This window comes from Microbacterium sp. PRC9 (genome assembly GCF_031844125.1).
Classification (GTDB): Bacteria; Actinomycetota; Actinomycetes; order Actinomycetales; family Microbacteriaceae; genus Microbacterium.
On record NZ_JAUZUR010000011.1, the window covers coordinates 1 to 56,281 of the forward strand.

At 70.7% G+C, this 56,281-nt stretch carries 53 protein-coding genes and 3 tRNA genes (1 of these 56 cut by a window edge); 29 read left to right on the top strand and 27 right to left on the bottom strand.

The window, feature by feature from the left end; genetic code table 11:
- On the bottom strand, window positions 1–1,412 hold a 1,412-nt coding region (locus tag Q9R33_RS19085), incomplete at its 3' end, for a glycosyltransferase (RefSeq protein ID WP_311294768.1).
- Window positions 1,409–2,629, bottom strand: coding sequence for a glycosyltransferase (locus Q9R33_RS19090; protein WP_311294769.1), 1,221 nt, complete (start codon window positions 2,627–2,629; stop codon window positions 1,409–1,411). The genes Q9R33_RS19085 and Q9R33_RS19090, both read right to left, overlap by 4 nt.
- Before the next feature lie 347 nt (window positions 2,630–2,976).
- Here Q9R33_RS19090 and Q9R33_RS19095 point away from each other — a divergent pair, with 347 nt between their 5' ends.
- The 4 genes from Q9R33_RS19095 to Q9R33_RS19110 all read left to right on the top strand — a co-directional run bounded on the left by Q9R33_RS19095 (window position 2,977) and on the right by Q9R33_RS19110 (window position 7,397).
- Window positions 2,977–4,473: a DUF4082 domain-containing protein gene (locus tag Q9R33_RS19095; protein ID WP_311294770.1), complete on the top strand. Its 1,497-nt coding sequence runs from the start codon at window positions 2,977–2,979 to the stop codon at window positions 4,471–4,473.
- A 128-nt stretch (window positions 4,474–4,601) separates the two neighbouring features.
- Window positions 4,602–5,291: a hypothetical protein gene (locus Q9R33_RS19100; protein ID WP_311294771.1), complete on the top strand. Its 690-nt coding sequence runs from the start codon at window positions 4,602–4,604 to the stop codon at window positions 5,289–5,291.
- Window positions 5,278–5,934, top strand: a complete 657-nt coding sequence (locus tag Q9R33_RS19105; protein WP_311294772.1) for a hypothetical protein — start codon at window positions 5,278–5,280, stop codon at window positions 5,932–5,934. Before Q9R33_RS19100 ends, Q9R33_RS19105 begins: the two co-directional genes overlap by 14 nt.
- Window positions 5,935–5,957: 23 nt before the next feature.
- A complete protein-coding gene (locus Q9R33_RS19110; protein WP_311294773.1) occupies window positions 5,958–7,397 on the top strand; it encodes an O-antigen ligase family protein in 1,440 nt (479 codons plus the stop codon).
- Here the strand turns inward: Q9R33_RS19110 and Q9R33_RS19115 are convergent, their stop codons facing one another.
- Genes Q9R33_RS19115 through Q9R33_RS19130 form a run of 4 tightly spaced genes read right to left on the bottom strand, consistent with a single transcriptional unit; the run spans window position 7,398 to window position 12,579 of the window.
- Entirely contained in the window at window positions 7,398–9,587 is a 2,190-nt protein-coding gene (locus tag Q9R33_RS19115; RefSeq protein ID WP_311294774.1) for an acyltransferase family protein, read from the bottom strand. It lies immediately after the preceding gene.
- Window positions 9,588–9,626: 39 nt separating this feature from the next.
- Window positions 9,627–10,685, bottom strand: coding sequence for an acyltransferase (locus Q9R33_RS19120; protein WP_311294775.1), 1,059 nt, complete (start codon window positions 10,683–10,685; stop codon window positions 9,627–9,629).
- A complete protein-coding gene (locus Q9R33_RS19125; RefSeq protein ID WP_311294776.1) occupies window positions 10,682–11,590 on the bottom strand; it encodes a DUF6492 family protein in 909 nt (302 codons plus the stop codon). The genes Q9R33_RS19120 and Q9R33_RS19125 overlap by 4 nt, the downstream gene beginning before the upstream one ends.
- Window positions 11,587–12,579, bottom strand: coding sequence for a glycosyltransferase family 2 protein (locus Q9R33_RS19130; protein WP_311294777.1), 993 nt, complete (start codon window positions 12,577–12,579; stop codon window positions 11,587–11,589). The genes Q9R33_RS19125 and Q9R33_RS19130 overlap by 4 nt, the downstream gene beginning before the upstream one ends.
- A gap of 39 nt (window positions 12,580–12,618) precedes the next feature.
- Here Q9R33_RS19130 and Q9R33_RS19135 point away from each other — a divergent pair, with 39 nt between their 5' ends.
- Complete coding sequence (locus Q9R33_RS19135; RefSeq protein WP_311294778.1) at window positions 12,619–13,047, top strand: VanZ family protein; 429 nt, start codon at window positions 12,619–12,621, stop codon at window positions 13,045–13,047.
- 20 nt (window positions 13,048–13,067) lie between these two features.
- Here Q9R33_RS19135 and Q9R33_RS19140 read toward each other — a convergent pair whose 3' ends face one another.
- From Q9R33_RS19140 to Q9R33_RS19170, 7 genes are all read right to left on the bottom strand, one after another.
- Window positions 13,068–14,090, bottom strand: a complete 1,023-nt coding sequence (locus tag Q9R33_RS19140; protein ID WP_311294779.1) for a hypothetical protein — start codon at window positions 14,088–14,090, stop codon at window positions 13,068–13,070.
- Window positions 14,087–15,433, bottom strand: a complete 1,347-nt coding sequence (locus tag Q9R33_RS19145; RefSeq protein ID WP_311294780.1) for an MFS transporter — start codon at window positions 15,431–15,433, stop codon at window positions 14,087–14,089. The genes Q9R33_RS19140 and Q9R33_RS19145 overlap by 4 nt, the downstream gene beginning before the upstream one ends.
- A gap of 9 nt (window positions 15,434–15,442) precedes the next feature.
- Complete coding sequence (locus Q9R33_RS19150; RefSeq protein ID WP_311294781.1) at window positions 15,443–16,216, bottom strand: hypothetical protein; 774 nt, start codon at window positions 16,214–16,216, stop codon at window positions 15,443–15,445.
- Between the two features lie 75 nt (window positions 16,217–16,291).
- A complete protein-coding gene (locus Q9R33_RS19155; RefSeq protein ID WP_311294782.1) occupies window positions 16,292–16,945 on the bottom strand; it encodes a polysaccharide deacetylase family protein in 654 nt (217 codons plus the stop codon).
- Window positions 16,945–17,805, bottom strand: a complete 861-nt coding sequence (locus Q9R33_RS19160; RefSeq protein ID WP_311294783.1) for a glycosyltransferase — start codon at window positions 17,803–17,805, stop codon at window positions 16,945–16,947. Before Q9R33_RS19160 ends, Q9R33_RS19155 begins: the two co-directional genes overlap by 1 nt.
- A 193-nt stretch (window positions 17,806–17,998) precedes the next feature.
- A complete protein-coding gene (locus tag Q9R33_RS19165) occupies window positions 17,999–19,564 on the bottom strand; it encodes a sugar transferase (RefSeq protein ID WP_311294784.1) in 1,566 nt (521 codons plus the stop codon).
- Between the two features lie 252 nt (window positions 19,565–19,816).
- Window positions 19,817–20,980 (bottom strand): polysaccharide deacetylase family protein, encoded by a 1,164-nt coding sequence (locus Q9R33_RS19170; RefSeq protein WP_310244836.1) that lies wholly within the window; start codon window positions 20,978–20,980, stop codon window positions 19,817–19,819.
- Window positions 20,981–21,128: 148 nt separating this feature from the next.
- Here Q9R33_RS19170 and Q9R33_RS19175 point away from each other — a divergent pair, with 148 nt between their 5' ends.
- Window positions 21,129–21,494: a hypothetical protein gene (locus tag Q9R33_RS19175; protein ID WP_311294786.1), complete on the top strand. Its 366-nt coding sequence runs from the start codon at window positions 21,129–21,131 to the stop codon at window positions 21,492–21,494.
- A gap of 93 nt (window positions 21,495–21,587) precedes the next feature.
- Here the strand turns inward: Q9R33_RS19175 and Q9R33_RS19180 are convergent, their stop codons facing one another.
- Window positions 21,588–23,387 carry a hypothetical protein gene (locus Q9R33_RS19180; protein ID WP_311294787.1) on the bottom strand — a complete coding sequence of 600 codons (1,800 nt, stop codon included), beginning with the start codon at window positions 23,385–23,387 and terminating at the stop codon, window positions 21,588–21,590.
- Between the two features lie 181 nt (window positions 23,388–23,568).
- On the opposite strand from Q9R33_RS19180, the gene Q9R33_RS19185 reads away from it, so the two are divergent.
- Together Q9R33_RS19185 and Q9R33_RS19190 are read left to right on the top strand one after the other, a co-directional pair.
- Complete coding sequence (locus Q9R33_RS19185; protein WP_311294788.1) at window positions 23,569–24,225, top strand: DUF305 domain-containing protein; 657 nt, start codon at window positions 23,569–23,571, stop codon at window positions 24,223–24,225.
- A 33-nt stretch (window positions 24,226–24,258) separates the two neighbouring features.
- Window positions 24,259–24,774: a glycine cleavage system protein R gene (locus Q9R33_RS19190; protein WP_056364688.1), complete on the top strand. Its 516-nt coding sequence runs from the start codon at window positions 24,259–24,261 to the stop codon at window positions 24,772–24,774.
- Between the two features lie 9 nt (window positions 24,775–24,783).
- Here the strand turns inward: Q9R33_RS19190 and Q9R33_RS19195 are convergent, their stop codons facing one another.
- The 3 genes from Q9R33_RS19195 to Q9R33_RS19205 are packed head-to-tail and all read right to left on the bottom strand — an operon-like array spanning window position 24,784 to window position 29,335.
- Window positions 24,784–28,617 carry an SCO7613 C-terminal domain-containing membrane protein gene (locus tag Q9R33_RS19195; protein WP_311294789.1) on the bottom strand — a complete coding sequence of 1,278 codons (3,834 nt, stop codon included), beginning with the start codon at window positions 28,615–28,617 and terminating at the stop codon, window positions 24,784–24,786.
- The gene (locus Q9R33_RS19200) at window positions 28,614–28,859 is read right to left on the bottom strand and encodes a helix-turn-helix transcriptional regulator (protein ID WP_056366551.1); all 246 of its coding nucleotides are present in this window, start codon (window positions 28,857–28,859) and stop codon (window positions 28,614–28,616) included. The genes Q9R33_RS19195 and Q9R33_RS19200 overlap by 4 nt, the downstream gene beginning before the upstream one ends.
- Entirely contained in the window at window positions 28,859–29,335 is a 477-nt protein-coding gene (locus tag Q9R33_RS19205) for a DUF2975 domain-containing protein (protein ID WP_311294790.1), read from the bottom strand. The genes Q9R33_RS19200 and Q9R33_RS19205 overlap by 1 nt, the downstream gene beginning before the upstream one ends.
- Before the next feature lie 145 nt (window positions 29,336–29,480).
- Here Q9R33_RS19205 and Q9R33_RS19210 point away from each other — a divergent pair, with 145 nt between their 5' ends.
- Window positions 29,481–30,038, top strand: coding sequence for a dihydrofolate reductase family protein (locus Q9R33_RS19210; protein WP_056364678.1), 558 nt, complete (start codon window positions 29,481–29,483; stop codon window positions 30,036–30,038).
- A 70-nt stretch (window positions 30,039–30,108) separates the two neighbouring features.
- Here the strand turns inward: Q9R33_RS19210 and Q9R33_RS19215 are convergent.
- The 3 genes from Q9R33_RS19215 to Q9R33_RS19225 all read right to left on the bottom strand — a co-directional run bounded on the left by Q9R33_RS19215 (window position 30,109) and on the right by Q9R33_RS19225 (window position 30,425).
- A tRNA-Phe gene (locus tag Q9R33_RS19215) sits at window positions 30,109–30,181 on the bottom strand.
- 77 nt (window positions 30,182–30,258) lie between these two features.
- Window positions 30,259–30,332: transfer RNA gene (locus Q9R33_RS19220), tRNA-Asp, on the bottom strand.
- Window positions 30,333–30,352: 20 nt separating this feature from the next.
- Window positions 30,353–30,425: transfer RNA gene (locus Q9R33_RS19225), tRNA-Glu, on the bottom strand.
- A gap of 321 nt (window positions 30,426–30,746) precedes the next feature.
- Between Q9R33_RS19225 and Q9R33_RS19230 the strand changes: the two genes are divergently transcribed.
- Complete coding sequence (locus Q9R33_RS19230; protein ID WP_396654135.1) at window positions 30,747–32,063, top strand: peptidoglycan DD-metalloendopeptidase family protein; 1,317 nt, start codon at window positions 30,747–30,749, stop codon at window positions 32,061–32,063.
- 68 nt (window positions 32,064–32,131) lie between these two features.
- Here the strand turns inward: Q9R33_RS19230 and ppa are convergent, their stop codons facing one another.
- A complete protein-coding gene (ppa, locus tag Q9R33_RS19235) occupies window positions 32,132–32,665 on the bottom strand; it encodes an inorganic diphosphatase (protein WP_056372528.1) in 534 nt (177 codons plus the stop codon).
- 168 nt (window positions 32,666–32,833) lie between these two features.
- On the opposite strand from ppa, the gene tilS reads away from it, so the two are divergent.
- On the top strand, window positions 32,834–33,829 hold the full coding sequence (gene tilS, locus Q9R33_RS19240; protein WP_311294792.1) for a tRNA lysidine(34) synthetase TilS: 996 nt from the start codon (window positions 32,834–32,836) through the stop codon (window positions 33,827–33,829).
- A 23-nt stretch (window positions 33,830–33,852) separates the two neighbouring features.
- Window positions 33,853–34,404: a hypoxanthine phosphoribosyltransferase gene (gene hpt / locus Q9R33_RS19245; RefSeq protein ID WP_056372524.1), complete on the top strand. Its 552-nt coding sequence runs from the start codon at window positions 33,853–33,855 to the stop codon at window positions 34,402–34,404.
- 6 nt (window positions 34,405–34,410) lie between these two features.
- Here hpt and Q9R33_RS19250 read toward each other — a convergent pair whose 3' ends face one another.
- Entirely contained in the window at window positions 34,411–35,451 is a 1,041-nt protein-coding gene (locus tag Q9R33_RS19250) for a hypothetical protein (protein ID WP_311294793.1), read from the bottom strand.
- Window positions 35,452–35,639: 188 nt separating this feature from the next.
- Between Q9R33_RS19250 and ftsH the strand changes: the two genes are divergently transcribed.
- The 11 genes from ftsH to Q9R33_RS19305 are packed head-to-tail and all read left to right on the top strand — an operon-like array spanning window position 35,640 to window position 45,212.
- The gene (gene ftsH / locus Q9R33_RS19255) at window positions 35,640–37,649 is read left to right on the top strand and encodes an ATP-dependent zinc metalloprotease FtsH (protein WP_056372521.1); all 2,010 of its coding nucleotides are present in this window, start codon (window positions 35,640–35,642) and stop codon (window positions 37,647–37,649) included.
- Window positions 37,650–37,658: 9 nt separating this feature from the next.
- Complete coding sequence (gene folE, locus Q9R33_RS19260; protein WP_056372518.1) at window positions 37,659–38,249, top strand: GTP cyclohydrolase I; 591 nt, start codon at window positions 37,659–37,661, stop codon at window positions 38,247–38,249.
- A complete protein-coding gene (folP, locus tag Q9R33_RS19265) occupies window positions 38,246–39,073 on the top strand; it encodes a dihydropteroate synthase (RefSeq protein WP_311294794.1) in 828 nt (275 codons plus the stop codon). Before folE ends, folP begins: the two co-directional genes overlap by 4 nt.
- Window positions 39,073–39,468, top strand: coding sequence for a dihydroneopterin aldolase (folB, locus tag Q9R33_RS19270; protein ID WP_311294795.1), 396 nt, complete (start codon window positions 39,073–39,075; stop codon window positions 39,466–39,468). The genes folP and folB overlap by 1 nt, the downstream gene beginning before the upstream one ends.
- A complete protein-coding gene (gene folK, locus Q9R33_RS19275; RefSeq protein ID WP_311294796.1) occupies window positions 39,465–40,022 on the top strand; it encodes a 2-amino-4-hydroxy-6-hydroxymethyldihydropteridine diphosphokinase in 558 nt (185 codons plus the stop codon). The genes folB and folK overlap by 4 nt, the downstream gene beginning before the upstream one ends.
- Window positions 40,019–40,513: a DUF3180 domain-containing protein gene (locus Q9R33_RS19280; protein ID WP_311294797.1), complete on the top strand. Its 495-nt coding sequence runs from the start codon at window positions 40,019–40,021 to the stop codon at window positions 40,511–40,513. The genes folK and Q9R33_RS19280 overlap by 4 nt, the downstream gene beginning before the upstream one ends.
- Complete coding sequence (locus Q9R33_RS19285; protein ID WP_311294798.1) at window positions 40,458–41,054, top strand: PH domain-containing protein; 597 nt, start codon at window positions 40,458–40,460, stop codon at window positions 41,052–41,054. Before Q9R33_RS19280 ends, Q9R33_RS19285 begins: the two co-directional genes overlap by 56 nt.
- Window positions 41,051–42,835 carry a PH domain-containing protein gene (locus Q9R33_RS19290; RefSeq protein WP_311294799.1) on the top strand — a complete coding sequence of 595 codons (1,785 nt, stop codon included), beginning with the start codon at window positions 41,051–41,053 and terminating at the stop codon, window positions 42,833–42,835. The genes Q9R33_RS19285 and Q9R33_RS19290 overlap by 4 nt, the downstream gene beginning before the upstream one ends.
- Window positions 42,832–43,548: a Rossmann-like and DUF2520 domain-containing protein gene (locus Q9R33_RS19295; RefSeq protein WP_056372505.1), complete on the top strand. Its 717-nt coding sequence runs from the start codon at window positions 42,832–42,834 to the stop codon at window positions 43,546–43,548. Before Q9R33_RS19290 ends, Q9R33_RS19295 begins: the two co-directional genes overlap by 4 nt.
- The gene (panC, locus tag Q9R33_RS19300) at window positions 43,545–44,390 is read left to right on the top strand and encodes a pantoate--beta-alanine ligase (protein ID WP_311294801.1); all 846 of its coding nucleotides are present in this window, start codon (window positions 43,545–43,547) and stop codon (window positions 44,388–44,390) included. Before Q9R33_RS19295 ends, panC begins: the two co-directional genes overlap by 4 nt.
- Before the next feature lie 27 nt (window positions 44,391–44,417).
- On the top strand, window positions 44,418–45,212 hold the full coding sequence (locus Q9R33_RS19305) for an MBL fold metallo-hydrolase (protein ID WP_311294802.1): 795 nt from the start codon (window positions 44,418–44,420) through the stop codon (window positions 45,210–45,212).
- Window positions 45,213–45,257: 45 nt separating this feature from the next.
- Here the strand turns inward: Q9R33_RS19305 and Q9R33_RS19310 are convergent, their stop codons facing one another.
- Complete coding sequence (locus Q9R33_RS19310) at window positions 45,258–46,472, bottom strand: MFS transporter (protein ID WP_311294803.1); 1,215 nt, start codon at window positions 46,470–46,472, stop codon at window positions 45,258–45,260.
- 125 nt (window positions 46,473–46,597) lie between these two features.
- Here Q9R33_RS19310 and lysS point away from each other — a divergent pair, with 125 nt between their 5' ends.
- Entirely contained in the window at window positions 46,598–48,112 is a 1,515-nt protein-coding gene (gene lysS, locus Q9R33_RS19315; protein ID WP_056372497.1) for a lysine--tRNA ligase, read from the top strand.
- 29 nt (window positions 48,113–48,141) lie between these two features.
- On the opposite strand, the gene Q9R33_RS19320 is transcribed toward lysS, so the two are convergent.
- Complete coding sequence (locus Q9R33_RS19320; protein ID WP_311294804.1) at window positions 48,142–49,449, bottom strand: DUF4192 family protein; 1,308 nt, start codon at window positions 49,447–49,449, stop codon at window positions 48,142–48,144.
- Between the two features lie 118 nt (window positions 49,450–49,567).
- On the opposite strand from Q9R33_RS19320, the gene Q9R33_RS19325 reads away from it, so the two are divergent.
- From Q9R33_RS19325 to Q9R33_RS19340, 4 genes are all read left to right on the top strand, one after another.
- Window positions 49,568–49,762 (top strand): hypothetical protein, encoded by a 195-nt coding sequence (locus Q9R33_RS19325; protein ID WP_056372494.1) that lies wholly within the window; start codon window positions 49,568–49,570, stop codon window positions 49,760–49,762.
- A gap of 160 nt (window positions 49,763–49,922) precedes the next feature.
- Window positions 49,923–51,389 carry a cardiolipin synthase gene (gene cls / locus Q9R33_RS19330; protein WP_056372574.1) on the top strand — a complete coding sequence of 489 codons (1,467 nt, stop codon included), beginning with the start codon at window positions 49,923–49,925 and terminating at the stop codon, window positions 51,387–51,389.
- Between the two features lie 125 nt (window positions 51,390–51,514).
- On the top strand, window positions 51,515–52,252 hold the full coding sequence (locus Q9R33_RS19335; protein ID WP_310244957.1) for a hypothetical protein: 738 nt from the start codon (window positions 51,515–51,517) through the stop codon (window positions 52,250–52,252).
- 915 nt (window positions 52,253–53,167) lie between these two features.
- Complete coding sequence (locus Q9R33_RS19340; RefSeq protein ID WP_311294805.1) at window positions 53,168–53,995, top strand: DUF559 domain-containing protein; 828 nt, start codon at window positions 53,168–53,170, stop codon at window positions 53,993–53,995.
- Window positions 53,996–54,099: 104 nt separating this feature from the next.
- Here the strand turns inward: Q9R33_RS19340 and Q9R33_RS19345 are convergent, their stop codons facing one another.
- From Q9R33_RS19345 to Q9R33_RS19355, 3 genes are read right to left on the bottom strand one after another with little or no spacing between them, the layout of a single operon-like run.
- Window positions 54,100–54,330, bottom strand: coding sequence for a helix-turn-helix transcriptional regulator (locus tag Q9R33_RS19345; RefSeq protein WP_056372492.1), 231 nt, complete (start codon window positions 54,328–54,330; stop codon window positions 54,100–54,102).
- Window positions 54,327–54,932: a hypothetical protein gene (locus Q9R33_RS19350; RefSeq protein WP_311294806.1), complete on the bottom strand. Its 606-nt coding sequence runs from the start codon at window positions 54,930–54,932 to the stop codon at window positions 54,327–54,329. Before Q9R33_RS19350 ends, Q9R33_RS19345 begins: the two co-directional genes overlap by 4 nt.
- A 2-nt stretch (window positions 54,933–54,934) precedes the next feature.
- On the bottom strand, window positions 54,935–55,672 hold the full coding sequence (locus Q9R33_RS19355; protein WP_311294807.1) for a hypothetical protein: 738 nt from the start codon (window positions 55,670–55,672) through the stop codon (window positions 54,935–54,937).
- A gap of 194 nt (window positions 55,673–55,866) precedes the next feature.
- On the opposite strand from Q9R33_RS19355, the gene Q9R33_RS19360 reads away from it, so the two are divergent.
- Window positions 55,867–56,281, top strand: partial view of an ATP-dependent Clp protease ATP-binding subunit gene (locus Q9R33_RS19360; protein ID WP_056372485.1) — the 5' portion only. 2,111 nt of this gene lie beyond the right edge of the window; the window shows 415 of its 2,526 coding nt (coding positions 1–415); its start codon is at window positions 55,867–55,869; its stop codon lies off the right edge, out of view.

The following is a 56,281-nucleotide window of genomic DNA, read 5'->3' on the forward strand; positions in this document are numbered from 1 at the left end:
CCGTTCTCGTCGGCTCGGGTGCCGAGGTCGGCGCCGACGTCTCGGATGCCGAAGGCGTGGGTCATCGCCGCGGCGTGTCCCTGGACCATGTCGGCGATGCCGGAGCGGATGCCGGGGGGCACGCGGCGCACCGGATCGGCGCGCACCCGATGGGCTGTCACCGCGAGGGCGTCGGCGAGCGCGTCGCGATTCGACTGGCGTCGGGAGTGCCGCCGCGCGGAGGCGACGCGCGCGTCGGACACCGCGGCGGCCTCGCCGGTGGCATTGGGGACGAGGACCGATCGTGCCGGGTCGAAGGCGACGAGCTCGGCGCCGCCCCCGACGTCGCTGAGCACCAGCGGCAACCCGGTGGCGGCTGCTTCGGTCGCCGCCACCGCCCAGCCCTCGAAGAAGGAGTTCAGCAAGAACGCATCGGCTGCCAGGAGCAGCGTCCTCGCGTCGGAGCTGCCGAGCAGGTGCACTCGGCCGGCATGCGGGCTGGAGCGCCGGATCGCATCGGCACGCCGCAGCTCCACCCAGTCCGAAGGGTCGCCCGCGTAGACGAAGCGCGCACCGGTGAGCCGCGTGTCGAGGGCGTGGAGGAAGGACGCGACCGTGCCGGCGACGTTCTTCTGCGAGTCGTAGCGGGCGAGGCAGACGAACACGACATCGTCGCCCAGCGGAACCCCGAGCACGCCCGAGAGGGCGTCTCGCGCGGCTGCGCGCTCGGCGCCGGTGGCGGGTGGGGCTTCGGGAGCCCCGTTCTCGACGACCCTCATCCGCGGCACGTCTTCCGCGGGGACGTGCCGCGCGTGGAAGTCGCGGACCGTCTCGCTCACCGCGACACCGACGGCGGCGCGGTGCAGCAGGGCGCGGAACGTCGCCCACCGGCCGCGGGTGAAGTGGATCTCGGTGTTGTGCATGGCGATGACGAGGGGCAGGCCGCTGTCGACGGCGGCCTCCTCGAGGTAACCCGGGGCGCTGTGCAGGGCGACGACGTCGACGTCGCAGAGTGCCGCGGCGGCCTCGCCGGCGGTGGCCACGGGGCGGACCTCGATCCCGGCGGTTCGGAGGCGGGCGGCTCGCACCCCGTCGCCGCGGCACACGACGACGGGTCGCACGCCCGCGGACGGGAGTCCCCCGGCCAGCATCTCGATCACCGACCCGATCCCGCCGACGTCGAGGCCGTCCGTCGCGAGCGCGCAGGTGATGCGGGCGATCGGCTCGGGACTCTCGGCGCCGGCGGGCGGGCTCGCCGTCGCGGCGGTCGACGAGAGAACCGGAAGCGGCCCGTGCATGATCGCGGCCGTGATCCGGTGCACGTAGGCGTACCTCATGCGGGGGGTCAGGAGATCCGTGAGCGTGACGACGGCGCCGTAGCCGCTCGCGGCCAGCAGCGCGCGACGGCGGGCGGAGCGGCCGGGATCGGTCATGTCAGGTCCGGTGCGGTGCTCGCCTCGCGGGGAAACCGAATCAGCCCGGCGAACGGCCGGCTGCGCGTGCCGGCCCACAGCGGCTCGAGGGTCGGCGCGGAGACGCCGATCAGGACCCAGACTCCGATCTCATGCATGTGCCCTACGACGTGCGGGAGGTGGCCGAGGGGCCCGAGCGGAGCGAGATCACGACTGCGAGCGGCGGTGATGAGGAGGAGTTCCCTCTCGTCGCGATGCGCCATGGCCTCCCGGGCGACGGCCGGTGGGACGGTCGCCACCGCGAGCGGCTTGCCGTAGCGCGACAGGCCGTCGACGGCGGTGGGCGTGCTGTCCCCTGGCGCGAGATCCAACACCCGCAGCGATCCCATGTCGCCCCGTGCGAGCGCCTCGTCGATCGAGAGCCGGATGTCCGCGAGGACGATCGGGCTGGAGGGGGCGACGGACGCCAACGCGCGAGCCTCGAGCGACTCGCCCCACCAGGCACGCGCACCGCGCATCCTCCGCAGCTGGCGGCCGAGGCCGCCCGGCGGGTCGCCGCCCCAGATGGTGCCGCACGTCGTCTGCAGCGGCACGAGCTCCGGATACAGTTCCCCGACCCTGCCGTGGGCGAGGTCGAGGGCCTCGAGATTCGTGGTGAGGCTGTTGTGCGTGAGGGGGATGTCGAGGGCCACCGCGCGGAGGCCGGCCCTCCGCGAGCGCGCGGAGTACTCGACGCCGTACGCATGCCAGGCGAGGAGCGGGTCCTCGCTGAGCGGCTCGTTCCATACCCGCTCGCGACGCAGGAGAAGGAGCACCTCGTCGAGCGATTCGACATCGCGCGGTTCCGTGGCGACCTCTCCGATGGGTACGACGCGATCGCGGATGCGGCCCAGGATGCGGTGGCGCGCGTCGATCCCGACCGCTCCCGCGATGCCGATGTCCGGCTCGGCCATGAGGACGGCCGCCGCCTCCTCGAGGGCCACGAGCGAGTGCAGCACGACGTCCTGGTGCACGAAGACGACGACGTCGTTGCGCGCCAGGCGCGCGCCGTGGTTGAGCGCCGCGCCGGCGCCGGGAAACGGGTTGCCGCGGTTGTCGACCGCGATGAACTCGGTCTGCGGCGCAGACGGCAGGCCCTCGCGGATCGACCGCGCGAGGCATCCTTCCAGCACGTCCGGATCGTTGTAGACGCAGACGATCGAGGTGGGTGTCCGCGAGGCTCGGTCGGACTCTGGCATCGGTCACCCCCCAGCGGGAAACAACGCCTGGCATCGCCATTCGAAGTCTACTCGCGGACGGTCGAACCGCCCCGGTTTCCCGGCGCCGGCGGACGGTCGACATTGCCGGTCGGGGGGAGGACGCTTATATGAGGTATCTCTCACACGGCATTAGATGTCGCTCATTCGGCCGGTTCGGCCCAGGTCGTGCGCTTAGCATCGGCTTTGCCTCCCCCCGAGATACCCATGGATGTGCTATGCAAACCCGAAGTCAGCGTCGTCGCGCCCAAGTGCGCTCCTATCGTGCCCGCCTCGCTATCGTTTTCGCCGCTGTACTCGGCCTGTCAGCCCTCGTCGCCGTGCCCAGCATGGCCGCCTCTGCGGCCACCACGGTCGGCATCTTCGCCGATGATCTGACGCCTGCGGACGCCTCGTCCGGCAGCAGCCGTGCGGTCGAACTCGGTGTGAAGTTCTCGCCGCAGCAGGGCGGCGCTGTGACGGCGCTGCAGTACTACCAGGGTCCGTCCGCCACGGGCGTCACCCAGGCGACCCTGTGGTCCTCGAGGGGGACCGCGCTCGCCCGCGTTCAGTTCGCGGCGACCACGACCGTCGGGTGGCGCACGGTCGACCTGAAGCAGCCCGTCCGACTGCAGGCCGGCAGCACCTACACGGTGTCGTACTACGCGCCCAACGGCCGCTACCCGGTGACCGCGGACGCCCTGGCGACCAAGCGCGTCCAGAACGGCTTCGTGCTCGACCGCGGCGCCGGCGTCTACCGATTCGGCGACAGCCGCTTCCCCTCCCGCTCTTCGCGAGGATCGAACTTCCTTGTCGACGTCGCCTACCAGCCGGACGGAGCGTCGACGATGCCGAGCCCAACGGCGACGCCCACGCCCACGCCCACGCCAACGCAGACGGTGACCCCGACGCCGACGCCGACGCCGACGCCGACGCCCACGCCGACGCCGACGCCGACGCCCACCCCGACGGTGACGCCGACGCCCACGCCGACGCCGACGACGCCTCCCGCACCGGGCGGCGGCACGCAGAAGAACTGCATCGACGTGCCGAGTGCGTGCGGTTACCCCGACGCCACGAACACCGGAGTGTCGAACAGGGCCGCGCTCATCCGCGTTCCGCAGGATGCCACGAGCGGTCCCGGCTGGACGTACCGGTCCGACATCCGTGCCGTGCAGACGACCGGCAACGGCGTCACGATCCAGAACCTGAGCATCGACAAGGGCATGATCATCGTGGCGCACAGCGGTGTCACCCTCCGCAACATCTACCTCGATGCGGCCGGCTACTACCCCATCGACTGCGACTACACGGGCGTGACACGCGACGCGAAGAGCTGCCTCGGGCTCACGGCTGAGAACGTCGAGGTGAACGGCACCCCGGCGTGCCAGGGCGCGATGGCCTTCCGCGGCTACACGGCGCGGAACATGTACGTGCACGGCTGCCTGGACGGCTTCAAGGCCAACCAGGATGTGCTCATCGAGAACAGCTACGTGACCGCTCTCGCGGTGATCGACGGCTCGCACAACGACGGGGTCCAGTCGACCACCGACGGCAACGTCGTCGTGCGAGGCAGCACCTTCAAGCTGGGCAACCAGTCGGGTGTCAACGCCGTCTTCCAGATGGGGGTGAAGGGTGACCGCAACTGGGGCGTGACGATCGAGCGCAACCTCATCGATGGCGGCGCCTGGATGCTCAACGACTCCGGCTCTCCCATCGAGGGCATCCTCGTCAAGGACAACCGCTTCACCCACCGGGCCGCTTACGGCATCGGTTACGTGAGCGGAGGTTCGTGGACCGGCAACATCTGGGACGACACGCTGGCGCTGATCCCCGAGAACGACTGATCCCCTCACCGCCTTCTGGCGATGACTCGTGCCGGCTGGATGCCAATCCAGCCGGCACGAAGCTTTCGCGGGTAGCCTGGCATTTGTGCGGCCGCTGGGGGCCCGCCTGCCCGGAAGAGGAGGCAGTCGTGACGGTGCGAGAGATCCTGGGCGTCGTCGCGCGGCGATGGTACACGTCCGTCTTCGCCGTTGCTCTCGCGGTGCTGCTCACGTTCCTGATGCTGCAGGACGGCGGCATCTACACGACGCGCACCGTCGTGGACTTCCGGTGGCCGGGGGCCGCGCGACTCGATCCGCTCAACGGCTTCGCCGACGAGAGCGTCATCGCCTTCGCCGGTCTCGTCGCCCACAAGGTGAACACCGGGCGGGAGCCCGATCGATACGCGACGGACGAGGCGCCGCTGTACGGCGCGGGGCGGCGCGAAGGCGAGTTCGTCGAGGTGTCGTTCGTGGGAAGCCAGTTCGCGACGAACTACCCGGATGCGGCGATCGAGGTCCACGTCATCGGACGTGAGCGGGCATCGGTCGAGGAGCGTCAGCAGGCACTTGTCGACGACGTCCTCCAGACGTCGATCCAGCTCCAGGAAGAGGAGGGCGCCGTCGCCTCCCACCTGATCACGCAGGAGGTTCGGCCGCTGTCTGCGCAGATCGACTACATCGCGCCGTCGTGGGTGGGCAAGATCTCCGCGTTCGGGGCGATGGCCGCGGCCGGCGTGATCGCGGGGGTCGGCCTCGCGCTGCTCTGGGAGAAGTCGGCGATTCATCTCCATCGGAGAAGCCGCCGACGGGGGAGAGTGGGGGCGCATGAAACCCGCTGATGTTCTTCCGCTCCTCCGGCGACGGTGGTACATCGTGCTGCCGGGACTCCTGCTGGCCGTCGCCGCGGTGGTCGGCGCATGGGGCTTCGTGGGTCCGCAGTACGAGCGCACGGGCACGCAGATGCTGCTGCCGGGGGCCGCGAATCTTCCCGAGGGATCGACCAACCCCTTCCTCTTCATCAGCGGGCTCCAGCTTCCTGCAGACGTGCTGGTGCAGTCCGTCGGTGGTCCGGACGGGCTCGCCGCGATCCTCGCGGACTTTCCCGACAGCGAAGTCGTCGTCGAGCGTGCCGCCGGATCGGCGCCGATCGTGAGAACGATCGTCACGTCTCCGAGCGATGCCGAGGCCGAGGAGCTGCTGTCCCTGGTCATGGCTCACTCCGTCTCGGTCCTGGAGGAGCTTCAGACGTTGGAGAGCATCCCGCAGGCATCCCGCATCGAGATCGTCACGCTCACGACCGACCCCGAGAGCACCCTGCTGCAGCGCACCCGCATCGTCGCAGCCGCGGCCACCGGCATCGGCGTCATCGCGCTCACGCTCGCGCTCACCGCTCTCGTGGATGGGTTCGCGCGACGCAAGCGGCGTGCGACGACGTCGGGTGATGCCCGTCGTGAGTCCGGCAGCGAGTCGGTTCAGGACTAGCCGGGGCGGAACGGGGGAGCCCGGTGAGCGAACCTGCACAGGGACCGATTCCGGTCTCGGCCGTCGAACACATCGCGATCACGCGCAAGATTCCCTGGGACGCCGCGCGCCTGGTGATGGTGTACCTGGTGCTGCTCTTCGCGGTGCCGTCGTACGTGTCGATCAGCAGCCTCGGGACGCTCGGGCGGCCGCATTTCCTCTGGGGCCTGGGGATGTTCGCGTTCTGGGCGATCTCACGCCTCCAGTGGCGCACGGTCGATGTCGCCAGCACGTCGCAGCCCGTCCGCTTCGCGTTCGTGGTCTTCCTCGTGATCGCGCTCGTGAGCTTCGCCGATGCGATGCTCCGCGGGCAGCCGGCAGATCAGATCAGCCAGCTGATCACCTCGCTCCTTCGGGTGCTCTCGTGGGCGGGCGTCCTGCTGGTCATCGTCGACGGGGTGCGGACCATGCGCGATGTTTCACGCATCGTCCGGTTCCTGGCGATCGGTGCGGCGCTGCTCGCCCTGCTCGCCCTTCTCCAGAGCTTCACCGGTCGATCGCTCCTGGACTTCTGGGGATCGATCCCCGGGCTCAACGTGGGGGAGGGCGGCATCGCCGAACGCAGCGGGAGGACGAGGACCGCGGCGACCGCGATGCACCCGCTCGAGTTCGGCACGGTGCTGAACGCCGCCCTGCCGCTGTGCGTCGCCGGTGCCCTGACTCAGGGCTTCGGTCGCGGGCAGGCCAGGTCGACGGCCGCGTGGTGGTGGGCAGCGAGTGCCCTCCTGGCGGTCGTGGCGCTGATGAGCGTGTCCCGCTCCTCCATCATCGGCCTCGCCGTCGCGGTGGTCCTGATCGTTCCCGCGATCCCGCGGCGGACCCGCCTGCTGGTCGTGTCAGGCGGTCTCGGCGTGATCGTGGCGATGGTCGCACTGATGCCGGGACTGGTCGGCACCACGCTCAGTCTCTTCACCAGCAGTGACGGCAGCACCATGTCGCGGACGGGCGCACTGGATCGACTCCCGGAGTTCGTCGCCGCGTCCCCCCTCGTCGGCATCGGATTCGGCACTTTCCTGCCGCGCTACTACGTCTTCGACAACGGGTGGGCGGGGCTTGCGATCGAACTCGGGATGCTGGGCGTCATCGCGTTCGCCGCCATGGTGGTGGCAGCGGTGTGGAGTGCCTGGCAGGCGCGCAGCAACTCCGTGTGGCCCGACGTGCGCCTCACCGCTCACGCGCTCGGCGCATCCGTGATCACCGCCGCGGTCGTGCTCGCGTTCTTCGACGGCCTCGCATTCCCGATGTCGGCAGGCTTCCTCTTCGTCGTGATCGGACTGTGCGCGGCCATCCGCTCCGTGGCGCTGGTCGAGAAGAGGGGCATGGGCGTGGCGATCACGCCGCACGCCTTCGAGGACTCGATGGCTGAGGATCGCGCGAGCCGGCGGGAGGCGCGTTCGTCGCAGCCTCGGCCGGCCGCTCCCTGATCACCGCGCCGTGTCGGCGGCGGCTCCGATGCGCTCGACGAAGATGCGCTCGAGCGTCCGCACGTAGGTCTTCGTGAGATGCGAACCGTCGGACCAGACCAGCACGCCGCCGATGACCACAGGACAGTCGCCGGCGCCGGGGCAGATGACGTCGGTGAAGTCGACGGTGCGCGCCGCCGGCGAGCGCTGAACTCCCGCGGCGAGCGGCTCGTTCGACGCGAGCGCCGCGTCGCGGGGCAGCGTGCATTCCGAGGCGCCGTGGGTTCCGAGGCATGCGGGGATGTCTCCGACGCCCGCGAGATTCGGATTGGGGGTGTCGGCGATCACGATCACCTGTGAGCCCGCGGCGGCAAGCTCGTTCCAGGCTGCCGCGTACTGCGCGCCCATGAGGTCGGCGATCTCGTGGAAGCTCGCCGACTCGGGGTCGTTGCTCATCGGTTCGAGTGCCTCCCAGGCCTGGGAGGAGACCAGCACGTAGTCGTACCTGTCGTGGACGAGTCGGGCCAGCGTCTCCTCCTGCCAGCGGGCGCAGTCGCGGACCGTCGACCGGGGAAGCCCCGACTGCGGTGAGAACAGCGGGCACGCTCCCGCGAGGTAGGTCGTGACGTGCCACCCGTACGCCTCGGCGGCGGCCTCGACGGCGAGAAGCCACTGGGTGGCGTGCGAGTCGCCGACGAGCGCGACCGGGGTCCCGTCGGCGGGGCCGAATTCGCAGTGATGATCCGACCCGGGCGCGACCTGACAGCCGTCGAGTGCCGACTGGTCTCTGCCGGCGATCAGCAGGCCGGGCACGAAGTCGCCTGCCGAGCCCGTGGGCGGGCAGGAGTCCGATGTCAGCGACGCGGCACCGAAGCACGGGGAGGCGGTCTCCTCGGCCGCGGCGAGGGCCTCGCGCTGCGCGGCCGACTCGGAATCGATGACGGCCAGCGGCGGCCCGGCGAGCAGCGCGACCGCGAGCATTCCGGCCAATGCCCCGAGCAAGGTGCTGCGCTCGAGGCGCTTCGGCGCGGCGCGCGCGGCGGGTGTGCTGCCGAGGCGGATGAAGGGCTTCTCCACGTACTCGCGGGTGAGCCAGGCGAGCACGAAGGTCGCGATCACGATGGCGGCCTTGCCGGCGTTGCCGAGCGCGATGCCTCCGAGCGCGATGGGGATGAGGATCAGCAGCGGCCAGTGCCAGAGGTAGATCGCGTACGACCAGTCGCCCACTCGCTGCACCGGTGCGAGCTCGGCGACCGGTTGGAGGCCCAGCCTGCCGCGCGGCTGGTCGGCGGCGATGACGAGCAGCGCGCCCACGACGGGCACCAGCGCGATCCAGCCCGGAAACGCGGCCACGCCGCCGTAGGTGAACGCCGACACCACCATGAGTGCGAGGCCGAGCCACACCGCGCCGATCCGGAGCCACGGGGGAAGCCCGCGCACCCACGACGAGGGCAGGAAGGTCAGCAGCGCTCCCATCCCGAACTGCCAGGCGCGCGTCGGGGTCGCGAAGTAGGCGACGCTCGGGTCGGACGCCGTCCACACGACGGAGGTGACGAAGCTGGCCGCCGTGATGACGGCAAGCAGCCAGAAGGTGATCCGCCGATTGCCGGTCCGGGCGACGAGCGCGCCGGCGATGAGGATCAGCAGCGGCCACACGAGGTAGAACTGCTCCTCGGTCGACAACGACCAGTAGTGCTGGGCGGGGTTGCTGGCGGCGACGCTGCCGCTGAGGTAATCGGTCGCGGTGGCGGCGAGGAACCAGTTCTCGACGTAGAAGGCGCTCGCGACGACGGCGCCGAGGTCGATGGGCCAGTGCGGCCGGGGCACCCAGAGGAGGATGCCGATCCCGGTGAGGAAGAGGACGAGCAGCGACGCCGGCAGCAGTCTGCGGATGCGCCGGCCGTAGAAGCCCATCAGCGAGAGCCGGCGGGGACCTTCGGCCAGTTGGCGCAGATGGGCGGTGATGAGGAAGCCGGAGATGACGAAGAACACGTCGACGCCGATATAGCCGCCCGGAAGCACCGTCGGCCAGAAGTGGTAGATCACCACGAGGACGACGGCGATCGCGCGCATCGCCTGGATGTCGGGTCGGAATCCCTCGCCGGAGGACCTGCGGCGGGGGCGGGCGGGGATGGCCTGCGCCCTCGCCGCCGGTGCGTCGATCGCGCGGTCCTCGACCGTCAGCGGCGTCCGGCCTGAGGGGGGAACCACGTCCGATTTCGAGTGCATGGGAGGTCCAGACGGCGCGGGTCAGGTGGTCGCGAACTTGCGGTTCTTCATACGAAGGAACGGCAGCTCGAGGTATCGATACGACAGCGGCACGATCGCCGCGGTAAGCACAACGGCGAGGACTTTCGCGCCCCAGTTGTCCATTCCGAGCGTGTCGTCCAGCGCGTACATGACGGGGAAATGCCACAGGTACAGGCCGTACGAGACCTTGCCGATGGCGACGATCGCGGGAAGCGACAGCAGGCCCTGCACCAGACTCGGCCCCGGCGCGACGCAGGCGAACAGGACCAGCACGGTGAGGACGGCCACGAGCGGCCACTGCACCAGCATCTCGAGCCAGCCGCCGCTGTTCCAGAAGTTCGCGATCACGAGGAGTCCGGCGATCGACGCGAGCCCCACAGCGTCCGGCAGTCTCCGCGCGCGCGGGGGCAGGCGGATCTCCCCGGGGCGGGAGAGCAGGAGAGCGAGGAGGCAGCCGAAGAGCAGCTGCATGCCGCGCGCCGGGGTGAGGTTCCAGGTGAAGCCTTCGGCTGCTCCGGCCGCCCAGCAGACGACGATCGACGCGTAGCAGAGGGCGATCAGCCCGGCGACGGCGAGGACGGATTTCGATCGATCCCCGCGCACCCAGAGGAGGAGGAGCACGAGGGTGAGCGGCCAGATCAGGTAGAACTGCTCCTCGATCGACAGCGACCAGGTGTGGGCGAGCAGCCCGAGCCCATAGCCTCCTCCGGCGACCCAGTTGGACACGTAGAACAGCGAGGAGACGGCGCCCCGGAGCGTCCCGCCGCCGAGATCGCCGATGAACGCGACGGTGACCGAGACGGCGACGACGACGAAGTAGACCGGCAGCAGCCGCAGCGCGCGGCGCCAGTAGAAGGTCTTGAAGCTCACGCGGCCGCGGTCGGCTGCGCGCAGGAGGATGCCCGTGATGAGGAATCCGCTGAGGACGAAGAACACGTCGACGCCGATGTCGCCGTTGCTGAACCCGAGCCGGAGGTGGAAGAAGACGACGAGGAGCGCCGCGACCGCCCGCACACCGTCGAGCGCCGGCACGTACCCGGAAGCGGTCGAGGACGTCATGTTGACCTGCTCTGAGCGGCGACGGCGTCGGCGATGAAGCGGAGCACCGACTCGTCGGTCCCCGTGTTCGACTGCACGTGGATGGCGAGATCGTCGGGTGCCAGCGCCTCGACGAATCGCTGCGCGGCGTCCCTCGTCAGGGGCGTGGGACCCCAATGGCTGTGGCTGAGGCTGCGGTCGCCGACGAACGCGCGCCGGCCGGGCTCGGCGAGCATCATGACGTAGGTGCCATAGGTGATGAACTCCGAGAAGTCGAGGCTCTGTCCGACGCAGTCCTGCCAGCGCCGGCCGGTCGTCGCCTCGATCCGCTCGAGCATGTCCCGCACCAGAGCCGGATCCCAGCTCACGATCCCGGCGATGTAGTCGGGAGAACGGCTCTCGGCAGCGGCGACGCCCAGCAGCCGGCGCGCCTTGGCGCGCTGCGCGAGGTGGCGCGTCATGTCGGGCGTGATCCCGTCGGGGAGCCGGTAGAGCCGCACCACGCCGTCGCTCTGGAACGCCGACTCGTCCACGGAACGCACCAGCAGCACGTCGGAGTCGATGATGAGCGCGACGTCGACCTCCAGTTCCGAGACGACGGAGAGCTTGACCATCTGCTGCAGGATCCATCCCCGGATCGGCGGCCATGGCCGGGTGGTGTTGATCGCCGCGATCCGGAACCCGCGCGGGATCCGCGGGATCCGCGCGAGCCTCGTCGCCGGCACGAACCTCGAGGGCAGCGTCGAGCGTTCACTCACGACCGTGAGGCGATCCGACCCGATCGATTCGAACAGCGGCACATCCAGGCCTGGCACCGCGACGATGTGCTGCGTCGACGGGTCGGTGTGTTCGAGGACCGACGCGTGCAGCCGGGCGAAGGACGGGAAGTCCGGCTTGTGGCTCGTGGTGACGATGGCGAGGCTCATGACGACGGGATCCCTTCCGGATCGCGCGGTCTCCGAAGCGCCACAGTGCCGGAGGCCTTCGGCAGGGCCGACCACGACCTCGGCGCGACGATGGTGACGAGGATCGCCCGATGCCCGGCATCCCGGGACCGTACAAGGTGGTTGAGCACCGCCACACCGTGGAAGAGCGTCGTTCCGAGGCGACCGTGGTGGTTCCCGTAGTACCGGATGCGGTTGACGGCGAGCAGCCGGTCGAGGTCCACCGAGACACCCGAGCCTCCCTCCGAATGGCGCACCACCGCCGCGGGCTCGAACCACGTCGCGAAGCCCGCCTCGCGGGCGCGGCGGAAGTAGTCGGTCTCCTCGGAGTAGAGGAAGTACTGTTCGTCCCATTCCCCGACGGCCGCGGCCGCCGCGCCCGAGATGAGCAGGGCGGCGCCGGTCGCCCAGTCGACGCGATGCGCCGTGGTGTACTCCGCCGGCGACAGCACCATCTCGGCGAACGCCGCGGGCCGGCGGTGGAACCGGCCGCCGAAGACGGCGTCGCCGAGGGAGCGGAGCACGTGCGGCTCGCGGCGCAGCGACCTCGTGCGCTCATCGGCGCCGTCGAGGATCGTCGGCACGACGATCCCCACGCCGTCCTGCGCGAGACGCGCGCGCATCACGGCGATAGCGCCCGGATCGACGACCATGTCGGGGTTGAGCACCAGGATCGCGTCGCTGTCACCGACGGCGCGCATCGCCACGTTGATGCCACCCGCGTAACCGAGGTTCCCGCCGGTCGGCAGCGCGATGACGTCGTCGTGCGCGCGGGCCGCCGCGAGCGTGTCGTCGGGCGAGGCGTTGTCGGCGACGATCACCCGCAAGCGCAGGGCCGCGGCTTCGGGTCGCAGCGACGCGATCAGGCGGTCGATGTCGGTCCGGCTGCGGTAGGTCACGACGATCACCGAGACGTCGGCGCGCTCGCCGGAGCCGATGAAGCGGCCGGATGCTGCTGCCTGCGTCGTCATGGATCAGTCCTCACCGTCGGGCATGCGATAGTTGTCCCCATGTCCGCGCCGACGCGACGCCCCACCTGGGTCATCTGGGGTCTCGGCATCTATATCGCCGCCGTGGCGGCGGTCGTTCTGAGCCCGGTGTCGTACGGCGCCGTCGTCCACGCGATCGGCGATTGGATCCGCGACGTCCTCGGCATCGCGTCCTTCGGCTCGGGGTGGATCGAGTTCGCCGCGAACGTGCTCATGTTCGTGCCGCTCGGATTCCTGCTGACGCTGCTGCTGCGCCATCACTGGTACGGCGTGGTGCTGGCGCTGGTGCTGTCGGCGGGCGTCGAACTCGCGCAGATCGTGATCCCGTCCCGGCAGCCGAGTCTGCGGGACGTCGTCGCGAACGTCCTGGGCGCGGCTGTCGGCGCCGCGCTGGCGTGGCTCATCGTGCTGCGGCGGCACACCGCCGGCAGGCCCGACGCGGCGGGCTGACGCGATCGCGTGCACGGTGCTCATGGGCGCACCACCGAAGGCGACCACGCGTGCTCGATGAGGATCCGGGGTGCACCCGACCCGTCGGCGCCTAGCGCCCACACGTCGGTGTCACCGGAATCGTCGGCACGCGGCATCCCATAGAGGATCGTCGTGTCGTCGAGCCATTCGATCTGGTCGTCGATACTGCGGGACTCGGGAAGCGTCACCACCTCCCCGGTCGCGAGATCCATGATCGCCGGCGTCCAGCGCACCGTCGGGCCTGACCCTGCGGTGACGCGCTTGAACGCGATTCTCGTGCCGTCGGGTGAGAGCGACGGGCATTCGACGTCCTCGGCGACGGCGGTGAGCGTGCGTGTCGGGACGTCGCCCCTCACGAGGTAGGTCTGGCCCGAGTTCGCGAAGCCGGCCGTCGCATAGAACGACGTGTCGTCGATGAAGGTCACGCCCCAGAAGTTGCGGTCGATCGGTGCGCTCGGCGTGCCGTTGAACAGGAGCGTCCATTCTTCGAGGTTGCCGAAGTCGTCGCCGGCGTCGTCGTGGATCATCGTCTCGGTCGAGAATCCGATCGTCGCGTACGAGTGCCCGGTGACGAACGAGGTCGTCGCGATGCGGGTGCCGTCGGCCGACATCCGTGCGCGGCTCGGGACGCCCGACAGCGGCCACGTGACGATGGCCGTCCCGTCGTTCGCGTACAGCGAGGCCGAGTACGACGGTAGGATCCCCCGCTCGGTCCGCAGACACGAGAACTCGTCCGCGACGGCGTCGACGCGGTCGCACGCGATCCCGGTGAGGGCTCTCGGGCCGGCCGGGGCGTCCAGCGGCACGCTGGCGACCAGCCCGTACCCCTCGCCGAGCGCCGTGTTGCGGAACACGATCCGATCGCCCGAGGCCCACTCCTCCGGCGCCGTCATCGCCGCTGCGCTGGGCGCGTCGAGGCGGACGCGGTACTGCTGCCATGCCACGACGCCGACGACGGCGGTCGCGCCGAGCGCGACCGCTGAGACGCCGGCCACCACGAGCCACTTCACGCGATCGTTCACGGATCCGACACCTCCGGGGCGCCGGGGCCGGCCGTGGCGACCAGCGGACGGGTGACCGAGAGATACGGCCGGAGCAGCAGCGCGACGAGGGGGATCGCGATCGCCAGCAGCCCCGCGACGATCAGCATGGATGACTCGGGGCCGAGGAGGTACCAGAGGAGTCCGAATCCGGTGGCCGCCACGAATCGCGTGAGGGCGACGACCGTCTGTGCGGCGGCGATTCCCGTACCGCGAGCCTCCGGTGGCGTGAGTTGCGCCGCCAGGGCCGCCAGGACGCCGTCCGTCGATGCGTAGAAGCCGCCCAGGAGCGCCAGGCAGAGGATCGTCGCGGCGATGTCGGGGATCGGGGTTGCCGCGATCAGGTATGCGGCCAGAAGCGACACGTGGCCGAACACGAAGACGCGCGCCCGCCCCACCCGGTCGGACAGCCGCCCGAGCGGGATCGCGAACGCCAGGAACGCCACATTGGTGCCGACGTACAGCAACGGGAACCATTGCGCGGCGAAATCGCCGCGGGACTGGAGTACCAGGTAGATGAAGCCGTCGCCGATGGTGAGCAGTCCGAGAATCCCCGCAGCGGCGAGGACGCGGCGCATCGGGCCGGTCGTGACGGCGGCCCAGTCGAACTTCGTGCGCGCCGGCGCGGCCGGGGGCGCAGCATCCGTCACCGTCTTCTCGTCGTGGGCACGCGACCGGATGTTCGGCACCACGAGCCCGAGGATGAGCACGCCGATGAGCGCGAAGGCGAGCGAGGCGACGAACACGATGTGGAAGCCGTCGGGCACGACCAGCAGGATGATGAACGCGATGAGCGGGCCGATCGCGGCGCCGATGTTGTCGAGCGTCCGATGCACACCGAAGGACCTGCCGAGGATCTCGGGGTCGGACGCGGCCGTGATGAGCGCATCGCGCGGCGCCGTGCGGATGCCCTTGCCGATGCGATCCGCGGTGATGACCGCCGTGATCGCGGCGAACCCCGACGCGAACAGGAGCCCGATGCGCGCCGCCGCCGCGAGCGCGTACCCCACGAACGCGACCCATTTCGGCCTGTCGTAGCGGTCCGAGGCGTAGCCGCCCGCGATGCGGACGACGGCGCTGACGCCCTGATACAGGCCGTCGATGAACCCGAAGGCGATCGTCGACAGCCCCAGCACCCCCGTGATGTAGAGCGGGAGGATGGCGGCCACCGACTCCGACGAGATGTCGGTGAGCATCGAGACGACGCCGAGTGCGACCACCGTGGACGACACCGTCCGTACGCCGCGGGGCGCCGGCGCCGGCGCCGGCGGCGGTGCGCCGGCGTCGGCCGGGGGCTGGGGCGAATTGGAGAACGAGATGTACACCGGTCCGCCTCAGCTCGTGCGGAAGACGCCGTAGACCGAGTACACGGTGCCGGTGCCGGCGGACGAGCTGAAGGCCAGGGAGACGGAGGAGAGCGCATCCGCGTACGACGCGTCGGAGGCGCCGTTCGCGCCGGCGTCCGCGAGCCCGAGCCCGATCCACAGGGCGCGGTAGTACTGACGCACCTCGTCGGGCGTCGCATCGGTGCGGGCGAGCAGGGTGACCTGCATCGTGTCGCCCTCGCTCGCGATGGAGCTCTGGAGCACGTCCGACTGCGCGGTCGGCCCCATGAGGTTCGCGGGGAAGCCGTCGACGAGTGCGCCCGACGCCGACCCCGACTCCGGCAGCGGGGTGCTCACCCTCGGGGCCGGAGCCGAGACCGGGGGAAGTCGATCGGTTGACGGGGCGGCGGCGTCGGGGGGCCGCACTTCGCTGCCCGTCGTCGGTGTGGCGCCGGGGTTCGGCCCCTGGCCCGCACCCGGGCCCGCGTCGGAGCCCGGCTCTGCGCCGGCGTCTGCGCCGGCGTCCGCACCGGGGGACGAGCCCGGCGCCGGGGTCGAGGTGGGGGCCGGCGTCGGGCTCGTTGTCGCGTCCACGGCCCCGAGCGTGCCGGAGCCGCCTCCTGTCAGGAACAGCCACGCGGCGGTGATGAGCCCGATCGCCACGACCGCGCCCACGACCCACAGCACCCGCCGCATCCCGGCGGTCAGCCCTCGCTGCTCGCCGTCGTTCGAGGCGGTGCTCTCGGAGGGGCCGTCCGAGAGAACCTCCTGCTCTTCACTCATTTCGCGTCCCCCAGATTGCGATCCGGCGTCCCGCCCGTCGGGATGCCTCGTTCCCTGCCGACCGCGCGCGGTCGGCTACCTCATGCGTTTGACCGTGCTCGCCAAGACGTTCCTCATCTCGCGGACTCCCGGGCGGCGCCGCACGATCCGTGTCACGGATTCCACGGTGTCTGCGGCGGTGACGCTGTAACGCGCCCGCATCCACGCGCTCCGCCGGGCCGGGAACCGGTCGCTGGTGTAGACCGCCCGGTACCCCGCGGACCTCAGGTGCCGCAGCGTCGAGCGGTCGTAGCTGCCGAGCGGGAATGCCGCCTCCGTGATCTCCGCACCGCTCGCCTCTTCGAGGGCGATGCGCGCGTCGAAGAACTCGCGACCCGCCTCGGCGTCGCTGAGGCCGCGCCACGCGGTGTGCGTCCACCCGTGGGAGCCGATCGACATCCCCTCGGCGCGCAGCTTGCGCAGGTCGGACGTGCTGAGGCTCGCCGGATCGTCGAGCCGGCCAGCGAGCGGGAAGAACGTCGCACGGAGTCCGCGCTCACGAAGCGCCGGCAGCACGATGTCGGCGTCCGATCGGTTGCCGTCGTCGAAGCTGAGCCGGACGTTCTCCCGCGTCGCCACCACGTCGAGCACGCCCAGGAAGACGTCCTCGTTCATCCAGTAGCCGGCCTCGCCGGGCTCATGTTCGTGCGCACAGGCGCCCACGCCGTGGAAGCAGAGATTCACGATCATCACGCCGCCTCCATCTGCGGGGCGCTCGCCACGCGCGTGCTGTCGTCGCGCTCCCATCCGCCCGCCGTCCGCGGCGTGCGGCGGGCGCGCAGAGCGGCCGCGACCGTGATCGCCAGATACGGCACCGCTGCGAAGACCAGATGCGGGTGCGGCAGGACCACGTCGCGCAGCCATGCCCACCGGTCGGACTCGCGCACCGCGCCGTCGATCTCGCCGGTCGCCGAGGCCGACCGCAGCTCCGCGTTGCCGCGGCGCACGCGAACGAGCCGGTTCACGAGCGCCTTCGTCGTGCGTGGCGCCTCGACGACGACGACGACGTCGTCGGCTTCGGCCTTCTCCGCCGAGGAGAACTGCGCGTCGAGGAACAGGTCGTCGGCGGTCAGCGACGGGAACCGTTCGAAGCGCCGCCGACCGGTCTCGGAGACAGCGATCATTCCGCGGCCGAAGAGGCCGTCCCGGAACGCGGGCAGGCGACCGTTGATCGCGAAGTACGCCTTGACCGGCAGCGGACGACCCGATGTCTCGACCCGGCGCCGCGGCACGGCTGCGAGCGCGCCGTCTTGGAGGAGGCGCTCGAGGGTGGCGACGCTGTGGGCGGGGACACGGATGTCGGCGTCGAGGTACACCCTCGGGAATCCGGTGGCACGGTCCTCGCCCGCGTTCAGCGCCCCCGGTTTGCCGGGTTCGGCGCGCTCGACGACGATGGCGCCGTGGTCGCGCGCGACCTCGGCGGTGCGGTCGGTGCAGCCGTTGGCGCTCACGATGATCTCGTCGTCCGGGCCGGTGGCGCGGCGGAGCGCGTCCAGACACGACCCCACCACGGTCTCCTCGTTGTGTGCGGCGATGACGATGCTCACCATGCGCGGTCCCCAGTCCTTGCTCGTAGGTTCGCCGTCCCAGGGACCCGCGGCCACGCCCAGTTGGGGGAATGGGCAACCGCCGCGCGCATGACCGCCAGTGTGCACCTGGCGGAGCGCGTCGGCTTGTGACCGCGGATCCGGTTGTTGGCGGCCGGCGACGCCGTTGTCGCCGGCCTGGTCTGCTGCGGGGGCATCAGTACGCCCCCTTCGGTGCGATCATGACCCGGGCCGTGCGCCACATGATCATGACGTCCGTCGCGATCGACCAGTTCTCCACGTAGCGAAGGTCCAGTCGCACGCTCTCCTCCCATGACAGGTCGCTGCGACCGCTGATCTGCCAGAGCCCGGTGATGCCGGGCTTGATGTACAGGCGCCGGTAGACCGTGCCGTCGTACCTCGTCACCTCCGCCGGAAGGGGCGGCCGCGGCCCGACGATGCTCATGTCGCCGCGCAGCACGTTCACGAATTGCGGCAGCTCGTCGATCGAGAACTTCCGGAGCACGGCTCCTACGCGCGTCACCCGCGGGTCTCGCTTCAGCTTGAACAGCGGGCCTGCCCCCTGGTTCTGGGCGTGGAGCGCATCGCGCCGTCTTTCGGCGTCGACGCCCATCGTGCGGAACTTCACCATCCAGAACTGACGGCCATCGCGTCCCACCCGGAGTTGGTGGAAGAGCACGGGGCCTGGGGAATCGAGCTTGATCGCAACGGCGATGAGCGGGGTGACGAGCAGGATGGGCACGAGCGCGAGCAGTGACAGCACGACGTCCATCCCGCGCTTGATCGCGTGGATTCCGCCTTCGAACTCCGGGATCTTCACCTGCACGAGCGGCAGGCCGTCCAGGGGTCGCAACGAGAGTCGCGGCCCGGCGACGTCGGTGAGCCGGTTGCACAGCACGAGCTCGGCCGCCGTCCCCTCCAGCTCCCAGCCGAGGCGCCGCACGAAGTCGCGGTCGTCGTCGGGCGTGCTCGCGACGACGATCGCGTCGGCGCCGGAGGTGCGGCCGAAGGCCGCGGTCGAGCGGATCGATCCGATGACGGGGTACTGCCGGCCGTCGATGTCGATGGGCTCGGTCAGCGACTCGGTGGTCGTCGCGCCGATGACGTGATACGCGTGGTGGGGGTCGTTGACGAGTTTCTCGATGACGTACTCGACATCGTCCCGGGATCCCGCCACGATGACGCGCGAGACGCACTCGCCCCGCTCGCGCTCGTGGATGAGCCACTTGCGCCACATCCAGCGGCTGAACACCAACGTGACCAGCCCGAACGGCAGGGCGACGATCACCTGCGCGCGTAGTCCGGGCAGCTGAGCGAGGATGAAGACGGTCGACAGGACGCCGAAGGCGAGGCCCGTCGCGTGACCGATGCGCTTGTACTCGGCGGAGCCGGCTCCGAGCACCGAGGGTTCCCGCGTTCGCGCGAGCCACAGCAGGACCATCCACGCAGCGATGACGAACGCGCCGATGCGCGCGGGCCCCGCAAGATCCGCGAGGTCGGCACCGGGTCCGGCCTCGACCACGGTCGCCGCCGCGACGGCGACAGTGACACTGACCGTGTCGGTGAAGTCCAGCCGCCGCCGGAATCGCCGCTCCCAGAGATGGCGGCGCTCCAGCGACGGCTGGACCCTTGGGGCTACTGCAGCGGGAAGGGTCTCGAAGAGCGGGCGCGAGAGGATCGGGCGTCGGCGGAGTGTTCGGGTCACTCCGCCGGCGCCCGCGGGCGCCGCGTCGATCGCGGCCGGGTTCAGACCGCGGTCCACCGCGCGCACGATGACGCGTCCTCAGCAGACATCAACTTCTCACTGGTCGGCGCGACGTCGTCGTCGGGTGCCGTCGTCGGCTGACCATTCCCCAGTGCGCAGACCCGGCCGGGTTGTCGGGTCGAAGGGATCCCCAGATCTCTTGCGCGATGTCACTGTACGCCCGCCGAGCCAGGACCGGAAGACTTTTCCTGCGAAAACTTGACAGCCCTTAAGGGGAACCGGTATTGGGCCGAGGCCCGCCTTAAGTTCTCAGCCGATCAAGTTGACCAACGCGTCCAGCCCCATGCCGTAATTGATGCGCACTGTCGGCAGGGCGAGCTTGTCGGTGCCGATCGTGACGTAGCCGGGCTCGATGGTGCGGGCCATCTCCCAGCCCGCCTGGCGCAGGCCCTCTTTCGCGGTGTCGTTGTGGTGCCCGAACGGGTAGGCCATGATCTCTTTGACCCCGAGTACGCCGTACGACGCCTCCATGTCGGCCACGATCTCGGGCACCGAGAGGTTCGTGATGAGCCCGTCGCCGTTCGCGCCCGCGCGATGCATGTCGTGCGTGTGCGACCGTCGCAGCACGTAGGCGTTCGGGGGCGGGTCCTGCCGGTAGGCGGTGATCATGAACGACGTGGTGAGCACCTTGTATTTGTCGACCACCGGCGCTGCGAGGTCGAACCAGGTCTGGTCGGCGTCGTCGTCGGTGACGATCACCGAGTGGTTCGGCAAGAAGAGGCGCCCGTCGATGAAGGCCGACAGCTCATCCCACGTGGGCAGGTAGAAGCCCGTCGTCGCGATGTGGTTCATGTGTGCGTCGAAGTCCCCGATGTAGGCGTAGTTGCCGCGCAGCCAGCCGCTTTCGCCGCCGGGATTCGCGGTGAACTGGTGATACATGAGGATCGGGATGCGGGCGTCCTCGGCCGCGTTCTGCTCGGGGCTCATCCACGCGCCGTACAGCGTGACACGCTGGTTCGTGCAGACGACGGGTTCAGAGCCGTTCACGCGTGCGGGAACCGCGAAGGCTACGGCGTCCGCCGGCGTCGCGTACCAGCCGGCGAACACGAGCCCGTCGCGCGTAGGGGTCGGCAAGCCTGCGTACAGGGCGCCCTGCGTCTGCAGCATGGGCGCGTCGGCGATGCCGTCACCTGTGAAGCTCACCGCGCATGCCGCAGGGTCGGTGGTGGACGCGAGCAGCTGCTCTTCGGGCGTCAGCGGCGTCGGGGTCGGCGTGGGTGTCGCCGACGCGGTCGCGGTGGGCGCAGCATCCGTCTCCTGATCGTCGGCGCCTGCGCGTGCGAAGCCGATTGCCGCGGCTGTGCCGCCGATGGCGGCGAGCAGCACGACAGCGCCCGCGATGCCCGCGAACAGGCGCCGGCGACGCACCCGCGCCGACGGCCGTCGGGCGGGAGGTGTGCCGAAGGTGGCCATGAGACTCCCCGCGTCGGGACCGCGCATCCCCACGTGCGATCTCTGAAGGGGATGCTACCCGGATGCCGCGTCCGCCTGCCCGACCGCGGCGCGGGTTGTGGGTGATCCGCGTCGCCTTGCGGCGTCGGTGTCGCTACGCTCGTTTCCCATGCTGCCTGCAGACTGGATCGAGCACCGCCGCGCCGACGGCGAGATCCTGGGCTGGATGCTCGCCTCGGGCGGCGGTTTCCGCGTCTTCGACCTGCTCGGCCGTGACCGCACGCCCGACGGCGTCGCGGACCTCGAGTGGCTCGCCGCCGAGGAGCTGCTCGAAGAGCTCGGCATCGGCTACCTCGCAGACCGGTGGACCCTTCGCCTCGCGGATGGCACCGAGCGACCGGTGCGGATCGCCGAGGCGAGCCCCCGCGGCGTCACGGTGGTCGCGGATGAGTATGGCGCGGCATCCGCCGTCGGCGCCGATCCCGAGCGCTTCGTCCTGTCCTTCCCGGTCACCTCCGAGCTCGTCCCGCGCTGAGACATCGCAGACCCGTCCGCCGACCACACGCGCAACGACCGGTGCCCGACGGTCCGAAGACCGTCGGGCACCGCCGCTGTGATCGGCGTCGTGTCAGCTGTACAGCGCCCTGAGTGCCGCGATCGACTCGGCCACGTCGGAGCCGGGCGCGGCGCCCGACTTGCGAGCGGCGTTGTCGAGCTGCGCGGCGACGGCGCGGTTCGCGCTGCCGTCGCCCGAGAGCACCTCGGCCTCCGCCAGGTGCTTGCGCACCTGCTCGATCGCCTTCGGCGTCAGCGACCCGGCGCGCTCCGCCTGATCGACGTACGCCCCGACCACCGCGAAGCTCGGCGCATGTTCGAGCTTCGTCTGCAGCTGGGCGTTGAACTCGGCCTGCTGGATCTCTCCGGCGGCCTCGATCTCGTTGGCCGACATCCACGGGCTCGGCGTGAGCCCGAGGGTCTCGAAGCCGCGCGCGATCTCACTGCCGAGGACGTTGCCGTTGTACCAGTACGTCGACCAGTACCCGCCGAGGTTGAGCCCGGTCGGGTTGGGCGTGTTGATCGGGCCCCGGTCGAGATACGCGATCTCCTTCGGGTTCTTCGTGTCGGTGAAGTCGATCACCGACAGCCCGCCCTGGTACCAGGCCTGCACCATGACGTCACGACCGGGCACCGGCACGATCGATCCGTTGTGGGCGACGCAGTTCTCCTGCGTGGTCTGCACCGCGGGCAGCTTGTAGTAGCTCGCGAACTGCAGCTTGCCGCCGACGATGTCGAACAGGGCGTCAGCACCCCACTCGGGCTTGTCCGTTGCGCGGCAGCGGGCCGACGTGCCGCCGCCCCACTCGTCGGTGAAGATCACCTTCGTGCCGTCGTTGTTGAACGTGGCCGAGTGCCAGTACGAGAAGTTCGGGTCGGAGACCGCGTCCAGTCGCACCGGGTTCGCCGGGTCCTTGATGTCGAGCAGGATGCCGTTGCCCTGGCAGGCGCCGGCGGCCAGGCCGATCTCGGGGTACGCCGTGATGTCGTGGCAGGTGTTCGTGTTCGGCAGCGGCGAGTAGTTCGTGCCGGACGGATGCTGAGCGCCCGGGAGCGTGTTCTGCAATCCGTTGTAGGCACCCGTCGCGACGTCGGTGAAGATGCGCGGCTGGCTCACGACCGACGCTTTGCCGGGCTCCGCGAGCGGCACCTTGATGACGTCGATGCGCCACTGCGTCGGGTTGCCGGTGGTCACCGGGCTCTGCGTGAGCGCGGCGTTCTCGCACCCGGCGAGCTCGGCGGCCGGGCGGACGCCCGACGTCCCCGAGTTGTAGATGTAGATGTTCGCCGGGTCGTCGGGGTCGGTGACCAGGGTGTGCGTGTGCGATCCGCGGCACGTCTGCACACCGGGCAGCTGCACCGGGTGGTCGATGTCGCTGATGTCGAAGATGCGCACGCCGCGGAACCGCTCGAGGTTCACGCTTCCGGTGGCGCCCTGCGCGCCGCAGTCGATGCGGCCGCGCGTCTCTTCGACCGACATGAACAAGAGGTCCCCGTAGACCGACACGTCGCCCTGACCACCGGGGCACACGAACGAACCGCGCAGCGTGGGGGCCGCGGGATCCGAGACGTCGTAGACCTGGAAGCCGTTGAAGTTGCCGACGATGGCGTTGTCGCCGGTGAAGGCGAGGTCGGAGTTCACGAAGCCGAAGTTGCCCGGAGGGGCATCGAACGGCGCGACGCGCGGAAGCGTCGCGAGCAGCTCGATGTTGCTCGTGATCTCCGGGACGTCGAGGTAGCCGGCGGGCGCACCCTCGCGGGGGTCGCTCTCGGCGGAGGCGGCGGTGGCCGTCAGCACCGACGCGCCGAGCAGGAGTGCTCCTGCTGCGGCGAGCGTGCGTCTGCGCCATCGCGCGGATCGGGAGTTCTTCATCGGACGTGCCCCTCTCACTGCGCTGGAAACGGATGCCTCCGGCAGGAGCTCGTGCACGACAGCGTGCGCGAACCAGGCCCTGGGGGAGGCCGATGCTCGGAATCTATCGGTCTTCTGTGTCTCCTGGCTAGGATCGATTCGGGCACTTCGGGCCCCGCCATCGGTGTCGGAGGAGCGTTCTGTGACCCCAGTCGTCGCTCGGATGAGCGTTGTGCTCGCCATCGCGCTCGCGCTCACCGGATGCACCGCGACGCCGCCCGAACCTCGCCCGACCTCGACCGCCCCCGTCGTGCAGCTGGGCGCTCCCGGTGAGGAGGGCCGAACGCTCGCGCCGGGCGAGCAGCTGGAGATGACGCCGGAGGCGCACACCCAGACCGACGTGGTCTTCGTCCGCGACATGCTGCACCACCACGCACAGGCGCTGGAGATGACGGGTTACGTCGAGGACCGCACCTCTGACCGCGACATCCGTCTCCTCGCGGAGCGCATGCGGGTCAGCCAGGAAGACGAGATGGTCCAGCTCGAGACGTGGCTTCAGAACCGCGGCGAGCCGGTGAGGGATCCGGATGCTGCGCACGACGAGCACGCGCTCATGCCCGGGATGCTGACTCCCGAGCAGATGGAAGCGCTCGAGGCCGCCGAGGGGGAGGGCTTCGACACGCTGTTCCTGCAGTCGATGATCCAGCACCACCAGGGTGCCCTCGTGATGATCACGGAGCTCTTCGGCAGCGCCGACGGTGCGGAGGCGGAGCTCGCGCAGCTCGCCAACCACTTCGACTCCGATCAGCGCATCGAGATCTCGCGCATGACCTCGATGCTCGCCGAGCGATCCGACTGAATCCGCCGACGCCCGGTGGGTACGCTGTGAGCCATGACGATCCTCGTGCTCACGCTTGTCGGAGGCGATCGAGCCGGTCTCGTCGCGGCCGTCGCCGATGTGGTCGACCGCCACGGCGGCAACTGGGAGAACAGCCAGCTCGCCGAGCTGTCGGGGGTGTTCGCCGGCGTCGTGGAGGTCTCGGTCGTCCCGGCGCGCGCGGACGAGCTCCGTGAGTCGCTGTCGGTGCTCGACGGGCTGCTCTCCGTCACGGTCAGCACCGGCTCCGAGCCCTCACCCGAGGCTGCCGCCATGCGTCCGCTGACCCTTCAAGTGATCGGCAACGACCACCCGGGCATCGTCAGGGAGATGACGACGGTCCTGCGCTCCCACGACATCAGCATCGACCGCATGACCACCGAGACGCGGGAGGCGGCGATGTACGGCGGTCGGCTGTTCGAGGCGACCGTGACCGCCCGGATCCCGGCATCCGTCGATCTCGCCGCCCTCACCCAGGAGCTCGAGCGGCTCGCGACCGAGATACAGGTCGACGTCACCTTCGAGTCCTGAGCCGCGCGGTCAGGCGAGGTCGCGGAGCCGTGCCGCGAGCCCGGTGCCGTCGCCGGCTCGCCGTTCGTAGCCGACGGCGATGATGAGCAGCACCGCTCCCACCACCGACAGTGTGATCCACCACGGCATCGCTTCGATCCCCCGGCCGATCTGCACCATGAACGCCAGCACGTTCTCGACAGGCAGCACGACGATCCCGATGAGGAACGGCGCGGCGAGGCGCCGGGTGGCTCCCACCAGGATCGCGACCAGGGCGATCGCCATCACGAGGATCGCGCGCCACGTGCGCGGGTCGGTGTAGGTCGCCGCGACCGACGCGCTCAGCATCGTCACGAGCCCCGGCGCGAGCAGTGGCCACGACCCGGTCCAGCCTGCGGGCCACGCCTCGAACGACCTCGTGGGCGCGAACGGTGCGGGCCGGCGCAGCGCGAGCGCCCCGGCCGCGAGGAGGAAGAGCCCGAGCGGCAGCGAGAACCACTCGACGCGCAGGTCGCGAGGACTCCACGCGACCACCGCCGTCGCGAACGACACCGCGAACAGGAACCACACCGGTGGCAGCGCGGTCGGCGCCCGAAGGCCTCGCGCGGCGACGGCCACCATGAGCGCGAGCAGCGCCAGCAGCAGCGCCCACATCGTCCAGATGACGGACCAGTCCCGCTCGATCGCCGGCCACGCCGCGACCCCGACGATCAGCACGGCGGGGGCGCCGAGCCAGCGCGTCCGCGAGAGCAGCGTCCCCGGTGTCGCCCCGACGTGCAGCAATCGGGCGGCGCTCGCCGCTGCGCCGGCGCCGACGAGCCCGAACGCGAGCGCCGCGACGATGAGCGGATCCGTGGGCGCGGCGTCGAGCCCCGTACCCCACCGCACCCCCTGCACCGCGGCGGCCGCGGCCGCCGTGATCGCGACGGCGAGCGTCGGCGCGCTGAGCAGCCGCAAGCGGCGCACACGAGGCGCGGACGCACGGGACACGATGACGGATGCTGCCACCAGCGCCCAGGCCGCGCCCACGAGCGCGTATGCCCGGGCGGGGAAGCCGGCGTCGATCGCGAGGGCGGGCATCGCCGCATCCGTGCCGTCCAGCGCGAGCGCGATCAGCACGGGGACCACTGCAACGGCGAGGCCCACGGAGTACAGGCCGACGGCCGGACGCCCGCGCGCGGTCAGCCAGGCAGCGACGATCGCGACGCCGAGGGCGGGGGGCAGCAGGTACGGCTCGAGGCCCGTGACGCCGACGATGCCCCACGCGCTCCACAGAGCACCCGTGAACGCCGTGCCGGCGAGCGGCCACGCGTAGCGGCGCGGCGAGAAGAGGGCGGTCGCGACGAACCCGATGCCCAGGATCACGAGCACGAGCAGCGTGGTCGGCAGCCCCGCCGACGTGCGAACGAGAGAGAGTCCGACGGCGATCACGGCAGTGAGGAGAGCGGATGCCTCGACCGCGAGCCCTGCAGCCCGCACGGGTGCCGCCGGCAGGCGTCGCGAGAGCGCGCCGGCGAGGAGGTCCGCCGACGCCAGCACGCCGGCGACGATCGCCGCGATGACGGGGAGCACGATCGGCGAGCCGCTCATGGGCAGCAGCTGCGCGCCGAGGCACACCGCGACCACCGCGACGGCGGGCACCAGGGTCGCCGCGGCGAGCGTGCGCACGACGATGCCGAGCCCCGGTCGTGTCGTCGTGACGAGCGTCAGGGCGAGGCAGAAGATCACCGCGGTCGACAAGGCGGTCCAGCCGCTGCGCTCGAACACGACCTGCAGCACGCCGATGGCGAAGGGCACGGCCGTCACGACGAGGACGGCGTACCACTCGCGCGACGGGACTCGGCGGGCGAACGTGACCGCGATGGCGACGACGCCTGCCGCGCAGGTGGTGAGACAGACCACCACGATCGGGTCGGCGCCCGCACGGGCGAGCGCCGTCGCGAGCACCACCAGCGCGTAGGCGAATCCGACTCCCACGTGCACGAAGCGCGCCGCGCGGGGCACCGTGAGCGCGAGCACGCCGAGGGCCGCGACGACGGCGGCGCCCGCCCACACCGTGAGGTCGTCATCGCGCCACGACAGCACCGCGGCGAAGGCGACGACCGCGTGCGCACCCACCATGAGCGGCATGCGGACCGCGGCCGAGGCATCCCGCAGCCGTGTCGTCGAGACGCCGCCGGCCACGACCGCCGCGACGAGCCCGATCGCGACGCGCGCCCACACCTCGAGATCCGGCAGCGCGAGCACCGTGAGGAACGCGAGCACCGCGTACCACGCCCCGAGGAATCCGAGCCATCGGGTCCCGATGGCCGGCGGCCGCCACGACTCGAGCGGTTCGGTGTCGGGGACGGGGATTCGGGGCGCTTCGGGTGCGCTCGGGGCGTGCGGCGCGCGCCCCGAAGGCACGGCGTCCGCCCCGAACCCGTGGGCAAGGGGGACGGATGCCTCGTCCCCGACCGCACCGGCGAGTGCGACGCCGTGCGGGGTCGTGATCGCCGCGAACGACGCGAGCGACAAGGCCAGGGCAGCCAGCCCCACCGTGAGCGCGAGCCCTGTCGCCGACGGGAGGGCGGTGCCCGGGCCGGCGATGACGCCCCCCAGCGTCAGGAAGGCGGTGAGCGTCGGGATCGCGGCGACGGCGGCGACGATCGCGACGGCTCCGGCGAAGAACGCACCGCGCGCGACCACGCGATGCAGGGGGCTGAGCGCACCCGCGACGACGAGCCCGAGGCCGGCGGCGACGGGGAACGCCGCAAGCCAGTTGTCGAGACCCGCCGCGGTGAGGGGCAGCACCGCCGCGGCAGCCACGATCGCCGCACCGGCGACAGCGCTCCACAGCGCTCCTGCGAGGTGCCGGGCGGATACCGCGGCGAGGGCGGCGATCGCGACCAGGGTCGCGCTCGCGAGGTACGCGGGCGAGACGCCGGTGGAGGCATCCGTTCCCCATACCGTCGCGAGCGCGGCGGCCACGAAGCCGAACTGGACGACGGTGAGGGTCACGGTCTCCGCGGTCAGCGGGCGCCCGAAGCCGCTCGACTTGCGGGACGCGAAGGCGACCAGCGCGCTCGCCGCGGCTGCCGAGGCCAGGCAGCCGGCCGTCGCCGCGGGTGCCGAGGGGGTCGCGAGGCCGAGCATCAGGGGGACGAAGGCCAGGGCCACGAGGCCGCTCCAGAGCCACGCGCGGATGCCGGCGCGCGGGCCGAGCCCGGCGAGGGCGCCGCCGGCGACCAGCGTCGTCAGAGCGGTGAAGATCCATCCGTCCAGGCCGGACGGAAGCAGCGCGAGCGTCGTCGCGATGGTGAGGGCCAGGAACACCACGCCGAGGGCGCCGATCGCCTCGGCGGAGAAGCGCAGTCCGCGGCGCGCGAGGACTGCCGATCCGCCCAGGAACGCCGCGGCGATGGCTCCGACGATCGCGGCGCGCGGCAGCGGGTCGGCGAGGTCGGGGTTGAAGAACGTGAATACGACGGCCGCCACCGCGACGAGCCCGGCTCCCGCGACCGCGAGCACGGACTGCACAGTCGCGGAAGGCCCGGCCGCCGGAGAGGGCGTCGCCGACGGAGCCGGAGGGCGGTGGGCGACGACTGGCTCCGCAGCGACGGCGGCGCTCGGTGCCTCCGCCGGGACGATCGGCACGCGCTCGAGCACGAGCTGTCGTGCCGTGAGCGCATCGACGGCGGCCTGGGACGCCGCCCACAGATCGCGGCCGATCGCGCCGCGGAAGTCCGCGCCGCAGGCCGGGCACCGCCGCTCGGCGACGATGCCCGAGCCGCATACCGGGCAGCGCACGACGTCGAGGAGCTCCGCGATCGCCGTCGAGCTCCACGCCGGCGCCGTCCTGCCACTCGCCGTCGCTGCGGTCATGCCTCGCCCTCCGCCGCGGCGATCGCCGCCGGGTGGTCGTCGGGCACCCACTCGAGGATGTCTCCGGGCTGACACTCGAGCACCCGGCAGATCGCGTCGAGCGTCGTGAAGCGCACCGCCTTCGCGCGCCCGTTCTTCAGCACCGAGACGTTCGCGGGCGTGATGTCGATCGCGGCGGCGAAGTCGGTGACCGACATCTTCTTCTTCGCGAGCTGCACGTCGAGGTTGATGATGATCGGCATCACACCACCTCCGAGAGGTCGTGCTCGAGCTGCGAGGCTTTCCGCAGCAGACCCCGCAGCACCACGATCAAGAGCGACAGGCCGGCGCCGACCACGACGCCGAGCAGCAGGAGCAGGGTGATCGACGGCGTCATGAATCCCGTGAGGCTCAGTGCGATGAGCGCGACGAGCACCAGGAACGTCGCGAACGCGACCGCAGCGAGACTGACGTCGACGTCGGGGAACGCGCTCTCGCTGAAGATGCTGTCTTCGCGGACGAGCGACAGCAGTCGCCACACGCAGACGAGCACCACCTGCACGCACAGGAGGAAGAGGATGCCGACGATCGTGCCCGGGATCTCGAAGTACGCGATCTCGGAGTAGCGCACCGCCGACTGGGCGGCGACGGCCGGGACCACGAACACCTGGCAGCACAGCAGCAGCGCGAGCAGTGCCGCGATGAGGACTTTCAGGACGACGATCGTGGTGCGCTGCATGCGAGCCTGCCTATCGATAAACGGTATGTACCTATCGAGAAACAATAGCCTCAGCATCCGTCCCCTTCGCAACTGCGACGTGCTGAGGATTCGCTGGCAACGAGACGCTGGCCCGGGAGCGACGCGTCGCGTACCGTGCCGAAGGGTGGGCTCCCTGATCTACTTCAACTCCGCCTCACTCGACGGCTACATCGCCGGCCCCGACGGCCGCTGGGACTGGGCCACGCCCGACGCCGAGGTGCACTCGTTCGTCAACGACCTGATGGCGCCCACGCGCACCCACCTCTACGGGCGTCGCGTCTACGAGGTCATGAAGGCCTGGGAGGACTTCCCGCTCGACGACCTTTCGCCCGCCGAGCGCGCGTTCGCGCTGCAGTGGCGTGACGTCGACAAGGTCGTCTATTCCGCGACCCTCGAGGCCGTGACGACCCGCCGTACCGAGCTGCGCACCACGTTCGACCCTGATGAGGTGAGACGGATGAAGGATGCCTCGGCCACCCCGATCGCGATCGGCGGCGGTCGGCTCGCCTCGGTTGCGGCGCGTGCCGGCATCCTCGATGAGGTGCACACCGTGATCGCGCCCGCGGTCGTCGGGGGCGGCATCCGCTTCCTCGACGAAGGGCTGCGTCTCGACCTGGAACTCATCGGCGAGCGCCGCTTCGCGAAGGGGTCCGTGTACCTCGGCTACCGCGTCAGGCGCTGAAGAAAGACGAAACCCCCACGATGTAGAAGCTACGCGGGGGTTCCTGGGGCGAGTGTAACGCTCGCCCTTGTGGCTCCGACCGGCATCGATCCGGTGACCTTTCGATTTTCAGTCGAACGCTCTACCAACTGAGCTACAGAGCCGCACGGCATCTCTCATACAAGACCTGCCGCGTCCTAGACGAAAGGCCCTCTTCGAAAAAAGGGCCCGTCGCTCGGAGCGACCCTGACGGGACTTGAACCCGCGACCTCCGCCGTGACAGGGCGGCACGCTAACCAACTGCGCTACAGGGCCATGCTTATTGAATTGTGGAGTGACCCCAACGGGATTCGAACCCGTGCTACCGCCGTGAAAGGGCGGCGTCCTAGGCCGCTAAACGATGGGGCCGGGTGAACCTTTGGGGCTCACTGCCGAGGACCAAGCATACGTAACTCCTCGCGAAAACGCGAATCGAGCGCGCGCCGCCCTTGTGCATCGCGTTCCCGAGGCGCACACTGACCGGGTGACCGCTTCCCGAGGCGGCGGTCGCCGCGCACCTCTGGGGGGTTGCGCATGTTACTGATGTTGCTAGTGTGAAACGAGTTGACGCCGTGAGGGAGGGATCCGGTGCAGCCCGAAAACGTCACTGATCAGGCCGTGTCCGACGACGCCTCCGTGGACTGCGGGTGCGCGCCGTCTGCCCGCGAGCAGCGGCGGCTCTGGCCCGCGATGAATCGGCGCACCGCGCTCGGGCTCGGAATCCTCGGTGTCGCCGCGCTCGGCGCCGCCGGCGGAACGCTCGGCCCGCTCGTCGCCCCGGCGTTCGCCGCCGACTACCCGTCGTGGGACGACGTCGTCGCCGCGAAGAACAACGAGGCCGCCAAGGCCGCCGAGATCACCAAGATCCAACAGCTCATCGCCGGGCTCGAAGCCGATGTCGCCGCGAAGCAGCAGGTCGCGCAGCAGATGGCCGACGAGTTCTACGTCGCGCAGCAGGCGTACTTCGACGCCGCGCTGCGCGCCGACCAGCTGCAGCAGCAGGCCGACGAGCAGGCCGCCGCCGCGATCGACGCCGCGAACAAGGCCGGCCGCGTTGCGGCACAGCTGTACCGCAACGGCGGCGACGACACGTCGCTCGAGCTGTTCTTCGCGGGATCGGCCGCCGGCGCCGACGACCTGCTGGCGCGCCTGGGCACGATGGACAAGCTCGTCCAGCGCAACCAGGACGTGTACGCCCAGGCCGTCACCGCTCGCGACTCGGCGCAGAGCCTGAGCGACCAGGCGGGTGTGCAGCGGGCGGAGCGCGACCGGCTGCAGAAGATCGCCGAAGAGAAGATGGTCGCCGCGCAGAAGGCCGCCGACGAGGCGCAAGCCGCCCTCGACGCGCAGAACGCCAAGCGCGGCGAACTCGACGCCCAGCTCGCGGCCCTGCAGGACGCGACGGCCAAGACCGTCGCCGACTACCAGGAGGGCGAGCGCGTCCGCGCCGAGCAGGAGCGCCTGCGCCGCGAGGAGGAAGCCCGCCGCGCGAAGGAGGAGGCCGACCGCCTCGCCCAGCAGAACCAGGGCGGCGGCGGTGGTGGAGGTGGCGGCGGCGGTGGCGGTGGCGGCGGCGGAGCCGTCGTCGGTTCGGGCTGGGCCCGTCCGTCATCCGGCTGGCGCAGCTCCGGCTACGGCCCGCGTACCGTGCAGTGCGGCAACAGCTACTGCTCCAGCGGCTTCCACTACGGCGTCGACCTCGCCGCGGGCTGCAGTTCAGGCATCTACGCCGCCTCGGCCGGTCGGGTCGTCTACGCCGGCCCGAACGGCGGCTACGGCAATTACATCAAGATCGACCATGGCGGCGGCATCGGCACCGGCTACGGACACATCCGCAACGGCGGCATCTTCGTCGGCGTCGGCCAGTGGGTCAACGCGGGCCAACTGATCGCGAGCGAAGGCAACACCGGCAACTCCTTCGGCTGCCACCTCCACTTCGAGACCTACGTCAACGGCGGCACGACGAACCCGATCAACTTCATGGCGGCGCGGGGCATCTCGGTCTGACCCCGGACACACCTGAAAAAGACGAGAACCGGATGCCGAGGCATCCGGTTCTCGCGTGAAGACACTGGTCAGAGCGTGTTCGGCGCGACGCCTTCACCCTGGGTCGCGGTCTGGCCCTCGTGCTGTGCGAAGCGCGCGAACGCCTCGTCGACCAGACGTTCGGCCTCTGCCGCGTTCGCCCACTCGTCGACCTTGACCCACTTGTTGGGCTCGAGGTCCTTGTAGTGCTCGAAGAAGTGCGTGATCTCCTTCTGCAGGTACTCGGAGATGTCGCCGACGTCCTGGATGTGCGCCCAGCGGGGGTCCTTGGCCAGCACGGCCACGACCTTGTCGTCGCCGCCGGCCTCGTCGCTCATCTTGAGCACGCCGACGGGGCGGACGCTCGCGAGGATGCCGGGGGCCAGGTCGACGTCGAGGATCACGAGCACGTCGAGCGGGTCGCCGTCCTCGCCGAGGGTGTTCTCGAAGAACCCGTAGTTGGTCGGGTAGCCCATGGGCGTGTAGAGGATGCGGTCGAGGAAGACGCGGCCCGTGCCGTGGTCGACCTCGTACTTCACGCGGCTGCCGCGCGGGATCTCGATGACGGCGTCGTACGCGCCCATAGTGGTGCTCCTTCGAAGACTGTGGATTGCCGCGACCAGCCTAGTTCGGGCGCCTATCGGGCACTAACTCAGGATCGTCGGCGCGCACAGGCGCGACACGCCGCGGACATGCGTGACCGCGAGGCTCCGATCCTGAGAACGGTACGTCGTCCCCGGTACGGTGGGCGGGTGGAGGAGCGCAGACCCGGACTCGACCCCGCCGTCGCCGAGGTGCGGCTCGCCGTACGCGGCGCGCTGGCGGGCCTCGAAGAGGATGCGACCGTGCTGGTCGCGCTGTCGGGCGGAGCGGATTCCCTCGCGCTGGCGGCCGCGACGGCCTTCGAGGCCCCGAAGCGAGGACTGCGCGCCGCGTCGCTCACCGTCGACCACGGCCTGCAGGACGGATCGACGGATGCTGCCGCCGCCGCGGCCGCGAAGGCCGAGGCGCTCGGGCTCGAGGCCCATGTGGCGCGCGTCGAGGTCGATGCAGCAGGCGGTCCGGAGGCAGCGGCGCGCGAGGCGCGCTACCGCGCCCTGGCCGACGGGGCGCGGGCGATCGGTGCGGCCGCGATCCTCACCGGCCACACGCTCGACGACCAGGCCGAGACGGTCCTGCTCGGACTCGCCCGCGGCGCGGGCGCCACGAGCCTGCAGGGCATGGCCGAGGCATCCGTTCTCGAGGGCGTCGCGCTGCTGCGCCCGCTGCTGGGCGTGCGTCGTGTCACGACCCGCGCCGCGTGCGCCGCCGAGGGGCTCGAGCCCTGGGACGACCCCCACAACGCCGACCCGCGGTTCGCGCGCGTGCGCGTGCGCGAGACGGTGCTGCCGGTGCTCGAATCCGAACTCGGCCCGGGGATCGCCGAGGCGCTCGCCCGCACGGCAGCGCAGCTGCGCGAAGACGCCGAGGCGTTCGACGAGATGATCGACGAGACGATCGAGGACATCGTCGAGCACGCCGAGGCCGGCATCTCGGTGTCGGCGGCGGCGCTCGTCGCCAACCCGGCGGCACTGCGCAACCGCATCATCCGGCACGTCGTGGCCAGCGAGTTCCACGAGAGCCTCACGCGGACGCAGACGCTCGAGGTGGCGCGCCTGGTCATGGACTGGTCGGGTCAGGGACCCATCGATCTTCCCGGATGCCGCGCCCGCCGCGTCGGCGGGCGCGTCGAGTTCACCGCCCGTTGAGTGTGCCCCTCTAGACTCGTCGCATGCGCGCGGCCGACGTTTCCAGCGACATCACCGAAGTCCTCGTCACCGAGGAGGAGATCCGAGCCAAGCTCGACGAGATCGCGGCGCAGGTCGCCGAGGATTACGCCGACGAAGACCTTCTGCTGGTCGGAGTCCTCAAGGGCGCGATCATGGTCATGGCCGATTTCTCGCGCGCGCTCAAGAAGCACGTGACGATGGACTGGATGGCGGTGTCGTCCTACGGCGCCGGCACGAAGTCCAGCGGTGTCGTGCAGATCCGCAAAGACCTCGACACCGACATCCTCGGCAAGCACGTGCTCATCGTCGAGGACATCATCGACTCGGGTCTGACCCTCAGCTGGCTGCTGGAGAACTTCGCGGCCCGCGGTGCGGCATCCGTCGAGGTCTTCGCGCTGCTGCGCAAGCCCGAGGCCGCCAAGGTCGAGGTGCACTGCCGGTACGTCGGCTTCGACATCCCGACGGAGTTCGTCGTCGGCTACGGCCTCGACTACGCCGAGAAGTACCGCAACCTGCGCGACGTGGCCGTGCTCGCGCCGCACGTCTACAGCTGATCCCGGTCAGCCGGCGAGCATGTCGGCGAGCGCCGGTGGCGCGGCGTACGTCGAGACCATGTCGACGATGAGCCGGCGGCATCCGTCCAGCTCCACCGTGATCGGTGCCTTCCCCTCCGCGTTCGCGTCGAGCACGACCAGGGAACCGGGGATGTCGTCGCACGGCTCCGGCATCGGCTGAGCGGATGCTGCCGCCTCGAGCACTGCGCGCGTCTCGGCGGCGTCGAGCTGACGGCTGCCGGTGAACCACGCGGTGCCCTCCACGTCGACGGTGGCCCAGGTCGCCGCGCCGGCCGTGGGCGTCGCCGACGGGTTCGCGGCATCGTCGGTCGAGTACGCGCACAGGCGGAGCGCCTCGACCTCGCCGGGTGCGGGCGTCCGCGGCGGTGCCCACGGCATGGTCTGGATCCCCGTCGACGTCGGCGCGGGGGCGGGTGCGTCGAGCGTGCCCTCCCATTCCTCGAGATCCTTCGGTGAGGCGATCTGAAGCGGACGGGCCGACCACGTCGGCGCGCATCCGGCCTCGAGCGCGGCGCGCGGCTGCGTGAGCGTGCGCTGCTCCTCGTCGGTCTGCACGACGGCGAGCCCGGCCAGTGCATCGCCGATCAGGTCGAGCTTCGGCTGGCTGCAGCCGTCGGCCGGATAGCGGACACGGATGCCTCGGCCCGCGGCATCCGTCAACCAGATCTGCGGGGCGATCATCGCGATCGCCGCGCATGGTCCCGGGGAGCGCCCGTCGTCGGGCTCCGCCTGAGCACGCAGGAGCGCCGTGAGATCGCCTTCGAGCCGCTCACGGAGGACGACGGACCAGATGCCTTCGTCGTCCTCGACGGTCTGGAAGGGCACGCAGCGGACCGCGGCGACGGGCTCGAAGTCATCGGGCATGGTTCCGGCTCCGCCGGGGTCGCCGCCCAAGGGATCCATGCCCGCGCAGGAGATCTCGGCGACGATCTCGGAGGGCGTCAGCGCCTCCGGAGCGGACGCGCAGCCGGTCAGGGCGACGGCCGCTGCGGTGAGGACGATGAGCGAGGGGTGGATGCGGGGCACGGGGTCCTCCTCGTCGTGGGCTCGTGCGGCGCTTCGCCCCCAACGCTATCGGGCGGACTGTGATTACGCCCGGGGCGAATGCACAGACGGCGCCTAGGAATCGCGCGATACCCTGATTCAACCGTCGACGGGGGTTTTCCCGTCCGCGGCGGCACGTCGACGAAAGGGGTCGGGCTCTCGCCCGCGCCATGGACTTCAAGAAGATCACCCGCAACCCGCTCTTCTACGTCCTGCTGATCGGGGTCTTCCTCATCGTGGGTTTCTCGCTCATCTCGAGCCTGGGCGGCGCGAAGCAGATCTCGACGCAGGAGGGTCTGGAGCTGCTCTCGGGCGACACAGTCACCGAGGTCGTCAACACCGACGGCGACCAGCGGGTCGACATGAAGCTCTCGAAGGAGTACGAGGGCGCCTCCGACGTGCAGTTCTACTACGTCTCGGCGCGCGCTGACGAGGTCGTCACCGCGATCAACGAGGCGAACCCCAAGGACGGCTTCAACGACGCCGTCCCGCGTGCCACGTGGTTCGACGGCTTCATCTCGCTCCTCCTGCCGATCCTGCTGCTCGGTCTCCTCTTCTGGTTCCTGCTGTCGAGCGCCCAGGGCGGCGGCAGCAAGGTCATGCAGTTCGGCAAGTCGCGCGCGAAGCTCGTGACGAAGGAGATGCCGCAGGTCACCTTCCAGGACGTCGCGGGCTCCGACGAGGCGATCGAAGAGCTCGAGGAGATCAAGGACTTCCTGAAGGACCCGTCGAAGTTCCAGGCGGTCGGCGCCCGCATCCCGAAGGGCGTGCTGCTGTACGGCCCTCCCGGAACCGGCAAGACGCTCCTCGCCCGCGCGGTCGCGGGGGAGGCCGGTGTGCCGTTCTACTCGATCTCGGGCTCGGACTTCGTGGAGATGTTCGTCGGCGTCGGCGCGAGCCGCGTGCGCGACCTCTTCAACAACGCGAAGGAGAACGCTCCCGCCATCATCTTCATCGACGAGATCGACGCCGTCGGCCGCCACCGCGGCGCCGGCATGGGCGGCGGTCACGACGAGCGCGAGCAGACGCTCAACCAGATGCTCGTCGAGATGGACGGCTTCGATCCCAAGGCGAACGTCATCGTCATCGCGGCGACGAACCGCCCCGACATCCTCGACCCGGCGCTGCTGCGCCCGGGCCGCTTCGACCGCCAGATCGGCGTCGACGCCCCCGACCTCAAGGGCCGCACGAAGATCCTCGAGGTGCACGGCCGCGGCAAGCCGCTCGCCGACGGCGTCGACCTCGAGGTCGTCGCCCGCAAGACGCCCGGCTTCACCGGTGCCGACCTCGCCAACGTGCTGAACGAGGCCGCGCTCCTGACGGCCCGCTCGAACGCGCAGCTGATCGACAACCGCGCGCTCGACGAGGCCATCGACCGCGTGATCGCCGGCCCGCAGCGCCGCACGCGCGTGATGAAGGACAAGGAGAAGCTCATCACGGCGTACCACGAGGGCGGCCACGCGCTCGCGGCGGCGGCGATGAACCACACCGACCCCGTCACGAAGGTCACGATCCTTCCGCGCGGCAAGGCCCTCGGCTACACGATGGTGCTGCCCCTCGACGACAAGTACTCCGTCACCCGCAACGAGCTGCAGGACCAGCTCACGTATGCGATGGGCGGTCGCGTCGCGGAGGAGATCGTCTTCCACGACCCGACGACCGGCGCGTCCAACGACATCGAGAAGGCGACGAACATCGCCCGCAAGATGGTCACCGAGTACGGCATGACCGGCGACATCGGCCCGGTCAAGCTCGGCCAGTCCTCGGGCGAGGTCTTCATGGGCCGCGACATGGGCCACGGCCGGGAGTTCTCGGAGCGCGTCGCCGAGCGGGTCGACGTCCAGGTGCGCGACCTCATCGAGCAGGCGCACAACGAGGCGTACGAGGTGATCAACGCGAACCGCGCGGTGCTGGACAAGCTCGCTCTGGAGCTTCTTGAGAAGGAGACGCTCGACCACCTCGAGCTCGCCGAGATCTTCAAGGATGTCAAGCGTCTCCCGCCGCGCCCGCAGTGGCTGTCGAGCGAGCAGCGTCCCGTCTCGGAGCTGCCGCCCGTGGAGGTCCCGCAGCGTCGCGACGAGGCAGGACTCGCCGCGAGCGTCGAAGCCGACGAGCTGCCGGCTGCCGAGAAGGCGACCAAGCGCCGCCCCACCGGACAGGCGCGCCCGGCGACCGCGTAGGCTCGGCCTATGGCCGTCGATCGTGAGCGCGTCGCCGCGCTCGTGCGCGAACTGCTCGAGGCGATCGGCGAAGACCCCGAGCGCCCCGGACTGAAGCAGACACCCGAGCGGGTCGCCGACGCGTACGCCGAGTTCTTCGCGGGGGTGGGGGCGGATGCTGCCGCCCCGCTCGCGCACACGATCTCGGTGTCGCGCGGCCCCGCTCCCGACACCCTGCCGTCTGGCGCGGTGATCCTGCGCGACATCATCTTCCGCTCGGTGTGCGAGCACCACCTCCTGCCCTTCCGCGGGCACGCGCACCTCGCCTACCTCCCCGGCGAGCGGGTCGTCGGCCTCGGCGCACTGCCCAAGGTCGTCGACATCCTGTCGTCGCGGCCGCAGGTGCAGGAGCGCCTGGGCGAGCAGATCGCCGACGTGATCGCCGGCTCCCTCGACGCCCGCGGCGTGCTCGTGGTGCTCGACGCCTCGCACGAGTGCGTGACGATGCGTGGCGGACGGCAGCCGGATGCCTCGACGGTGACGATCGCCGCCCGCGGGGAGCTCGCCGAACCGGCCGCGCGCGCCGAGCTGGTCGCGCTGATCGGGGCCGGCCGCTCATGACCTTCATCATGGGCGTCGTCAATGTGACGCCCGACTCTTTCAGCGACGGCGGGCGGTACGTGGATGCCGAGGCCGCCGTCGCCCACGGACTGCTGCTTCGGGCGCAGGGCGCCGACATCCTCGACATCGGCGGCGAGTCGACTCGGCCGGGCGCTGAGCGCGTGGCTGCGGACGTCGAGCAGGAGCGGGTGATCCCCGTCGTGCGCGCCCTGTCGGACGCAGGCGTCGTCGTCAGCATCGACACGATGAACGCCTCGACCGCCGCCCTGGCCGTCCAGGCGGGCGCGCGGATCGTCAACGACGTCTCGGGCGGCATGGCCGACCCCGGGATGCTGGCGGCCGTCGCCTCGACCGATGCGGACGTGGTGCTGCAGCACTGGCGCGGCCATTCCGCCGACATGTACGCGCGTGCCGTCTACGACGACGTCGTGGCCGAGGTGACGCGCGAACTCACCGCCAGGATGGAGGCTGCCGCGCAGGCCGGCATCGATCCCGCGCGGATCATCGTCGACCCCGGCATCGGCTTCGGCAAGCGCGGGGAGCAGAACTGGCAGACCTTGCGGGGTCTCGACCGCTTCGTCGGGATCGGGCAGCGGGTGCTCATCGGCACCAGCCGCAAGCGGTTCCTGGCGGACGCGCTCGCGGCAGATCCCGCCGACGCCTCCGAGGCACGGCGCGACCTGGCGACGGCGGTGACCAGCGTCCTCGCGGCGCAGGCGGGTGTGTGGGCGGTGCGCGTCCACGATGTCGGCGCCACACGAGATGCTCTGGTGGTCGCCGAGCGCTGGGCCGGTGTGGATCGAACAGGCGGCCGGGAGGGCTGATGGACTTCATCGACGAGATCACGCTCACCGGTGTGCGCGCCTACGGGTACCACGGGGTGTTCGAGGACGAGCGCCGCGAGGGCCAGGAGTTCGTCGTCGACGTGACCCTGTACCTCAGCACGACGGAGGCGGCCGAGACCGACGACGTCGCCGACACCGTGCACTACGGCGAGGTCGCCGAGCGCATCGTCGAGCTGGTCGGCGGCGAGCCGCTGAACCTCATCGAGGGCGTCGCGGCGCGCATCGCCGACGACCTCCTCACGTACGACCTCGTGCGGATGGTGGCGGTCACGGTGCACAAGCCGCAGGCACCGATCACTGTTCCGTTCTCCGATGTGGCGGTCACCATCCGCCGCGGCCGCCCCGCCGAGCCGGCGTCGACGGTGGGCTCGTGAACCGTCGACTCGCCCAGGGCTTCGACGGCGACCCCGCACGCCATCCGCGCGAGGCGGTCGAAGCCGTCGTGGCGCTCGGTGCCAACCTCGGCGACCGCGCAGAGACGATGACCGCGGCCATCAAGGACCTCGCCCGCGTGCCGCTCGTCGACGCCGTCCGCGTGTCGGAGCCGGTCGAGTCGGTCGCGCTGAAGCCGGAAGGACCGGATGCCTCCGCTCCGGCGTACCTGAACGCCGTCGCGATCCTCACCACACGCCTGGCGCCCTCGGTGCTGCTCGGCTACCTCCACGCGATCGAGCAGCGGCACGGCCGGGTACGGTCGGTCGCGCGTTCCGCGCGCGAGGGAGGCTGGGAGGACCGCACGCTCGACCTCGACCTGATCGCCTACGGCGACGTGGTCAGCGACGATCCGCGCCTGCTGCTGCCGCATCCGCGCGCGGCCGAGCGCGACTTCGTGCTCGGGCCGTGGCTGGCCGTCGACCCCGACGCGGTGCTCCCGGGTGTCGGCCGAGTCGACGAGGCGCTGCGCCGGCTGCGGACGGAGGGCCGATGAAGCGCACCAGTGCGGGCGTGCTGATCATCGCCGCGGTCCTCGGGGTCGCGGCGGGCTTCCTCGTGGACCAGCTGCTGACCTCCGCGGGGAGCCCCACGTTCACGCCCGCCGTGACCCTGCCCATCCTCCTCGTGCTGCTCGGTGTGGTCGTGATCGCCCTCGCGGTCCCGATCCGCCGTGCCACCCACGGCACCGCCAAGACGACGGTCGACCCGTTCCGCGCCGTGCGCATCGCGATGCTCGCGAAGGCGTCGAGCATCGTGGGCGCCGCGATCGGCGGGCTGGGCGCAGGCCTGTGGATCTTCCTTTCGACCCGGCCGGTCACGCCCTCGCTAGGCTCGTTGGGAACGGTCATCGCGACGACCGTGTGCGGCGCCCTGCTGGTCGCCGCGGGTCTGGTCGCGGAGCACCTGTGCACGATCCGGAAGGACGACGATGACGAACAGCCCGGAGAAGATTCCGGACTCGAACCGCGCATCCACGACCACTGAGACGGCCGCGGTGCCCGTCACCGCCCCCGAGTTCGAGGAGCTCGTCGAGCCGCGGTCCGAGAACCGTCTCGCGCTCGAGGGCGGGGTGTGGCACCAGATCTCGCCGAAGTACGTGACGGTGCAGCTGATCTCGACGGGGTCGTTCCTGCTGATCGTCATCGCCGCCACGCTCGTGCTCGCGCTGCTGATGCACCAGCTGTGGGCGTGGATCCCCGGCGGCATCATGACCGTGATCCTCGCGTGGACCCTCGCCATCCTTCCGCGGCAGGCGCGGGCGATCGGCTACCAGCTCCGCGACGACGACCTCGTCTTCCGTCGCGGCATCCTGTGGCAGCGCTTCGTCGCCGTGCCCTACGGTCGCATGCAGCTCATCGACATCACGCACGGTCCGCTCGACCGCGGCTTCGGCATCGCGCAGCTCAAGTTCGTGACGGCCGCCGCCGCGACAGGCGTGGTGATCCCGGGGCTGGCGCAGTCCACCGCCGAGACCCTCCGCGACCACCTCGTCGAAGTCGCCGAGAGCCGCCGTACCGGGCTATGAGCACGCTTCCCCCTCCTGAGGCGACGCCTGCCGGCCCCGGCGTTCCGCCGCCGCAGCTGGTGCGATCGCCGCTGAGTGACGGCGAGTGGCACCGGCTGCACCCGCTGACGCCGTTGCTGCGCGGCGGCCTGTTCCTCATCGTCGTCATCGGCATCGTCTTCGCGAACCTGCGCGACCGCCTGCTGTACATCTTCCTGCCGTGGCTCGCGCCCGGGGTGGGGGACGAGGTCGTGGAGTGGGAGCAGGTCGGCGGCGACCCCATCGACTTCATCATCGCGAACAACCTCTACGTGCTGGCGGGGGTCGCCGTCCTCGCGGTTCTCATCGTGCTCGTCGCGGTGTTCTACACCTCGTGGCGCTTCCACACCTTCCGCATCACCGACGACGACGTCGAGGTGCGCAGCGGCATCCTGTTCCGCACGCAGCGGCGTGCGCCTCTCGACCGTGTACAGGGCGTCAATCTCACGCGGCCGATGATCGCGCGGCTGCTGGGCATGGCCAAGCTCGAGGTCGTCGGCGCGGGCACCGACGCGAACGTCAAGCTCGAGTACCTCTCGACCGCCAATGCCGAGGCGGTCCGCGCCGACATCCTCCGCCTCGCGTCGGGGCGCCGCCTCGCGATGGCCGCCGGCCCCGGCAGTGGGGCCGCGTCGCGACAGGCCGGCAGGGTGGCGTCCCTCAGTCAGACCGTCGGACGCGAGATCACGGGGCTCATCGAGGGACCCGAGGCCCCCGTCGCCGAACGGGAATCGGTCGTGCACATCCCGGTCGGCCGGCTCGTGGCATCCCATGTCCTCAGCGCGTCGACGCTCGGACTGCTGTTCGCCATCATCGCCATCGTGATCGGTGTCAGCCAGGGCGTGACGTGGCTGCTGCTCGGCTTCGTGCCCGCGATCATCGGTTTCGGCGCGTACTGGGTGCGCTCGATCGTCCGCTCGCTGCGCTACTCGATCGCGCCGACGCCCGACGGCGTGCGCATCACGTTCGGGCTCTTCACGACGATCACCGAGATCGTCCCGCCCGGCCGGGTGCATGCCGTCGAAGTGACGCAGGGGGTCTTCTGGCGCCCCGCCGGGTGGTGGACGATCCGCATCAACCGCCTCACCGGCCGCAGCGCCGCCGACACCACGACCGATCAGTTCACGACGGTGCTGCCGGTGGGCACCGCGGCGGACGTCGAGCGGGTGCTGCGCCTGCTCCAGCCCTCGCTGCCCGACGACGAGCGGGCGCTCATCGTGCGGCAGGGCATGTTCGGGCCGACCGACGATGACACCTTCACGAACACGCCGAAGCGCGCGTGGTGGATCCGGCCGTTCTCGTACCGCCGCAACGGCTTCCGCCTCACCGACGACGTGCTCCTGATGCGGCGCGGCGTGGTGTGGCGCAAGCTCGTCATCCTCCCGCTCGCGCGCCTGCAGAGCTTCGGGCTCCACCAGGGGCCGCTCGACCGCGCGTCGCGCGTGACCAACGTGCGCGCGCACGTCGTCACAGGTCCGGTGTCGCCGTTCCTCGCGGCCGTCGACCGCGACGCCGCCCTGGCGCTGTTCGACGACGTCGCCCACGGGTCGGTGCGCGCGGCGCTGGTCGACCGCACCCACCGCTGGGCTGAGGACGAACCGGAAGCTGCCGACTCCGTCTCCCTGACCCCCGAGGTGTACGCGCCGGCCGCTGCGGTGCCCGCTCCACCTGCTGCCGGCGCAGATGCCCAGGCGGCAGCATCCGTGCCCCCGCCGCCGGCGGGCTACATCGTCGTTCCGAAGCCGGGGGAGGACCGAGAGTGAGCCGCGAGGGCCGTCTCGGGGTCGGCATCATCGGCGCCGGCCGGGTCGGGCCCGTGCTCGGCGCTGCGCTCGGCGGGGCCGGGCACGCGCTGGTGGGCGTCACGAAAGGCTCCGATCCCGAGCGGGTCGAGGCCATCCTGCCCGGAGTTCCCGTGCTCGACGCGACCGAGGTCGCCCGCCGGAGCGAGCTCGTGCTCGTCGCGGTGCCGCACGACCAGCTCGAGGGTCTCGTCAGCGGTCTGGCCGAGGTCGGCGCGTGGCAGCCGGGGCAGCTCGTGCTGCACACGGATCCGACCTTCGGCACCGGGATCCTGTCGGCCGCCGTGGCGAAGGGCGTGATCCCGCTCGCCGTGCACCCCGCGATCGAGTTCACCGGGACCTCGATGGATCTGCGGGCGCTCTCCAGTGCGTACGCGGCTGTCACCGCACCCGCTCCCGTGCTGCCGATCGCGCAGGCGCTCGCCGTCGAACTCGGCTGCGAGCCTGTCGTCGTCGAAGAGTCGGCGCGTCCCGCATACGGGGAGGCGATCGCGACGGCGCGGGTGTTCTCACGGTCCATCGTGCACCAGGCGGCCGCGCTGCTGGCGGAGGCCGGGGTGCCGTATCCCGGGTCGTTCCTGTCGGCTCTCGCGCACACCACGCTCGATCAGGCGCTGGCAGAAGCAGGCTCTGGTCCGGCGCGGGGCGAACCCCCCGCTACGATCCAAGGATGATCAGCACCGTCGACGAGCTGCGGGCTCGGCTCGCCGAGGTCCGCGCCGCCGCCCCGGGGGCGCGCATCGCGCTCATCTCCACCATCGGTTCGCTCCACGACGGGCACATCGACCTCGTCCATCGCGCGCGTGAAGTCGCCGACGTCGTGGTCGTCTCGGTGTTCGTCAATCCGCTGCGTTTCGCGTCGCCGGCAGAGTTCGCGGCGTATCCCCGGACGCCCGACGAGGACGAGCGCCTCCTCGAGTCGCTCGGTGTCGAGGTCGTGTTCGCGCCCGACGCGAACGAGCTGCTCCCCACCGGCTCCGCGACGACGAAGGTCACCGCGGGCGATCTCGGCCTCCGCTACGAAGGGCGTGCGCGCCCGTTCTACTTCGACGGGCTCCTCACGGTGGAGGCGAAGCTCTTCCACCTCGTCGACCCGGACGTCGCCGTCTACGGCGAGCGGGACCGGCAGCGGGTCTTCCTCGTCCGCCGCATGATCCGCGATCTGTTCTTCGACGTCGAGGTCGCGACGGTGGAGACCGTGCGCGGGGACGACGGCCTGCCCGTGTCGACGCGGGTCGGCATGCTCGAGGAGCGCGACCTCGCCGCCGCCGCGCTCCTGCCGGCCGCGCTCGACGCGGCCGCTGCGAACGCGGACCGCGGCGTGGACGCGTGCATCGCCGCCGCTCAGTCTGCGCTCATGGGGGAGCCGCGCATCCGGCTGGAGTACCTGAGCGTCGTCGACCCGGCGACGTTCCTGCCCGTCGACGAGGGCAGCAGCGGTCCCGCCCTCGCTCTCATCGCCGCCTCTGTGGCGGGGCATCGGTTCATCGACAACGCCGACATCTACCTGGGCTGACCCCGGGAACAAGGGCTGGGAGGCGACATGCGCGTCACGCGGATCGGCGGTCCGACCGCCCTCGTCGAATGGGAAGGGTGGCGGATCCTCACGGACCCGACGTTCGACCCGCCGGGCCGCACCTATTCCTTCGCGCTGGGCACGTCGTCGCGCAAGACCACCGGTCCCGCCATCCCGCTCGACGAGATCGGCCCCGTCGATGTGGTGCTGCTGAGCCACCATCACCACGCCGACAACCTCGACGACGCGGGTCGGGCCGGGCTGTCGGCGGCGCGGACGGTGCTGACCACCGTCGCGGGCGCGAAGGCGCTGACGAAGGACGGCGCACATCCCGACGCCCGGGGCCTCGCCACCGGCGATGCCGTCACCCTCACCGCAGAGGGCAAGCGCGACCTCGTCGTCACCGCGACCCCGTGCCGGCACGGCGCCCCGCTCACCGGTCCGATCGTCGGACCCGTCGTCGGGTTCGCGCTCTCGCTCGCGGGCGCCGCCCGGCCCGGCCTGTGGATGACGGGCGACACCGTCCTGTACGGCGGCCTGCGGCGCGCGGCGACCGGGATGCTGCCCGACGTGGCGCTCGTCCACATCGGTGCCGTGAAGTTCCCGCTCACGGGTCCGCTCGCGTACACGATGGACGCCGATGACGCGGTCGAACTGATCGGACTCGCCCAGCCCGGCGTCGCCGTGCCCGTCCATGTCGAGGGCTGGAGCCATTTCTCGCAGCAGGAGGAGGCCGCCGCGGCGGTCTTCGACGCCGCCCCGGGGCCGGTGCGGGAGCGCATCCGCTGGGCACCGCTCGGGGTGCCGGTCGACCTGCCTTGAGGTGATCCGCGGAGGCCACAGCCGGGATCACCCTGCCCGGTCGCCCTATCGCGTGCGTGCCGGGAGCGAGTGGCGGCGCATGGCGACACCCGCGCCGAGCGTCGCGAGGAGCACGACGGCGGAGAAGACGAGGAGCACCGTCGTCTCGCCCACGAACGGAAGGCTCAGGCCCACGAGGAGCACGGGTGCGACGAGTCCCCCGTAGGCGATGAGGAAGAGAAGTGCGAGCGTCTCGCCCCGGCGGTCGGGCGCCGAGAGCGCCCCGGCCGCGGCGATCGCCGAGCGGAACATGATGCCGGCGCCGGACCCGGCGACGATCCCGCCCCCGATGAAGAGCGCGAGCGCGGGGATCAGGGCGCCCGCGGCGATGGACACGAGTCCGACGACGAAGCACAGGATGGCGATGAGGAGCTGCGCCCGCTGGGCGACGCGGACCAGCAGCAGCTGCGCGAGCGCCGCGGCGCCGAAGACGGCGAAGACGGTGGCACCGTCCACGAGGTGGTCGGACACGTGGAACGTGTCGTGGAGGAATGTCGGCGCCAGCGACGTGAACAGCGCGAACAGCGCGAACGAGGCGGCCGCGCCGGTGCCCGCCGCAGCGAAGGCCGCGCCGGATCCGGCGGGGAACGCCAGCCGTTGCGGTCGGTAGGCCGGATGCCGCGCCGACGTGTCGACCGTCTCGGGCACGTGGCGCAGAACGAACACCGCGGCGATGAAGAGCACGAGGAAGACGAAGTGCGGCAGCTCGAGGGGGTCGGGGGCGAACTCGGCGAACAGGCCGCCCACCAGGGGGCCGAGCGCCAGCCCGCCGAGGTTGGCGGCTCCGGCGACCGACGCCGCAACCACCGCAGTCTCCGCGGGGCGGGCTCTTGCGCGCAGCTCGGCGAGGTGGGCCGTCGCCGCGGCGCTGAGCATGCCGACGCTGACCCCGTCGACGAACCGCGCGACGATGAGGCCCGGAACCGAGTTCCACACGAGGAAGATGATGGCCGCGAGCGCCGAGACGAGCACCGCGGTCACCGCCATCCGGCGGCGTCCCGCCCAGTCGCTGATGTGGCCGACCAGGAAGAGGCTGAAGACGACCCCCACCGCGAACGCGGCGAAGATGAACGTCACGACCGGAACGGGGAAGTCGTCGGCCGCCTGGTACAGCGGGTACAGGGGCGTCGGGACTGTGGCATAGGCGGTGACGCTCGTGAACGCGGCCGCGACGACCCAGAACCCGGCGACATCCGACATCGTGCGACGAGCTTGCGACATCGCGTCGTCCGATCGTGTCGAGGGCGTTCGAAGGGCCGCCCCCGACCTTACTCGCGCCCTTGAGCACCTCGGTAGACTTGGGGGTCCGCGTTCTGCGGAGAACACCCCACCGAGGAGCCCACCCCGTGACCGACGCGACCGCGCCCGACGAGCCGACCGAAGAAGAAGTCTTCGAGCAGAAGGCCGTGCGGCTGGCCAAGCGCGAGCGACTGATCGCGGAGCGCACGGATGCCGCGGGTGGGGCGTATCCGGTCAGCCTGCCGATCACCGACACGATCCCGGCCCTGCGCGATCGGTTCGCCGACCTCGAGGCGGGGGCCGAGACCGGTGTCACCGCTGCAGTCGCCGGACGCATCGTCTTCAGCCGCAACACCGGAAAGCTCTGCTTCGCCTCGCTGCAGGCGGGCGACGGCAGCCGCATCCAGGCGATGGTGTCGCTCGCAGCCGTCGGCGACGAGTCGCTGCAGGCCTGGAAGGAGCTCGTCGACCTCGGAGACCACGTCTTCGTCTCGGGTGAGGTCATCTCGAGCCGCCGCGGCGAGCTGTCGATCATGGTGTCGCAGTGGCGCATCGCGTCGAAGGCCGTGCTCCCGCTGCCGAACCTGCACTCCGAGCTCAGCGAAGAGAGTCGCGTCCGCAGCCGCTTCCTCGACCTCATCGTGCGCGACCGCGCGCGCGACACGGTCCTCGCACGCGCGAAGGTCAACGCGAGCCTGCGACAGACGTTCGCGTCGCACGACTTCATCGAGGTCGAGACCCCGATGCTGCAGGTGCAGCACGGTGGAGCGTCGGCACGCCCGTTCATCACGCACTCCAACGCGTTCGACACGGACTTGTACCTCCGCATCGCGCCCGAGCTGTTCCTCAAGCGCGCCGTGGTCGGCGGCATCGACCGCGTCTTCGAGATCAACCGCAACTTCCGCAACGAGGGCGCCGACTCGACCCACAGCCCCGAGTTCGCGATGCTCGAGGCGTACCAGGCGTACAGCGACTACAACGGCATCGCCGACCTCACGCAGGAGCTGATCCAGAACGCGGCCGTGGCGATTTCGGGCTCGACCACGGTGATCTGGGCCGACGGCACCGAGTACGACCTGGGCGGGCGGTGGGACCGCCTGTCGATGTACGAGTCGCTGTCGGAGGCGGCGGGCCGCTCGATCACGCCCGAGACGCCGTTCGAGGACCTCGTCTCGCTCGCCGAGGCCGAGGGCGTCGACCTGCCGCCGCACGCGATCCACGGCAAGCTCGTCGAGGAGCTGTGGGAGCACTTCGTGAAGCCGGGCCTCGTGCGCCCCACCTTCGTCATGGACTTCCCGGTCGACACGAGCCCGCTCGTGCGCGAGCACCGCTCGATCGCCGGCGTCGTGGAGAAGTGGGACCTCTACGTGCGCGGCTTCGAGCTCGCGACCGGCTACTCCGAGCTCATCGACCCGGTCATCCAGCGGGAGCGCTTCGTCGAACAGGCCAAGCTCGCCGCGAAGGGCGACCTCGAGGCGATGCGGATCGACGAGGAGTTCCTGCGCGCGCTCGAGCACGGCATGCCGCCGACCGGTGGCATGGGCATGGGCATCGACCGGCTGCTCATGGCGGTGACCGGGCTCGGCATCCGCGAGACGATCCTCTTCCCGCTCGTCAAGTAGTCCGTCGGCGGGATCCTCCCGCGCGCGGATCACGGGGCGCTCCCCCTCTGGAACGCCCAGTCCGGCAGGTGCCCGGCGTTCACGAACGACAGCACGATCTGCGACAGCCCGTGCTCGGACTCGATCTCGCATGCGCGCTCCGCGTAGGCCGCCGCATGGGTCGAGCGACCGAGAGCCCACGACAGCCACGCGCACATCGCGAGCGGACCCGGCTGTGCGTCCCGCGGCGCGACTGCGGCCGCCCCCCGCGACAGCTGCAGAGCGGTCTCGAGCCGTGACACCTGCGGGCGGTCGCCCTCTCCCCACATGCGCATCGCGAGGTGCGCCGGATACTCCTCGCCCGACTCCCACCGCAGCTGCGCATCGAACGCCTCGTCCCCCTGCGCCAGGTTGCCGCTCCACTGCACGAGCGCGACATCCCGCAGCGACGGGCGCGCGAGGCACCACACGAGGGCGGCGACGTCGTACGCGTCCCTCGCCTCCAGCGGTCGTGCGAGGGCGTCCTCGAAGAACCCGGGCAGATCGTCGAACCGGCAGACCGCCGCGAGCGCCTGCGGGTCGACGCGCGCCCCCTCGTCGGCGACGGATGCCGCAGCCTCTGCCGCGCCCGACACCGGCGCCGGAACGGGGCCGAGGTCGCTCACCCGCGCGCTCGGCAGCGCCGCGCTCGTCGCGTCCTCCGTTCCGCGGGCGAAGCCCGTCACCGCGTCGTCGCACGCGGTGCGGGCAGATCGCGCAGTGCGCGCCGCAGTCCCGCCGTCCGCCTGTGGTCCGCACAGCACCGCCACCGCCGTGTCGAGCGCCGTCATCGCCTTCGCGACCCGCTCCCGCTCCTCGGGCGAGCACTCCGGCAGGTCGGCGCCCGTCGACTGATCGCCGTCCGGCTCCGGGATGTCCCCGGAGCCGATCCACTCCAGGTCGCCGAGCGATCTCCCCGTCGCGGGACACTCTGCGTCGAGGAACGAGCCCCACCCGTCGGCGCCGACGCACAGCAGATCGGTGACCCGCAGTCCGCACGCATCCGCGCGGCGCTCGAGCGCGGCGAGGAGGTCGCGATGCGGCATCCGTCTCTCGTCCTGGAACCGTGCTCCGGTGTACGCGATCGCGGCGACGGCATCGGCCTCGGGGAGCCGGCACACCATGCCCGCGACCGTCGCTGCGATCCGGTCGACGGCGTCCGTGTCGCCGTCGGGGAGGTCGAAGCGCATGGCGCCCAGGCTGCGGGCGCCGTGGAACGGGATCACCACGAGGCTCTGCGTCGGGTGGTAGCCGAGCATGCGGGGGACGAAGGAGAGGAACTGCGCGGCGTCCGCGGCTTTGACGATGGTGGGGGTCATGGGACGAGTGTCGTGACGCGCGAGGCCCTCACCGCCGTTTCCACAGGCGCCGCCGCTGCAAGGCCGAAAGAGATGCACTGGGGAGGAGGCGATACCCGCACGGCGTATCCTTGAAGACATGGATTACTGGGTCGCGGCGCTCTGGACGCTCCTGCCGACCGTCCTCGTGTCGCTGATCTTCTTCTTCGTGCTGCGCAGCATCGTCCGCGCCGACCGCACCGAGCGTCGTGTCTACGCGAAGATCGAGGCCGAAGAGCGCGCCAAGCGCGGGCTGCCGCCGGTGGCGCCCGGCACCGCCTCCACCGACGCCTGATCGGCGCCGGCGCAGGCGCCGCACGCTGATCCCGCGCGGCACGCGCCGACCTCGCCCGGATGAGGGCCGCGTCCGCCGCCCCCGATAGTGTGGGGCACACCGCTCGATCGGCGTGTCCGATCCGGTCGGTCCGCCCGACGCCGGGGAGAGGCTCCGCTCGATGATCACCATCACGTTCGACGCGACGTGGTGGGTGGTGCTCGTCTTCATCGTCGACATCGTCATCCGCGTCACGGCGATCATCGTGGTGCCGCGCAACCGCCGCCCGACGGCGGCGATGGCGTGGCTGCTCGCCATCTATTTCATCCCGATCATCGGCGTCTTCCTGTTCCTGCTCATCGGCAACCCGCGGCTTCCGCGCAAACGCCGTCGCAAGCAGGAGCGCATCAACGACTACATCCACGACACCAGCGCGTCGCTGGACTTCGGAACACTGCGCCCGCATGCGCCGAGCTGGTTCACGTCGCTCGTGACGCTCAACCGCAATCTCGGTGCGATGCCCCTGGCGGGCGACAACGCCGCACACCTGATCCCCGACTACCAGGAGAGTCTCGACGCGATGGCGGACGCCATCCGCGAAGCCGAGCGGTTCGTGCACGTCGAGTTCTACATCCTGCAGGCGGATGCGGCGACCGACAACTTCTTCCGCGCGCTCGAAGAGGTGGCGGCGCGCGGCGTGACGGTGCGCGTGCTGCTCGATCACTGGGCGAACCGCGGCAAGCCGTTCTACAAGCGCACGCTCAAACGCCTGACCGGGATGGGCGCGCAGTGGCACCTCATGCTCCCGGTGCAGCCGCTGCGCGGCAAGTACCAGCGGCCCGATCTGCGCAACCACCGCAAGCTCCTCGTCGTCGACGGACGCGTCGCGTTCACCGGCTCGCAGAACGTCACCGCCTCGACGTACAACCTGCGCAAGAACATCAAGCGGGGCCTGCACTGGGTCGACCTCATGGCGCGCATCCAAGGCCCGGTCGTGGCATCCGTCAATGCCGTCTTCCTGAGCGACTGGTACAGCGAGACCGACGAGGTGCTCACCGACCAGATCGACCTGTTCGACGTGACGAGCGGGCCGGGCGATCTCGACTGCCAGATCATCCCCTCGGGACCGGGCTTCGAATTCCAGAACAATCTCAAGCTCTTCGCCGGGCTGCTCTATGCGGCGCAGCGCAAGATCATCGTGGTGAGCCCGTATTTCGTGCCTGACGAGGCGATGCTCCTGGCGATCACGACAGCGTGCCAACGCGGCATCCATGTCGAGCTCTTCGTGTCGGAGGAGGGCGACCAGGCGATCGTCTACCACGCGCAGCGCAGCTACTACGAGGCGCTGCTGCGCGCGGGCGTGAAGATCTGGATGTACAAGAAGCCCTTCATCCTGCACACGAAGAGCCTCACCATCGACGATGAGGTCGCCATCGTCGGCTCGAGCAACATGGACATGCGCTCGTTCGGTCTCAACATGGAGATCTCGATGCTCGTGCGCGGCGAGGAGTTCGTGCGCCAGATGCGCATCGTGGAAGACATGTACCGCTCGCTCTCGCGCGAGCTCACGCTCGAGGAGTGGGAGAAGCAGCCGCTGCGCTCGACGGTGCTCGACAATCTCGCGCGTCTCACCTCGGCGCTGCAGTAGGGCGTTCTCCCGGCGGATCGTGACCTCGACGTGATCGGAGTGCTGAGATTCCGGGGCGTTTTGCGACACGATATGGGTGACGGATGCCGCGGGGGATGGCGTCCGCGGAACTCCAGGAGGCCCTCATGCCCGTTCGCTCCCGTTCACTGCTCGCCGGGCTCGGCCTGGCGCTGCTCACCGCAGGACTCCTGACCGCCTGCGCGACCCCCGCCGGCGGCGGCGGCACCACCCCCTCGCCGGCCGCGACCGACAAGAGCGACGACAGCAACGAGCAGGAAGTCGGCGCGGCCTGGCTCGACGGCGGCCGCACGATCGGCATCGTCACGCAGGGTTCGTCGACATGCATCCCCACCGCCGAGGATGCGACCTACGACAACGGCATCATGAAGGTGACGCTGGTCGAGCCGGCGGGCGACACCGCCTGCACGCGGGACCTTGTTCCGCGGGTCTCCCTCGTGGGCGTGCCCGAGGGCGTCGACCCGGCGGCGGGCGTCGAGATCGAGGTGACCGGTGAGGGCTGGCACGGCGACACCGACCTCGAGGGCGTCGCCGGCCTCGCGACCGGGGGCGAGACGGACTACCTGCCGAGCGCCGGCTGGACCGACGTCGACGGCCAGTTCGTGATCCTGTCGTGGGGCTCGTCGTCGTGCGCCCCCACGATCGAGAACACCGAGCCGACCAGCGCGACCGAGGTCACCGTGACCTTCGTGACCCCGCCGGCCGACCAGGTCTGCACCATGGACATGGCCCCGCGCGGCGTCGTCACGGCGGTCAACGGCCTCGAAGACGAGGACGCCGAGACCTTCGCGATCCTCACCGGCGGCGAGTTCGACAACATCCGCATCCCGATCTACCCCAACTGACACCCGGATGGACGGATGCCGCGGCCCGCAGCATCCGTCCACCCCTCAGCCGCCCGCCCGCCCGCCCGCCCGCCCCCCGCCGACCCGCCCGCCCGCCCATTGCTCCGCAGTCACTTTTGGCGCGTTCCCGGCGTCGAGTCCCGCCCTTACTGACTGCGGAACGCCGTGGGCGAGCGCCGCGTCCCCCGGGCGTTCGGGCACCGCGTACCGCGCCGTCCGGGCGCCGCGTACCCCGGCGTTCGGGCGCCTTCGTTCGGCAGTCACTTTCGGCGCGTTCCCGGCGTCGAGTCCCGCCCTAACTGACTGCGGAACGCCGTGGGCGAGCACCGCTTACCGCGCCGTCCGGGCGCTCCGTGCCCCGGCGTTCGGGCGTCTTCGTTCGGCAGTCACTTTTGGTGCGTCCGGGGCCTCGAGTCCCGCCCTTACTGACTGCGGAACGCCGTGGGCGAGCGCCGCGGACCCCGGCGTTCGGGCACCGCTTACCGCGCCGTGCGGGCGCCGCGTGCCCCGGCGTTCGGGCGCCTTCGTTCGGCAGTCACCCTTGGCGCGTCCTGGGCCTCGAGTCCAGCCCTTACTGACTGCGGAGCGGCAGGCGCTGGTTCCTCCCCAAGGAGGAGCGGCGGCGCCGTCGTCCACAGAAGGCTGAACCGAGCGCCACCGCGAGCGACCGCGTTGTCAGGATCGGGCGGCATGCGCAGAACGCCGCTTCCACACGGTCTCGGGACGGTCTTCACGATCGCGGAGGCGAGGAGTGCCGGTGTCCCGAGGTCGAGGCTGCGGGCTCTCGACCTCGACAGCCCCTTCCGCGGGCTCCGCGTGGTGTGCGACGCAGCCCCCGCGCCGCCGGGAACGCGGTCCAAGGCGGAGGCTGCCACCGCAGCCATTCGCGAACGTGCCCTCCTCTACGCGCGGGTGATGCCCGCGAATCAGTTCTTCTCGCACGTGACCGCTGCAGTGTTGTGGGAGCTGCCACTTCCGTCTCGCGTCCTGACCGATGCGTTCGGTCGTCCCCGGATGCTCGACGTCGCGGTGCGCGCTCCGCTGCGGCATCCGCGGCACGACGGAGTTCTCGGCCACCAGGTGAAGCAGCGAAGCGTCGCGGTCGTCGATCACGCGACCCACGGCGTTCCGCTGACGAGTCCCGCATTCACGTGGGTGATGCTGGCGGCGGTCGTGCGCGACGAGTACGACCTCGTAGCCCTCGCCGACGGGGTCGTCCGCGAGCAGATGTTCACGGGGGACGCGCAGCCGCTCGGCACTCTCTCCGAGCTCGAATCGGCGGTGCGGTCTGGCCGGAGGGTGGGCATCAGGGCGTTGAGGGAGGCATTGCCCCGTGTGCGCACCCGTTCGGCGTCGCGAACGGAGACGCGCTGCAGGCTGATCATCGTCGACGCGGGTCTGCCCGAGCCGCTCCTGAATCATGCAGTGTTCGACTCGATCGGGGGACTCATCGGAGTCGTCGACCTCGCGTACCCCGAACTGAGGATCGCCATCGAGTACGAGGGCGAACACCATCTTCGCGATCCCGAGCAATGGGCGAAGGACATCGCTCGCTACGAGGCGCTGGCCGGCGCCGGCTGGTTCGTGATCCGTGTCACGAAGAACGACGTGTTCGACGGGCGGGCGGGCCTCGTCCGCCGCGTGCGGTCGGCAATCCGTTCCCGTCGCCGATGGCGACCTCCACTGCCGCCGCTCCGCAGTCACTTCGGGTCGATCGCTGCACCGTCAGGTGACCGAAAGTGACTGCGGAGCGGGCGGGACGGGACGGGGCACGGGGCAGGACGGGGGTGGGGGACGGGACGGGGACGGGACGGGACGGATGCTGCGGCGGTGGGCGGCCGGAATCCTCAATCCGCCCGCACCAGCAGGTCGCCGATCTCGCAGTCGAGCGCTCGGCAGATCGCCGAGAGGGTCGAGTAACGGATCGCTCGCGCGCGGTCGTTCTTGAGGATCGACAGGTTCACGACCGAGACCCCGACGAGTTCCGACAGCCGTGTCAGGGTCATGCCGCGCTCCTCGAGCAGCTCGTCGAGCCGGCAGTGCACCCCGGAGGGGCCGTCGTCGTCGGCGGGAGTCACACGAGGCCTCGCACGTCGCGCTGGAGCCGCTCGCCGTGGGCGAAAGCGCCTGCGAGCACTCCGAAGACGATCGCCGCGATCCACGCCGGCGCGAACGCGACCAGGTCGAGCATGCCGAGCGGCTCGTAGACCAGCCCGAGCGTTTCCATCGCGCTGCGTCGGGCCATCGCGTCGCTGAGCATCACGAGGAGGGCCGTCGCGAAGACGGTCGCGCCGATGAGGGTGAGGCCGCGCGTCACCCGGCGGGCGAAGAAGTCGCCGGCGCGGAAGGCGAGCGCAACTCGGATGAGCGCACCGACCACGACGAGCGTTCCGATCACCGTCAGAACAGCCGACACGACCAGAAACACCCTTCCGGTGACGTCGAGGTCGGGGACGAGTACCGCGGCCTGGGTGAGCACCCGCGAAGCAGGCGACGCCTCGCCCTCGAGCTGCACGTCGACCGGGGTGTCGGTCACCGGCAGCGCGAACGGCACTCCCGCCGGGTCGAACACCGCGGCGACGCGCATCACAGCCCAGAGAACCGCGCCGACTGCGACGGCGACCGAGTACAGCAGCAGATCGAGTGCGCCGGGTGCGCCTTTGGTTGCGGCTTCCGTCATCATCAGACCAGGGCCTCCGTGTCCTTCTGCATGCGGATGCCGATCTGGAACGCCGCGGCGACAAGCGCCAGCCCGAGCGCCCAGCCGATCGGGGCGAGGTCGAGCATCAGGCTCCATCCCATGAGTCCTTCGTAGGGGCCGTCGCCCTGGTCGCCGGCGGTGATCACGCGCTCGCCGATGAACGAGACCACGGAGGCGCGCGCCGCGCTGGCCGCCACCTGCGACCCCATCCCGCCGACCAGCACCGCGATTGCGGCGACGCCGACGACGTTCGGCAGTGAGCGGACGAAGGGGCGACCTCGCAAAAGGACGATCGCGAGCCACGAGACGGCGACACCGATCGCGAGCGCCGCGACCAGCGGAAGCGCGTATTCGAGGTAGAGCAGCCAGCGCGTCCCATCCGGAAGCTGCGCGACCTCGAGCCACACGGACTCGTACCCGGCGTTGACGATCGCGTCGGACTTGCCGGTGAACTCAGGGACCAGCGCGTTGGCGAGCGGGAACCCCGTGATGCGGCTGGGCTCCGCCGTGAAGACCTGCACGCCGACCGTGATCAGGAAGACGGCGCTCCCCGCGGCGACGAGCATCGCGCCGGTTCCCACCGCGGCAATCACCCACTGCTCGACGCGCGACAGCACGCCGTGCTCGTCCGCACGTCGAGTCCGCACCAACACAACGACCACGAAGGTACCGACGAGGATCGGCAGCCCGACCCACAGCGCGAGGAACTGCCATGCCATATGAGCCCCCATATCGATAAACGTTGTTATCGAAAAACGATAAGCCCGATGGATGCTGCGGCGCAAGGCATCCGTTCCGTTTCGCGAGCGCTATGCCCACGGCGAACACGGCCGTGCGCTCCCGACCCGCTGGCTACCCTCGATGTAAGGCGAGATGGGCTCAGCAGACCCACACCGCCCTGGAGGAGTGAACGATGTTCGAGAGATTCACCGACCGTGCCCGTCGTGTGGTCGTCCTCGCCCAGGAAGAGGCGAAGATGCTGAACCACAACTACATCGGCACCGAGCACATCCTGCTCGGTCTCATCCACGAGGGCGAAGGGGTCGCCGCCAAGGCGCTCGAGAGCCTGGGCATCTCGCTCGACGCCGTGCGCGAGCAGGTGCAGGACATCATCGGCCAGGGCCAGCAGCAGCCGACCGGCCACATCCCCTTCACGCCGCGCGCCAAGAAGGTGCTCGAGCTCAGCCTCCGCGAGGCGCTGCAGCTGGGCCACAACTACATCGGCACCGAGCACATCCTCCTCGGCCTCATCCGCGAGGGCGAGGGCGTGGCCGCCCAGGTGCTCGTCAAGCTCGGCGCAGACCTCAACAAGGTGCGCCAGCAGGTCA

Excerpts from the sequence above, each read along its gene's own strand:
- Q9R33_RS19150 (WP_311294781.1), bottom strand. The coding sequence starts at position 16,216 with ATGAGTGAAGAGCAGGAGGTTCTCTCGGACGGCCCCTCCGAGAGCACC.
- Q9R33_RS19125 (WP_311294776.1), bottom strand. The coding sequence starts at position 11,590 with ATGAGCCTCGCCATCGTCACCACGAGCCACAAGCCGGACTTCCCGTCC.
- folE (WP_056372518.1), top strand. The coding sequence starts at position 37,659 with ATGGCCGTCGATCGTGAGCGCGTCGCCGCGCTCGTGCGCGAACTGCTC.
- Q9R33_RS19280 (WP_311294797.1), top strand. The coding sequence starts at position 40,019 with ATGAAGCGCACCAGTGCGGGCGTGCTGATCATCGCCGCGGTCCTCGGG.
- Q9R33_RS19155 (WP_311294782.1), bottom strand. The coding sequence starts at position 16,945 with ATGATCGTGAATCTCTGCTTCCACGGCGTGGGCGCCTGTGCGCACGAA.
- Q9R33_RS19320 (WP_311294804.1), bottom strand. The coding sequence starts at position 49,449 with ATGACCCCCACCATCGTCAAAGCCGCGGACGCCGCGCAGTTCCTCTCC.
- panC (WP_311294801.1), top strand. The coding sequence starts at position 43,545 with ATGATCAGCACCGTCGACGAGCTGCGGGCTCGGCTCGCCGAGGTCCGC.
- Q9R33_RS19350 (WP_311294806.1), bottom strand. The coding sequence starts at position 54,932 with ATGACGGAAGCCGCAACCAAAGGCGCACCCGGCGCACTCGATCTGCTG.
- Q9R33_RS19105 (WP_311294772.1), top strand. The coding sequence starts at position 5,278 with ATGAAACCCGCTGATGTTCTTCCGCTCCTCCGGCGACGGTGGTACATC.
- Q9R33_RS19090 (WP_311294769.1), bottom strand. The coding sequence starts at position 2,629 with ATGCCAGAGTCCGACCGAGCCTCGCGGACACCCACCTCGATCGTCTGC.
- ftsH (WP_056372521.1), top strand. The coding sequence starts at position 35,640 with ATGGACTTCAAGAAGATCACCCGCAACCCGCTCTTCTACGTCCTGCTG.
- folP (WP_311294794.1), top strand. The coding sequence starts at position 38,246 with ATGACCTTCATCATGGGCGTCGTCAATGTGACGCCCGACTCTTTCAGC.
- Q9R33_RS19195 (WP_311294789.1), bottom strand. The coding sequence starts at position 28,617 with ATGACCGCAGCGACGGCGAGTGGCAGGACGGCGCCGGCGTGGAGCTCG.
- Q9R33_RS19135 (WP_311294778.1), top strand. The coding sequence starts at position 12,619 with ATGTCCGCGCCGACGCGACGCCCCACCTGGGTCATCTGGGGTCTCGGC.
- Q9R33_RS19310 (WP_311294803.1), bottom strand. The coding sequence starts at position 46,472 with ATGTCGCAAGCTCGTCGCACGATGTCGGATGTCGCCGGGTTCTGGGTC.
- Q9R33_RS19120 (WP_311294775.1), bottom strand. The coding sequence starts at position 10,685 with ATGACGTCCTCGACCGCTTCCGGGTACGTGCCGGCGCTCGACGGTGTG.
- Q9R33_RS19170 (WP_310244836.1), bottom strand. The coding sequence starts at position 20,980 with ATGGCCACCTTCGGCACACCTCCCGCCCGACGGCCGTCGGCGCGGGTG.
- Q9R33_RS19355 (WP_311294807.1), bottom strand. The coding sequence starts at position 55,672 with ATGGCATGGCAGTTCCTCGCGCTGTGGGTCGGGCTGCCGATCCTCGTC.
- Q9R33_RS19335 (WP_310244957.1), top strand. The coding sequence starts at position 51,515 with ATGCCCGTTCGCTCCCGTTCACTGCTCGCCGGGCTCGGCCTGGCGCTG.
- Q9R33_RS19230 (WP_396654135.1), top strand. The coding sequence starts at position 30,747 with ATGAATCGGCGCACCGCGCTCGGGCTCGGAATCCTCGGTGTCGCCGCG.
- cls (WP_056372574.1), top strand. The coding sequence starts at position 49,923 with ATGATCACCATCACGTTCGACGCGACGTGGTGGGTGGTGCTCGTCTTC.
- Q9R33_RS19205 (WP_311294790.1), bottom strand. The coding sequence starts at position 29,335 with ATGCAGCGCACCACGATCGTCGTCCTGAAAGTCCTCATCGCGGCACTG.
- Q9R33_RS19325 (WP_056372494.1), top strand. The coding sequence starts at position 49,568 with ATGGATTACTGGGTCGCGGCGCTCTGGACGCTCCTGCCGACCGTCCTC.
- Q9R33_RS19290 (WP_311294799.1), top strand. The coding sequence starts at position 41,051 with ATGAGCACGCTTCCCCCTCCTGAGGCGACGCCTGCCGGCCCCGGCGTT.
- Q9R33_RS19160 (WP_311294783.1), bottom strand. The coding sequence starts at position 17,805 with ATGGTGAGCATCGTCATCGCCGCACACAACGAGGAGACCGTGGTGGGG.
- Q9R33_RS19285 (WP_311294798.1), top strand. The coding sequence starts at position 40,458 with ATGACGAACAGCCCGGAGAAGATTCCGGACTCGAACCGCGCATCCACG.
- ppa (WP_056372528.1), bottom strand. The coding sequence starts at position 32,665 with ATGGGCGCGTACGACGCCGTCATCGAGATCCCGCGCGGCAGCCGCGTG.
- Q9R33_RS19180 (WP_311294787.1), bottom strand. The coding sequence starts at position 23,387 with ATGAAGAACTCCCGATCCGCGCGATGGCGCAGACGCACGCTCGCCGCA.
- Q9R33_RS19200 (WP_056366551.1), bottom strand. The coding sequence starts at position 28,859 with ATGCCGATCATCATCAACCTCGACGTGCAGCTCGCGAAGAAGAAGATG.
- Q9R33_RS19340 (WP_311294805.1), top strand. The coding sequence starts at position 53,168 with ATGCCCGCGAATCAGTTCTTCTCGCACGTGACCGCTGCAGTGTTGTGG.
- Q9R33_RS19190 (WP_056364688.1), top strand. The coding sequence starts at position 24,259 with ATGACGATCCTCGTGCTCACGCTTGTCGGAGGCGATCGAGCCGGTCTC.
- folB (WP_311294795.1), top strand. The coding sequence starts at position 39,073 with ATGGACTTCATCGACGAGATCACGCTCACCGGTGTGCGCGCCTACGGG.
- Q9R33_RS19095 (WP_311294770.1), top strand. The coding sequence starts at position 2,977 with ATGGCCGCCTCTGCGGCCACCACGGTCGGCATCTTCGCCGATGATCTG.
- Q9R33_RS19130 (WP_311294777.1), bottom strand. The coding sequence starts at position 12,579 with ATGACGACGCAGGCAGCAGCATCCGGCCGCTTCATCGGCTCCGGCGAG.
- Q9R33_RS19305 (WP_311294802.1), top strand. The coding sequence starts at position 44,418 with ATGCGCGTCACGCGGATCGGCGGTCCGACCGCCCTCGTCGAATGGGAA.
- hpt (WP_056372524.1), top strand. The coding sequence starts at position 33,853 with ATGCGCGCGGCCGACGTTTCCAGCGACATCACCGAAGTCCTCGTCACC.
- Q9R33_RS19175 (WP_311294786.1), top strand. The coding sequence starts at position 21,129 with ATGCTGCCTGCAGACTGGATCGAGCACCGCCGCGCCGACGGCGAGATC.